We start from the raw sequence: 57,671 nt of genomic DNA on the forward strand, positions 1-57,671 counted from the left end.
GCGAAGACTGCTTGTCTCTCCTGAACGGTGATTTCGCCTTGGCGATATGGGACAATCGGCAGCGACGAATGGTGCTTGCACGAGACCGGATGGGTGTCCGGCCGCTCTTCTACACAAGTAAGGACGGGGTGCTTTACTTTGCCTCGGAGATCAAAGCCCTGTTGAAGGTCCCGGGTGTCTCCGCTGAAATTGATCCGATTGCGCTGGATCAGATCTTTACGCTGTGGGCGCCGATCGCTCCGCGCACGGCGTTCCGCAATATCCACGAGTTGGAACCGGCAAGTGTGATGATCGCGACGCAGGGGCAGGTCACGGTCAGACGATACTGGCACCTGGACTATCCGCATCGTGATGAGCCGTCGAAGATCACGAACGAGGACCACGCGGCAGAGGAGTTGCAAGCCCTTCTGACCGATGCGGTGAGGCTTCGCATGCGGGCCGACGTGCCGGTCGGTTCCTATCTTTCCGGAGGGCTCGATTCGTCGCTCGTTTCGGCGCTTGCCGCCGGCATGACTCCTCGGAGACTGGAGACATTTTCCGTAACCTTCGACAGCGCCGAGCATGACGAAAGCGCCTTTCAGACCGAAATGGCCTCGGCGCTCGGCACGCGCCACCACGCCATAGAATGCGGCGCCCGCGATATCGCCAGCGTCTTTCCTGAGGTCATCCGCTTTGCCGAGCGGCCGATCATCCGCACGGCGCCAGCGCCACTCTACAAATTGTCCGCCCTGGTTCGCCAGGCCGGCCTGAAGGTGGTGCTGACGGGTGAAGGCGCCGACGAGGTCTTCGCCGGTTACGACGTCTTCAAGGAGGCGCGTGTCCGCCGGTTCTGCGGGCGGCAGCCCACATCGCGCATGAGGCCGCAGCTGTTCCGCCGGCTTTACCCGTATCTGCCGGGCCTGCAACAGCAATCGGTGGAGTATCTGGCTGCCTTCTTCGGCACCAGCAACGCTGCCCTCGACGATCCGCTGTTCTCGCATCGGCCACGCTTCAAGACCACGGCGGCGGCGAAAATCTTCTTTTCCGGCGACCTGCGCGCGACGTTGAAGGGTTATGACGCAGCTGAAGAGCTGACCAGCCGCCTACCCGAGGCGTTTTCCCTATGGCATCCGCTGCATCAGGCGCAATATCTCGAAACCCGCTTCCTCCTGCCCGGCTACATCCTCTCCAGCCAAGGCGATCGGATGGCCATGGCGCACGGCATCGAAGGGCGGTTTCCTTTCCTGGATCATCGCGTGGTAGAGTTCGCGGCAAGACTTCCGCCGGAGATGAAACTGAAAGGCTTGATGGAGAAGCACATATTGCGCAAGGTGGCCAGGCACCACCTTCCGGCGGCGATCGGTAAACGCACCAAGCAACCTTACCGCGCCCCGGAGGCCCGCTCCTTCGTCGGGGCGGAGGAACTAGACTATGTTCGTGACTGCCTGGGCGAGGCGAGCATTACCGCCGGCGGCCTGTTCAACGCCAAGGCGGTGGCCAAGCTCCACGAGAAATGCCGCATGGAGACCGCGACCGGATTTCGCGACAACGCCGCCTTCGTCGGCATTCTGTCGACGCAGCTGTGGCAGAAGAATTTCGCCGGCCAAGCGGTCGGCGCGGCAAGAGCGGCCTGAGACGGCGAGGAAAAGGAAAGACACGATGACGGCAATCAAGGACAGGGTCAGAAGCTTTATCGTCGACAACTTCCTGTTCGGCGACACCTCCTACAAACTGTCGGATTCAGCCTCGCTGATCGAGAACGACATTATCGACTCGACTGCGGTGCTTGAGCTGGTGGCCTTCATCGAGGACAATTTCGGCATCGCGATGGTGGATGCCGACATCGTTCCGACCAACCTGGACTCGCTTGACCGCATCTCGTCCTTCATCGAGGCGAGAGCACAAACGCTGGCAGCGTAAGCGCCAACGGCGAGGAACGTCCCGTGCGGATCGAGCATTTTCTGGTGGCGAAGGCTGCTGCCCACCCGGCCAAGACGGCATTGGTCACCAGGGGCAAAAGGCTGAGCTACGAAGAACTCGACGACCTTTCGAGCCGGCTGGCCACCGCTCTCTTCATGAATGGGATCAGGCGCGACGACCGCGTTCTGATCTTCATGGACAATTGCTGGGAGGCCGCCGTATCGATCTTTGCCGCACTCAAGGCAGGTGCGACCTTCAGTCCGATCAACCCCTCCACAAAGGCCGACAAGCTCGGTTACGTCATCGCCGATTGCGACGCCAGGGCGGTCCTGACGCAGGCGAAGCTGGTGCCCGTGGTCACCGAAGCCTGCGCATCGCAAGGCAAGACCGGCATCTTCGTGGCTTCCACCCCTGGGGCCGATGGGCAATGCCCGGCAGGGGCCGCGTCCCTGACTGACTGCCTGACGTTCGATGGCGCGGAGGTGAACCATCGCGGCATCGACGTCGACCTTGCGATGCTGATCTACACGTCAGGTTCGACCGGCCGGCCCAAGGGTGTGATGATGACGCATCGCAATTGCGACGCTGCCGCGGGGTCGATCGCCACCTATCTGCGCAACGCGCCGGACGACATCATCCTGAACGTCCTCCCGCTTGCCTTCGACTATGGCCTCTATCAGTTGCTGATGGCAGTCAGGCTCGGGGCCACGCTGGTGCTCGAGAAGTCCTTCGCCTTCCCGCACGAGATCTTCGAACGCATCCGCAAAGAGGGCGTCACCGGCCTTCCGCTGGTGCCTACCATGGCGGCGATGATCCTGCAGATGCGTGATCTGGCGCCGGGTTTCCTGCCCAGCCTCCGCTATATTTCCAACACCGCGGCCGCCTTGCCGCCAGCCCACATAGAACGCCTGCGCTCGCTGCTGCCCGGCGTCCGGATCTATTCGATGTATGGGCTGACCGAATGCAAGCGCTGCACCTATTTGCCACCCGAGGAACTTGACCGCCGGCCAGGGTCGGTCGGCATAGCCATCCCCAACACGGAAGCCTTTGTCGTCGACGACCTTGGACAACGCGTGCCGGCGGGCGTGGCAGGTGAGCTCGTTATCCGCGGTCCGCACGTCATGCAGGGCTATTGGCGCAACCAGGCCGCGACGGAACGAGCGCTCCGGCCGGGGCCTAACCCTTGGGAAAAGGTGCTCTATACGGGCGACCTGTTCCAGACCGACGAGGACGGCTTTCTCTATTTTGTCGGGCGTAAGGACGATATCATCAAGACGCGTGGCGAGAAGGTCGCCCCCAAGGAAGTGGAGGCAGTGCTCCACGCCCATCCAGGTATCGCGGAAGCGGTGGTCGTCGGCGTGCCGGATCCGGTGCTGGGGCATGCGATTGGCGCGCTCGTCGTGCGGTCCGATCCGGCGCTTGGCGGAAAGGACATCATTCGTCACTGCGCGCGGCACCTGGAGGATTTCATGGTCCCCAAAATCATAGAGTTCCGCAGCGAATTACCGAAGACGGAGTCGGGCAAGGTCAGCCGCCGGCTCGCGGCTGAGATGATGGAGGCCGAGCAATGAACATCGGCTCAACCCAGGATGCGCCGGCCTTCACGCAAGCCCTGGTCATCGATCCCGCCGCCGAAACGGACAGGATCGTGGCGGCCCTGCGCGAGCAGTTGCGCGGCATTCGCAAGCGCGGCCTCGTGCTCGGTCTTTCGGGCGGTATAGATTCCAGCGTTTCGGCTGCATTGGCCGCGCGTGCCGTCGGCCACCAGAATGTGCTGTGCGTCCTCATGCCGGAAAGCGATTCCGACCCCGAAAGCCTGCGACTCGGCCATCTGGTCGCCGACACTTTCGGCGTCGAGGCCGTTGTGGAGGATATCGGGCCGACCCTGCGGGCAATGGGCTGCTATGAACGCCGCGACGCCTTCATCCGCGAAATGGTCCCGGACTATGGCAAGGGCTGGGCCTCGAAGATCGTGATCGCGAACGTGCTCGAAGGCGAGGGCTACAACATCTCCTCGCTGGTGGTGCAGGACCCGCAAGGCAAGCAGACGAAACTGCGGATGCCGGTGGCGGTCTATCTCGGCATCGTTGCCGCCACCAACATGAAGCAGCGCACCCGCAAGCAGATCGAATATTATCATGCCGACCGGCTGAACTTCGCCGTGCTCGGCACACCGAACCGGCTGGAATACGATCAGGGGTTCTTCGTCAAGAACGGCGACGGCGCCGCCGACGTCAAGCCGATCGCGCATCTCTACAAGACGCAGGTCTATGCGCTAGCCGCCTATCTCGGCATTCCGGAAGAGGTCCGCAACCGGCCGCCGACCACCGACACCTACTCGCTGGCGCAGACGCAGGAAGAATTCTACTTCTCCCTGCCTTACGATCGGATGGATCTGTGTCTCTACGGCCTCAACAACGGCGTGTCCGCCGAGGTGGTAGGGCAAGCGGCGGGATTGACCGCCTCACAGATCGAACGCGTCTGGGCCGACATCGCCGCCAAGCGAAAGGCAACGCGCTATCTGCACCTGCGCCCGCAGCTCGTTGACGGCGTGGACGAAGTCGGCTCCTGACCTATGCATATCGAGCAAAAGTGATCCGGTCTTGCGATACGACATGCATGAAAGAAATACTGAGCTCTTGTCTTTACGCAATTCCGGACGGAAAGCCGCGCACCCTTTCCTGGAATTGCTGTAGGCGGAACGCTTCAGGTGAAGCGGCCGCCGATCAACTGGCTCCACTGCTCGCCCGCAAGCCCGTTCAGAAAGACCTGCGCGTTCTTCATGGCATCGAGAAGCTCGGGATCGCGTGAATGCACGACGGTCGAGGCGACCGGTATGAAGGCTATGCGTCTTACAAGCATGGCGTCTAGAAGCGCGGGCTGGACGCGGCCGCGCAAGCCGGAGACACCGCGCCGGGCGGCATGCTCGACCAGGCAATCGATCACCGGCCCGGCCTGGCCGGGAAGAGCGAGGACCTGCAGCACGCGGCCGATCCCGTCCGGTCGCGCGTAATAGGCGAAAGCGCCGACATTGGCGCCGTTCGGCGATGCCACCGACACGTAGACAAGCTCTCCGAAATCCGGCTTTTGCGCCGCATCGCCCAGAATATGGTTGAGCTGACCTTCCGCCCACTGCGGACGTAGCGGAAATTGGGCGCAAAGCGGCTCCAGCAGCCCCGCAAAGCTGCCGCTGTCGATCTCGGAGGTCCGAAATGCCCCCCGGCTCGATGCGTTGGCGACGACGCCGGTCCAGCGTCGTTGACTGCCCTTCATTTTGCGAAGGTAGAGCCGGTCGACGATCCGGGCGAGCGGGTTGAACATCCAGGCAAGCTTCATGTGATTGGCAAAAAGGCTGAGCATGAAGGTCGCCGGCCGCATCACGCGAACCCAGTCAAGACTGTATTGCGGCAGCACAACGCCGCGAAGCCGCGTCCACAGTTTCACGGACGTATCATTGGCGGTTTCGCTGAAGGAGATGTCCTGCGGACCATCGAGGAAGGCCTTCAACAGGCGGGCACCGGCCATCGGATCGGTCTCGTGATCCTCGACCATCAGCGAGCTGCAGATGGCAGCGTAGAGCTGCCGGCCGTTGAATTTCATTGGCAGCGCATGAACGCCGACGAAGCCGGAAACCTGGCCGGCGTCATTGACATGGACAAGCGAACGGAGCCCGCTGCCCCAGTCGGGTGCGTCCAGATAAAACCGCCTCATGTAATCGACGAGGGAGGCCGGCGCTGGCCCCCGCTTCTTGCGCAGCATGCGTTGAAACATGCCCGCGACGGCCGCAAGGTCGGCCTGATCGAGGGCGCGGACGACGCTCACGCCGGGCTCCCGGTTCCGGGAACCCGGCCACCATGTTTGCGCGCCATGGCGACACGGGGCTGGCCGTCGGCCGTCACGGCAAAGGTTGGGGTTTCGTAGGATTTCGTTCTCGATAAAAGGGTTGCTATCTGCCGATCTTGACCTTCGCCGAACTCAAATAGCAGCCATCCGCCTGGCTTGAGGAAAGCTGCGGCATCCCGGACCAGCCTTTGGAGGATCGAAATACCGTAAGGGCCGCCGTCGAAAGCTTCCCGAGGTTCGTTCTCCAACAGATGCGCGCTTTCGCTATCGAGACGGGATGAGGAAATATAGGGCGGGTTGCACACGACCATGTCGGCAGCGCCGTGGAGGCCGTCACCCTTGATCGCGGCAAATAGGTCGCCTTGCCGGACCTTGATCCTGTCCTGCAGGGCGAGGCGCACAACATTGCGGCGGGCAAGCGAAACCGTGCTGTCGGTCAGGTCCGCGGCCCATGCCCGAGACCGAGGACATTCGCTGACGATGCCCACGGCAAGATTGCCGCTGCCGCAGCACATGTCGATCAGGATGGTTTCGTGCGCCTGTTCGCCAAGAATGGCCGCGGCCGTCCGGCCAAGCAGTTCCGTTTCGGCTCGCGGCACCAGAACGTCAGGCGCGAGTTCCAGCTCAACCCGCATGAAGCGGTGCAATCGCGGCCAATTGCGATCGTTTGCACGGCCGGCAGGAAGGCTGTGATGCTGCGGCAAGGAAAATCCCTATCCTGAGGATAAAACGCGGGTTCCCTGTTGTTACCAACTCCGGGTAAATTGATGTTAAAGATCATGATTGGATTGGGAGTAACCGGCCTATGTTGGCGGCGTCCTGTCCCATCAATGGCGAATTCCTGTGCCGCCGCAAGCCGATCCATGCGCTAATTCAGAGCAACGCCTCGTACCGGTCTCCGATCTTTTCAATTTCGAAAACCGCCGCCCTGCTTTTCAGGATCGCGGCGGTTGTCGGCTGGTCGAGCATTCTGGCCATCGCCACTGCCAGGGCCCCGGCATCGCCGACCGGCACCAGGGCGCCGACGCGGCCGTCATCAAGTATTTCGCGCGGGCCGTGCGGCGCGTCCGTGGAGACCACCGGAATCCCCGCTGCCATGGCCTCGACCAGAACATTGCCGAAGCCCTCGCTGGTCGATGATAGGACGAACAAGTCAGCTACGGCGTAGCAGGCCGCCGGATCATTGACATAGCCCGCAAACAGAACGTCTGCGCCGATACCGGATTCTTCGGCATAGGCGCGCAGCTCGTCGGCCAGCGGACCCTCGCCGAAGATGACAAGCCGGGCCCGGCGGCCGGCGCGCAGCACAGCGAAGGCCCGCAGCAACGTCCAATGATCCTTAACGGGCACCAGGCGTCCGGCGGTGATGATGACGGGGCCGTCGCCCATCGCCGCGAGCTCTGCCTGCCAGGCGTAGGAGCGTTGCTGGGATGCCGCAGCCGGCGGCAGCGGGTTGTTGATCACCACGACCTTGGATTTCGGGAAGCCTCGGGCCACAAGATCGCCGCCGACACCTTCAGAAACCGCGATGGCCCTGGTGGCGCGGGCCGCAACCAGGGCCGAAAGCCAGACCGCCATTTTCGCGCCAAGGCTGCCGGAAGGCAATGAGGCGGCGGCGTGGAAACTCGGGAAGAACCGCGCCCTGCTTCGCGCGAGGGAAAGCGCCAGCGCCACGACCAGATTGGCGAATTCCGGGGCGCTGTAGATCGCGTCGGGAGAAACGCGGCCAAGCAGGCCCGCGCTTCGCACGATGCCTTTCAATGTCGCCCACTTGCCATAACCCTCGCCGCGAATGGGGAGGCCGAAATCGACCAGATGTACGGCAGGCGAAAGCAGGGCGGCATTGGGCCCCTGCGCGTTCCAGGTAAAAAGCGTGACGTTGTGGCCGCGCGATGCCAGTTCGTTCGCCATCAGGACGAATACACGCTCGGCGCCGCCGCCCCTGAGGCTGGCAATGTGAAAGACAATCCGCTTCGCCATTTCAGGCGCGGCTGGCAATGACGTCCGGGCGGTTCGGCGGAAGACGCATGTCGCGCACGATACCCAGGGTAATGGCGAGCAACATGCCAAGGATCATGCCGCCAATGGCCCCCAGGCCGATCATCACGACCGTGCGCGGGGGCCATGAACGGCCCTTTGGCGGCACTGCGGTGGAAATCACCTGCACATTGGTGCTGTCGATCTGTTCGCGCTCGGTTATCTGGCGTGCCCGCGACAGGAAGCTCTCATAGATAGCCGTCTTCGACGCGGCGTCACGTTCAAGTTCACGCAAGGCGACCTCGGAATCGCTATCCGAGAACACGTTGCCCTTCAAGTCATTCATCTTGGCATTGAGGGAGGCCGACGAGGTTTTGGCGGCATCGAGATTGACCTTCGCCAGGCGCAGGGTGCGCGCGTATTCGGCGCTGAGTTGCGCGCTGACCGTGTTGTACTCCGTCTTCAGCCTGACGATCGACGGATGACGGGGGCCAAAGGTCATCGACTGCGAATCGATCTGCTGGCGCAGGCCGTTGGCCGTTGCGCGCAGCGCCACAAGCGCCTCCGACGTGGCGGGACCGGAATTGGTGCCGTTTGCGCCGGCGGCAAGCAGGGCGTCGTAACTTGCCTGCGCGGCGATGACGCGCGATTGCGTCTCCACGATCTGGCCGTTGAGCTGGGTCATGGTTTGCGAGGAAACAAGCTGCCCATTGCTGGTGGCCAGATTGTGGCTGCGCCTATAGGCCTCGACCTTCTCTTCGGCCGCCTGCACATCGCTCTTGAGCTGGCCCAGCCGCCCGTCCAGCGCGGCCGCGGCACGGCTGGCGCCGGAAGCCTCGGCGCTGGCCAGCTCTTCCTGGAAAGTCTTGACGATATCCTGCGAAATCAGGATCGCCTTAGCGGGGGTTTCCGCCGATACCATCAAGGTCGTGACAAACGACTTTTCATCCGCGATGCTGCTAACCCGTTCCGCCAGGTTCTTCAGGGCGGTAAGCTTTGGATCGGGTTTGGCGCCGTCCGTCCCTGTGCGGCTACGGTCCGCGTCGAAGAACTCCGGGTCACTGGCCAGGTCAAGATCGTCTACAACACGTGAAAGCACGCTGCCCGAGGTCAAGATGCGCTCTTTGCTGCGCGCGCTGAGCAGCTGTCCATCGACCTGGGCCGATTGCGGGTAAAGATCATTCGGAACAACCTGAAGATTGGCGGGATTGATGAGGATGTCCGTGGTCACGGTGTAGCGCTGCTTGCTCAGCAGAGCGTAGGCACCGCCGATGATCCCGCCGGCTATTGCCAGCAGGCATACCAGAGCGAGGCCGGCGCGCAGCCAGACAAACAGACGCCCGAAATCGAGTTCGAGAAAGGTTCCGATCTTGTTGAGCGTCACCGTCGTGACGGGCTCGGCTACAGGCGGCGCCACGGGTGCAGGCGACACAGGGGCCGACGTTACAGGGGCCGACGTTACAGGGGCCGACGTTACAGCGGGTGCCGCCGCATGTGCCATGATCGGCGCGGTTTGTTGCGGCTTTGGCCTGCTGGCGCGCCGCGCATTTTCGATCCGTTCATAGGGGCTAATGCCGGCGGCGGCCGCGGCTGGAGGAGGACCGGAAGCGGCGGACATCATGCTAACCCTTTAATATTCAATACGCACAGCCTGCTTTACGGAAACATCGTTAACATTTCATTTTCCAGGCGTGTCAGGCGGAACAGCGACCCTTCCACCCTTGGTCGGTATTCTGCCACGCCCGTCGTAGCCTGGCAAAGCGTGCAGGCGTTTCAAATGGAAATACAAGAGGTCGTCGCGAGGGCACCCGCAAGGAGCGGGCTTGGCGTCATGTCGCTGTTGATGCTGGTTGGCCTTGAAGGGGCGTGCCGGTTTGGCGCCCATCCGGCTTTCGATAAGCGAGCAACAAGATGACGAGCAGCATGATATCCGGCGCCTTCGAAGAAAGGGCATTGTTTGACAATGCCGCGAGAATGGACGCGGCCGCTGCGATATGGGCGGCCCGAGGCGTATTGCGCAGGAGCTTGAAAAGGAACCGGAAGAAAGCAAACGCGAAGAGCAAGGCGATCGGCAGGCCAAACAAAAGCGTAAGAACGACCGGCGTGCTTTCGATGAAGGGGAGGTTGAGCTTTTCGTTGACGATCTTCAACAACTCGTTGGGATTCATGCCAAGCAGGATGTCCCTCCATTCAACGAACTTGAATACATCGTAGATCTTGACGCGCGCATCGTAATTTTGATCAAAGAGCGTATTGCTGAAGCGGTTCAGCAGCCCCGCCGAAAAGAGTATCGCAATCAGTATGGCGCCACCGGCCAGCGTCAGCATCAGCACCAGGAGTTTGGCCTGGCGTTGATGTCTGGGTGACAAGTCCGGCCAAGGCAGGAACACGAGCAGGAACAGGATCTCGCCGCAAGCGAGCAGCAGGGCGGTGCGCGCGCCCGAAGCGGCCGTGCCGATGAAGAGAATGAAGATGCAAAGCGCGCACACCCAGATACGCCACCGCGTCAATGCAACGAAACCTATGGCGGTGGTGCAAAGCGCGCCCAGCGCCAGCGGATGGGCCGACAGTCCGATCGGCCGAAAGTCCAGCTCAACGAGGGGATAGGGCAGGAATCGATGCTGGGTGACGGCCTCGATCGTTCCGATGATGGCGCTGAGGACAATCATGCCGACGATGACATTGCCAAGCGCCCTGCGCACATGGTCACCCAGGGCAAGCATGATCATCGCCGCGGCACAAGAGACCAGATAGGAATCGATTATGAAGCCGGCCGAGCCGGCACGGCCTATCACGAAGAGATAAGGCACCAGCCACAACAGCAGCAGCGAATATAACAATGTCGCCTTGAACAGCCTGACTTCATCGCCTTCGAGCCGAATTGGCCGGGTCGTGGCGATGACGACAAGCAGCAGAAAGATGGCATAGGTCCCGATATGCAGCTTTTCGGGAAACGACCCCCCCTCCGTCGAATAGGACATCACCATATTCATCAATTGCGGAGAGATGGTCGAGCGGAGCAGGAAAGCGAAGGCCGCGAGGAGAAAGAACAGGAGTGTGAGGGCGTCTTGGCGGCTGGCCTGCGCGGTCACGAACTGTTGCTCTGTGGGGGTGACACTCACGATTATCCGACCAGCGTTGCGGCTTGCGATTGAGATGGCAGGGGACGAACGCACCCCCGGGTACATTTTCCTGCAAGAACGTAAAGGAATATGGATAACCCGATCTTAACAGTGGCGATGCCCGGCATGGGCTATTTCATGAAGTCGGTAACCCACACTTAATTGGCCGGTCGTATTGATGGCGATGCTTTGCAGGCGTCCGACGCGCTGCCTGTGGACGGCACAATGGCATCAGGCGCCGGCAAAGCCCAGGAGATCAAGGTGAAGAAGTTCTATTCGATTCAGTATCTTCGCGCCTGCGCCGCCTTGCTGGTTCTGTTCGCACACGCCTTTTCCTATCAGATTGGCGTGGACAATCTGATTATTGTGACGGCGGGCCGCCTGGGCGTCGTTCTGTTCTTTGTCATCAGCGGTTTCATAATGGTCCATATTACGGGAGATGGTCCGTTTTCCGCTGCCACCTTCCTGAAACGCCGAGCAATCCGGATCATCCCCCTTTACTGGCTTTTCACCAGCCTCGCCGCGGTTCTGGCGGCGCTCGCGCCAAGTCTCTTCCAGAAGACCGTCTTTACGTGGCCCCACTATCTTCAGTCGCTCCTCTTCATTGTTCACGAAGCGCCTGGACGGGATAGCGCCAGTCCAATCCTCTCACTCGGCTGGACGCTCAATTACGAGGTATTTTTCTATATCGCTTTTGCGGTGTTCGCATTCCTGTCCGTGACCTCGCGCGTATTTGTGCTGACGGTCTTTTTCATTGCGATGTGGATAGCCGGGCTGTGGCTGGCTCCCACCAACCCTGTTATCCAGTTCTATCTCAACCCTTCTCCGGTGGCATTCGTCATCGGTATGTGGATAGGGCGGCGCTATTTGGACGGTGATTTCACTTCCGACATACGCCATGCCTGGATATTCGGCGTAATGACCGCTGCGGGCGGGGTGCTTTCATTCGTCGATGACGGTACGCCGCTCTTGGGTCAGATCAGCTTCGCGGGACAAGCAATGTGGGCGGCGGGCCTACTTCATCTCAGCCTCATTCTGGAGCCGAAACTCAAGCACTGGAGCCTTCTCGAGCAGTTGGGCGACGCTTCCTACGCGCTTTATCTGTCGCATATCTTCGTGATCGGCGCTGTGGCGTACCTGGCCAGACGCACCGTCGGATACGAGCATCCGACAACGGTATTGTTGGTGTCGGTGGTCAGCATCGTGGCAGCCTGCCTCGTCAGTCTGGTGATTTACGAGATGATCGAGAAGCCGATTCTTCAGACCCTGAACGGCAAAAGGAAGACGAGAAACACACCGCTTCCTCATATTGCCACGGAGAACAAATAAGCAGGCCAAGCAACGGGACGGTCACGGCTTTCAGCGCTTCAGTCAGCCCGCGCTGTCCACGACCTCGACATTGCCGGCGCGGTTAAGCGTATGAATGCCCGTGCGTGCCCATGCCGGACCCGCGCCGATCGGCCGGGGCGAGGCGAAGCGGACATCGGACGCGTCGAGTCGCTCAAGCTGCATCAGCCCCAGACCACCGCCATAGGCACTCGATCCGTTCTGCACCGGCAGCACCAGGGCATCGTCCTGGCGGATAAAGGCGCCGCCCGGCCGGGTGGCCGAATGATCGACGGCAATGGGATTGAGCGGATGGGCGACCCATGGCCCGCGCAGCGAGGGCGCGCAATAGACCGCCATCGTGTCCGATGCGCTGCCGTAGCCGAACCGCTCCGTTCCAACCAGCCAGAAGCGACCGTCGGATTCGAGCAGCGTCGCGTCGTTGAAATCCCTGTCCGTCATCAGCACCGTGTCGCGGACCCAGCGGTCGGGAAACTGCGCCGCGCGATAGAGCACAAGTTCGCGAGCCGAACCACTTTCGGGGATCATGAAAATCTCGCCATCGTGTGCGAACACCTGCGGATACGACAGGTGGTGCGCTTCCTCCAATACAACCCTTGGAACACCGAAAGTGCCATCGTCACCGAGCTCGGCGACGGAAATCACGCCGCGACTCGTCGCGTAGGGGAATTCCTCGACAAACAGATGATGGCGGCGGTCGGCCTCGAAGACGAACGGGTCGGCATAGAAGCGTTGGCCATCGTCCGGCAGGACTGTGAACGGTTTGCCGTCGAGTTGCCCGGTTTCGGCGATGCCTGGTCCGTCGATCACCCGATAGGCAACCTGCCAATAGAAGGGGCGTCGTCCCCGCCTGATTTTTTGCACGGCGCGATCGATCAAAGCCCTGCCGAAAAGGGGCACATAGTGTCGAACAAAACTGTCGTTCTTCAGGATCGGCACCGGGTTGTCGCTTACCGGCACAAGCTTGCCCGCAAAGAAGCGGGCGACGGTTTGCATGATCAGCGACATGGCGCCGGCGAGCAGGTCGTTGCAGCTTCGAGATAGCCAGAGCCTGTCTGCCAGCATCGGTCTAGCCTGGGCCACGACAACGCCATCGAGGCGAGCGCCAAGTTCAGGCAATTGTCCGCTCGCCAACATTGCGGCAACGCCGGCTGGAAAGCTGTTGCGACCGCAAAATTCGAGCCTCAGGACTGGCGCGTCTTGCCCCGTTGCGCTGGCAGTGAGATCTATGACGAGGTCCGGAGGGCCGCGATCGATGGGCGGCAACGGCTCGGACCGGCCCGCCAGCGAGGGACCGAAACGCCGGCTCTCGATCGCCAAGACAGTGTCCAGCCCCCGAGCGGTTGGCGCCGGCGCCGGCGCGTGGCAACTCGAGACCCCATAACCTGCCGCACCCAACCGCATGAAAAGCTCATTTTCCCAGCGCCGGGATGCGACGGCGTGGCCGATGATTAAAATATTAGTCAACCCAAGTTATTCTCGTTAAAGCAAAAAATGGCTTTGCTCTGGTATCTTTCCCCACAGTTCCTGGCAAGGGTTGCCCAAGGGGGGCTGCGGACTCTAGCGTTAATCATACGTTAATTTTTTTGAATACGAAGGCGGTTCAGGGCGCTATTGTTAGGCTGAAAGCACATGTCAGCCGGGCGCCCACGCTTTCGGTGACCAGGGTCAACCATGAACGCCGTTTCACATCCGAACTTGCCCTCAAGGCGAAAACTGCTGATCGTGTTCGGCACGAGGCCGGAGGCGCTCAAATGTTTTCCGGTGGCGCGGGCCGCGCTCGCCCATCCAGGCTTCACCACGGAAATATGTGTGACGGGCCAGCATCGCGAGATGGTCAATCAGGTCATTGAACTGACGGGCCTGCCGGTGCACTACGATCTCAACATCATGCAGCCAGGTCAGACGTTGTTCGACGTGACCTCGCGCGTGCTCCTCGGAATGGCGGGGGTGCTGGAGAAGGCGAAGCCGGACATCGTCGTCGTCCAGGGCGACACAACCACCGCGATGACCGCGGCTCTAGCTGCCTTCTACAAGCGGATTCCGGTTGCCCATATCGAGGCGGGATTGCGCAGCCACAACATCAACTCTCCCTTTCCGGAGGAACTGAACCGCAAGATTGCCGGCAACATCGCCACCTGGCATTTTGCGCCGACCACCGAGGCGCGCGACAATCTCATCGCCGAAGGAAAGGCTGCGAACACCATCTTCGTAACCGGCAATACCGTTATCGACACGCTGCTGCATTTCTCCAGCGAGATCGATGCCGACAAGCTGATGAACGCCAAGCTCGCCGCTCGTTTCCCCTTCATCGATCCGACCAAGAAAATGATACTCGTCACCGGTCATCGCCGTGAGAATTTCGATGGCGGCATCCAGAGAATCTGCACCGCGCTGAAGGCATTGTCGGCGCGCAGGGATGTGCAGATCATCTACCCGGTCCATCCCAACCCGAATGTGCGCTCCGTGGTCGAGGCCGAAATCGGGACGGTGCCGAACATCCACCTGATCGACCCGCAGGACTATTTGCCGTTCCTGTACCTGCAGAAACAGAGCTACCTGGTGTTGACCGACAGCGGCGGCGTGCAGGAAGAGGCGCCTTCACTCGGCAAGCCGGTGCTGGTGATGCGGGAAAACACGGAGCGACCCGAAGGGATCGCCGCTGGTACTGCCCGGCTGGTCGGCACCGATATCGAAAAAATTCTGGCCAATGCCAATAGCCTGCTCGATGATGAGAGCGTCTATCGCGGCATGGCGGAGAGGCACAATCCATACGGCAATGGCCAAGCTGCGAGCCGGATCGTTGAGGAATTGCTGAATCATGGCTGAAATCAAAACCGTTTCCGTTATCGGCATGGGCTATATCGGCCTGCCGACCTGTGCCATTTTTGCCAGCCGCGGACTCGATGTCATCGGTGTCGATATCAACGAGGCGGTGGTCGCGAAGGTCAACCGCGGCGAAATCCACATCATCGAACCGGACCTGGATGGTTTGATCCAGAAAGTCGTCGCCAATGGCAAGCTCAAGGCATTCAGTACGCCTCAGCCGGCCGATGCCTATATTATCGCCGTTCCAACTCCGATCACCCCGGACCGCAAGCCGGATGTCAGCTACGTGCTTGCGGCAGCGCGAAGCATCGCTCCGGTGCTAAAACGGGACGACCTGGTGGTGCTGGAATCAACATCGCCGGTCGGTACGACGCGTGTCATGACAGCGCTGCTCGCGGAACTGCGACCCGATCTCAAATTTCCCGTCGCACATGGCGAGGAAGCTGACGTCCTGGTCGCCTACTCTCCCGAGCGCGTGCTGCCGGGAAAGGTGCTGACCGAACTGATCAACAATGATCGCTCGATCGGCGGGCTGTCCCGAAAGTCTTCGGAGCGGACAGCGGCACTCTATTCAAGCTTCGTCGCCGGCGACCTGTTCATAACCCAGGCCGAAAGCGCGGAACTGGTTAAGCTGACCGAAAATGCGTTCCGCGATGTCAATATCGCCTTCGCCAATGAGCTTGCGGCGGTGTGCCAGGATCTGTCGCTCAACGTCTGGGAGGTAATCGATCTCGCCAACCGGCATCCCCGCGTGAACATCCTGCAGCCGAGCCCGGGCGTGGGCGGCCACTGCATTGCGATCGATCCGTATTTTATCATCGACGCCGCACCGAACAATACGCGGCTGATCAGTTCGGCACGGCGCATCAATTCCGAGCGACCCTTGTCGGTGGTCAGGGACATCGAGGCATTGCTCGACCCGACCCGCAAGCAGACGATCGCCTGTCTTGGCCTCAGCTTCAAACCCAATATCGACGATATGCGCGAGAGCCCGGCTGTCGAGGTTGTTAAGCTTCTGTCCAAGATTCCCAATATCAAGATCGTCGCTGCCGAGCCCAATGCGCGTCAGTTGCCACACGAGCTCGAGGGCAGCGGCGTCATGTTCACCGATGCACTTTCCGCTATTGACCAATCCGATATCGTCGTCCTGCTGGTCGACCATCGACAATTCAATCTGATCGATCCCGAAGCGCTCAAGGACAAGAAGCTCGTCGACACACGGGGCCTGTGGACCTGGCGCAAGGCGCGCAAGCCCGACGCCCGCATCGAAGGCAAGAAATCCGAAATGGAACGCTCGCAGTCTCTCGCTCGCACCGGAGAAGCGGCATGAACTCGCATGACCCGGCATGGGCGCAACACTCCCTATTGGCATCACGCCGCCGCGAGTTTCTCGGTGCGACCATCCATGCGCTGACCATGGCCGAGACGCTGGCCATCGCAGACGAGGCGATGGCGACGCGGCGGCCGCTTCATCATGTTGTCGTGAACGTCGCCAAGCTTGTGAACATGCGCAAGAATGCCGAACTGCGCGAGGATGTCGTCGGGGCGGATATGGTCAATGTCGACGGCAAAGGCGTGCTTTGGGGCGCACGGCTCTGCGGCGTCGAGTTGCCGGAGCGTGTGACGGGCGTCGACGTCATGATCAACCTGCTTGCGCTGTGCGCCAAGCGTGGCTATCGCCCCTACCTGCTGGGCGCTGAACAGCACATTCTCGACGCAGTTGAAAGCCGACTTGCCAGAGATCATCCGAGCCTGGCCATTGCCGGCCGGCGCAATGGGTATTTCAAGGCGGAGGAAGAGGCCGCGATCGTCGAGGCCATCAACGCTTCAGGTGCCGACTGCCTGTTTGTGGCGATGCCCACGCCGAGCAAGGAGCGCTTTCTCAAGCGCTATCGCGACGCACTCGCTCCGAGTTTCGTCATGGGCGTGGGCGGCAGCTTCGACGTCTATGGTGGAAAGGTCGCCCGGGCACCGAAACTGGTTCAGGCGGCGGGCCTGGAGTGGCTGTTTCGCGTGGCGCAGGAGCCGCGACGCTTGTGGCGCCGCTACTACGATACCAACACCGCCTATGCACTGCTGCTGTGGCGTGAGTTCTGGTCTCGCCGGGGACGCCGAAACGTCAATCCGTAGGCTCGCGACTTTCAGACAAGCATGCCTCATTGCGCGGGATTTATGCGATCCGGAGCCGTGCCCTTAGCTTGCCGATGAACTGCGTCACGGCCGCGGGGTGAAACAACCAGGTCAGTCCCAGGAAAGCCGCAGCGCCGGCGACACCGCCCGCCGCGAGCGGAAAGATCGCCGGCATATTGCCCAGCGCAGTGCTGGCAAGGCTGGCGGCCAGTCCGGTGCAGATAGAAATGATGGCCGAGACAGCGATGTCGCGCCAGGGAACCGGCACCGGCGTGAGCCTCTCGGCGATGACGATGCAGGCTGCAAGACCTGCCAGCGATCCGCCCGCCAACGCCAACGCCGCGCCAACCTCCGCCATGGTGGGGATCAACAGAAAAGACAGTGAAATCGTTGCCACCGAGCCGAAGGAATTGGCGATGATCAGCAACCACGGCCGCTTATGTGCGTGCACCACGACGCCATAAACGAAGCTTGTGAGATTGGCACAAAGAACGCTGAAGGCGATGATCGGAAACAGCAGACCGAAGCGACCATGATATTCCGCGGGCAGCAGGAGTCGCGTGATGTCGCCGCTGAGCGCGATAAGCATTGCTGCGACCGGCAGGCAAAGGCGTATCATCAAGGCCATGAGTTGCGACAACAACCGCCCGGACGCCTCGGATCCCTCTTCGTCGAAGCGGCTGACCACTTCTGGAAATGCGCCCATGTTGATTGCGTTGGCGACCATATCGATCGGCTGCCGAGCCAATGCGTAGGCGGCTGCGAAGACAGCCACCGCGCCGGCATCGTAGTAGAGCTTGAGGAAGACGCGTTCAGCGCTGTTGAGACCGAAACCGACCAGCGCCATGATGACGAGGGGCACGCCGAGGGCAAAAAACTCCTTGTGGGTGAAGCGCGGCGGGCCGCCAATAACGCGCCCGGATGCCACCACGCACGCCACGATGCCGGCAATCAGCACGGCGAGGCTCGAGCCGAGCGATACCGTCAGAAACGAGCGTTGGAAGATAAGGATGGCGGCGATCGGCAAGGCCAGTTGCAGCAGGCCGCGCAGATATTCAAGCATCGAATAGAGGGAATGACGCTGCTGCATTTGCAGCACCGTCAACGCGAACCGGCTGATGGAGCCGGCAATCAGATAGCTGCAGACGGCGATTGCAAATTCGATCCAGCGCTCCGGCACGATCACCGCCGAGGCGATCACGGATATGATCAGGGCCAGCACCGTGGTGGCAAGCAATACCTGTCCGGCAAGCATCAGGCTGCCACGGCTGACGTCGCCTTTTCCACCAAGCCGCAGCAAGGCAATGCGCAGCCAGTTGGTAACGGCAACATCCGTCATTTCGCCCACGGTGACCACCAGGGTCAGCAGGCCATACTCGGTCTGGTCGATCAACCGCGTCATGACGACCAGCAGGAGCAGAGCGGAAACCCGCGTCAGCAGAATAGCTGGGCCATAGATGAGTGTGGAACGGAGCAGCAAAGGGTTGTCCCGGAAAATTTGCCGTCGATTAACCGTTGACCGACGGGTATTCCAGCATGATGACGGCAAAGGGTGAACGGATACAGTTTGAACCAAAAGATTTGTCGTAAACCTTTTTTGGAACCTTTGCTTTACGGTCACCCGGCATCCGCAATCCAAATGGTGTCATGTTGCAGCGTCTCGCCCACAATAGAAAAATACATGTCCTGGTCGCAACGCCCTCGGGCGTTTCGGGACAAGGCGGCATTGACCGGATCATGGGGGCGCTGAAGCAGGAGTTCGAACGGCAAGAGATCGCCGACATCGATCTGCGCTTTCTTTCCAGCCGTGGCCCGGGACATGTCGGGCTTTCGATCTTCTACATGCTTGGTTTTTGCGCGCGGATGCTTGCGGCCCGCCTCGACAGACGCGCCGACGTCATTCACATCAATATATCGGTCTCCGGCAGCACCTATCGCAAGATGATGATCGCCGCCTGCGCCAGGCTGTTGTCGATACCATATGTCCTTCATCTGCATGGGGCGCAGTATCAGACATTCTGGAAAGATGATCATAGTTTCATGAGCCGCCGTATCAGGGCTCTGTTCGAGCATGCCGGCCGGGTGATTGTCCTGGGGGGGCTTTGGCGCGATTTCGTCGCCAGCCGGGCACCGGCGAACGGCGGCAATATTGTCATCGTTCCCAACGCCACGGCAGTTCCTTCCCTGGCGCATGTCGGCGGAGGCGATCACGTGCACATCCTGTTCCTCGGCCGCATCGGCGAGCGAAAGGGCGTGCCGCAGTTGGGCGAGGCGCTGGAGCGGATGAAACATCTCAGGGGTTGGCGTGCCACGATCGCCGGCGATGGTGAGGTCGAGCCGGCACGAGCGAGGTCGGTCGCTCTAGGGATTGCCGACCGTATTGCTTTTCCGGGCTGGGTGGGACCTGACGAGGTCGCATCACTGATCGCTTCGGCCGATATTCTGGTGCTCCCCTCGTTCGCCGAAAATCTGCCAATGTCGGTGATCGAAGGCATGGCGGCCGGCCTGGCTGTCGTGGCCACCCCGGTTGGCGCGGTCGAGGACATCATCACCCACGAACAATCCGGTCTGTTGGTGCCGCCCGGCGATGTGGCGGCGTTGACCGAGGCGTTAACTCGGCTGGTCGAGGATACGGCGCTGCGCGCGCGGCTTGGCGCCGCCGCCATGGCGGTGCACCGGGAAAGGCTTGAGCTTGCACCGTTTGTCGACGCGATCTGCGATGTCTGGAGATCGGTCGCGTCCGAGGCGCGATCGGTCAAGCGCTGACGCTGTCCTTCATTGTCGTCACTGCGGCGGGCCAAGCGCGAATTCGCGGTGGAATATCTCCAGGTTCAAAAGCGCCCATATCAGTTTTTCGTGGTCCGCGGCGCGCTCGGCGTGCTCCGTGACAATCTGGTCCAGCTTCTTGGCGCTCAAATAGCTACGGATGACCGAATGGGACGAACACAGATGGTCTCGTACATAATCGCTCATCGACCCGCGGAACCATTCGGCGACGGGCACCTTGAAGCCGATCTTTGGCCGGTTGAGGGCCTCGTCGGGAACCATGCCGGCCATGCAGTCGCGCAGGATCTGTTTGCTGCCCAGGAGACCGAGCCTGTAACGATCGGGCAGCTGGCTGACGAAGGAAACCAGATCGCGATCAAGGAATGGCATTCGCCCCTCGATTGAACCGGCCATCATCATCCGGTCGCCCCGTTCCAAGAGGTTGTCGGGCAACCACGATGTCTGATCAAAAAACAACACACGGCGCAGATGGGATTCCGTCACACTCGAAGAGAACGGGAAATCGTTGCGGTCATGGCCGCAAGTGGCCAACCCACCGAGGAGCGAATCGCGTTCCCGCGCCGTCATGGCTCCAAACCAGGAGATCATCCGGGTTGCAAAGTCCCGTTCACCCGCGCTTCGGGCAAATATGTCGAACTTGGCCGATGCGCCGGGCAATGCGCGCATCAAAGGGGCGAGGAGATTGTTGTGAAGCGACGCTGGAACAAGTGACCGGTAGACACCCGCCAGAGACTCTGCGCGATGTTTGGGGTAGCCGCCGAGAATCTCGTCCGCCCCTTCGCCCGTAAGCACCATCTTGACGTCCCGCGAGGCTCGAACCGACATCAGGTAAATTGGAATGTCCGTACTTTGTGAAACAGGTGCCCCCCGATGGCGGACCATCTTAGGCAGATGATTCATCAGGTCATCCGCCTGGATGACGATTTCGCAATGATCGGTCTTGAAATGATCGGCGACGCGCCGGGCGAATGGAAGCTCGCTGTAAGCCTGTTCGCTGAAACCGACCGAAAACGTACGAATCGGGTTGTCGCTGTGCCTGGTCATCAGGGCAACGATTGCCGACGAGTCGAGCCCCCCGGATAGAAAGGCGCCAAACCGCGCATCACTGCGCATCCTGATCTCGACAGAACGGTCGAGCAATTCCAGAAATCGTCGCTTGGCGGTTCCTGGATCGATATCCGCTGTCAGATCGGTCTGATCCGGGGGCGCATAATAGCGCGTTTCCGTTACTTCCCCTTGCGACCACACAGCGTAGCTTCCCGGGTTGAGCTTGCGGATCTGTTTGAAAAGCGTCCGCGGTCCAGGCACGTAACGCCAGGTCAGATACTCGCGCACTCCATCCAGATCGAGCTGCTGGCCATCTGGCTGCGCAGACAACAACGCGCTGATCTCCGAGGCAAACGACAGCAAATTTCTGCCTTGCATGAGGTAAAGGGGTTTTTTTCCAAAGGGGTCGCGAGCGAGGATCAATTCGCGCCGTTGAGCGTCCCACAGCGCAAAAGCGAACATCCCGCTCAATCGGTCGAACATGGCCAGGCGCCACTGGTCATAAGCCCTGAGCAGCACTTCCGTGTCGGAGCGTGTGCGAAAACGGTGGCCGAGACCGATCAACTCCTCACGCAGCTCGATGTAGTTGTATATTTCGCCGTTGAAAATAATCCGGAGCCGTCCGTCCTCGGTCTGCATCGGCTGATTTGAATCGGCGTTTAAGTCAATAATCGCCAGGCGGCGATGCACCAATGCCAACTGGTCCTCGCCTGTGTTCAGGTCCAGGAGTTCGATGCCTTCGGCATCGGGACCACGATGCTGCAAGGCATTCGACATCCCGGCGGCCCGATCTTGTGGCTTCTCGACCCTGCGCCCAATCCAGCCGGCAATTCCGCACATTCTTTCCCTTGGCCCTCTTTCCCTTGTTTGCGTATGATCGAGGACACCAATCTACAGCGAATATATTAAATAGCTGCTCGGTGGAGTGATTTTAAAACTGAGCCTGATTTGGTTCGATCAGGCCCTCTCGGCTGCAACTGGAGACGACAGTCCTTGGGTTTCACGCGATTGATCGCCAGCAACCAGGCAGACCGCTCGAACCGATCCTGACCCGATGACGAGTTATGGCAGGCCCAGTGCCCGCAACATCTCCCGGTCCGGGATCGCAGGCCCCTTGGGTTGGATAACACTCATTCCGTAAGGATTGGAGAATTCCCAGGCCGACCACGGCATCGCGAAGCGTTCCGCCTCTCTGCGCACTGCCATGAGATAGCGCAGGCGATCAGCATCGAAAGCTCCCATGCGGCCATCCGCAGACATCAGGATAACGCCGAATTCGCCCACGAACAGGCGTCGGCTCGCTATGCCATGGGCTTCAGCCCAGTCGACCGCCTGACGGAAACCCGCTTCGAGCTGGCTCTGCCCCCAATTCTGCTCAAAGTATCGGGCGATCGTTTCACGCGCCGAGGCCATGTTCATCACCTCTTCGATCTGGCTCAAGCCGGCGGCGTCCATCTGCGCCTTGAGGGTTTCGGCGACCACTTCGGGCGTGCTGGCGTCGGCAGGCCAGGGAAGGCCGGAGGAGAAAGCGTTCTTGTCATCGGCCCGCTGGTGCGTGAAGCTGTGCGGATCATACATGTGGAAGCTGTAATAGACGTTGGGGTCGTCGAAGTTGGGGTCCAGGTTGACCAGTCCCGCGATGCTCCCGCCGCAGGCGCCGGTCGCGACGATGGTGAGTTCGCTGCTGACGGCGCGAATATCGCGAACCGTGCCTGCCATGATCCGCTGCCAGTCATCGCTGCCGCTTGAATCGCAAGGGTAGTAGGCGGGCTCGTTATAGGGCTCGAGGGCGACCTTGTCGGCGCCAATTTTGATCAGCATGGCAGCCACCGCCACTACCATTTTGCGATAGCGGGCAACACCCTCGCTGTCGGCCCCGCCATAGATCATTTCCATGCTGTAGGCCGGAACCTGGCTGACGCCATGCAGATCGAAAACCACCTTGAGCCCGCTTGAAACGACCCGCTGCACCGCAGCGGCAAGCATGTCCAGCGCCTGTTGTCGTTTGGCGCCCTCGCTGGCAAGCAGAGGGCCAGGGTCGACACTCAGCCGGACAAAGTCGAAGCCCATGGATCGAATGCGACCAAACTGGTCGCCGTCCGGCCAATCGGTGAGCGGCCTGCCGCCCGCAAGCCATTCCTTCTCGCTGCGATAGGGCGGCCATTTGTAGGAACCATCTTTCTCCACCGGCGACCAGTTGAGCCATTCATGGACGCCAACGCCGCGCTCAAGCGGGATCGGCGCCGCCTCGGCTGACAAAGCCATGCCAAGCGCGCACGCTATGACGTAGACAACTTTTCTCATCGCAAAACTCCGCGTCATGGCCGAAGATATTAACCGCGGGAACGGAAAAGAGGATGCCGCCACACGCTTTTTCGACGGGATGGTGTATGAGGATCAAAATCTTGGCGGAGCGCGGATGAGGGTCGGGTGGTATTTCAACCGATTGCGCAGCATGGAGTTGGCCGAGATATTGCATCGGTTGGACGAGCAGCGCCGGAGGACCGTTTCGCGCCGCCGCGACAACGGCTGGCAGCGCTATGCGTCGCCGCAGTTGCACCCGGTGCTGCACGGATTGCGGAATGCTGTGCCGGCCGCTGCGACACCAGCCCAGCGGCAAGCTATCGAGGCGGCTGCGCAAAACACTCTTCGGGGCCAGTTTTCAGCACTTGGGCAGACCTGGCCACAGCGAGACCCCTATACTCTCTTTCCACCCGAGCTCTGGCGCCTTGATCCGGTGACCGGCCGGCTTTGGCCAGGCCCCAAGACCCATACTTTCGATATCGATTTTCGCCATGCCACCGGCCGTGGCGATGTAAAATATGTCTGGGAAATCAACCGGCTGCAGCAACTGCCGCCACTGGCTGCCCATCTGCTTCTCACCGGCGATGATCAATCCCGTGCGGCCATCGAGGCGGCGATCGAGAGCTGGCATTTCGCCAACCCACCATTTCGGGGCGTTGGCTGGGCCTCGGGCATCGAGGTCGCGCTACGAGCCATCAGCCTGATTGTCACGCTCGACCTCGTCGGCGACCGGCTTGGCGCGGCGACGCGAGAAAAAGTCGGTGAAATACTGGCGGCAAGCGCCTATTGGCTGCCGCGGTTTCCCTCCCGTTTTTCGTCCGCCAACAACCATCTCGTCGCGGAATTGGCTGGCGAATATTTGATCGGTCTGGCTTTCGGGGCCGAGGTGGCTCGCGAGTCGCTCCTGGCTGAGGTGCTCAAACAGATCCTGGCCGATGGCGCCGGGGCCGAGCAGACCCCGACCTACGCCGCCTTCAGTGCCGAACTTTTCCTGCTGTGCGCTGCGGCGGCGCGCCAGGCCGGACTGCCTTTTCCCCAGCCCGTCGAAGCGCGTTTGGCCGCTTTCGCCAATTTCGCAGGCTGGCTCCCGCCGAAAACCAGCGGCTTCGGCGACAATGATGAAGGCCGCGTGATCACGCTGGGGGGCGAAACCGATTATGTCGGATCGGTCGCGGCCGCCATCCGTGGTTTTCTACGGATGCCGGGCAGCGCACCGGAGCCTGGCGATTTTCGTGCGCTTTTCTTCGGCGCGCCACCGCGGCCGGCGCCGGTGCCGAATGGATTGCATACATTCACGCAAGGCGGGCTCTCCGTCTGGCGCGGCGAGATGAATGGTCGCAACGTCCATCTGACATACGACCACGGCCCGCTGGGCTACCTTTCGATAGCGGCGCACGGTCATGCCGACGCGCTGTCGCTCACCCTGTGCATTGACGGCGATCCGGTGCTGGTCGACCCCGGCACATGGCTCTATGGTTCGGGGGGAGGCTGGCGCGACTGGTTCCGCTCGACACCGGCGCACAACACGCTGAACCTAGAGGGTAAAAGCCAAAGCATCATCTCCGGGGCGTTCAACTGGTCGCACAAGGCGGTTGCGACATTGGTGGAGAGCGAGCCGGGGCCGCACTGGAGGCTGTGTGCCCGACATGACGGGTACAAAGGCCGCTTCGGCGTTGTGCATCAACGCGCCGTGACACGCGATGGCGACGGCATCCTCGTGACCGACCAACTGCTCGGCGGCAGCCGCGTCGCTGAGATCGTCTTCCAACTCGCCGCCGACCTCCACGCCAACAGGGATGGAAACATTGTCACGATATTGCGCGGCGCTGAACCTTTGATGACTATCCACTTTCCAGACGCAGCGATCCACATCCGTTCCGGCGGCGACACACCGGGCCAGGGCGGCTGGGTTTCGCCGCGTTTTGGTGCAAGGCAGCCAGCCGAACGCCTCGCATGGCGTGGCCAAGTAGGCGAAAAGGGAGTAGTCATCCGGCTCGCGCCAAGTCCGCCGCAGACCCGATAACGGGCAGGTTGCAGGCGCAGCGTTCGACATTAATTACGTTCAGATATTTAGCGGTTTTGACACCGTTGATCTGCTAATTTGGCCATGATTGTTCTGCCAGTCGCATCCCGATACACAGTTGCGGGCAGCATATGATAGGCCTGGCAATATGTGCTTCGCGACGAGCCGGATCACCATTTCACCACCTAGGAGCCACTGCATCGATGTTTTCGGAATTCGCCAGAGTGATCGTGGAAAAACTCTCACACATCGATCTGCTGACACTCGGTCTCCTGTTGCTCACGGCGCTGGGGAGCGCGGTGGTCGCCTACTGGCGAACGGTCGAACAGAAATCCTTCCGGGACTTTTTCGACTTCGCCTTTCCCGCGGAAGTCATCATGCACCCATCGGCGCGAGCGGACGCATTGTTCTGGATCACGAAAAGGCTGGTGATGCCCTTCCTGCTCATTCCCGCCGGTGTCACCTTCGTTGCCGCCACGGGATATGCAACAAACCAGGCAGTCGGCTGGCTCTTCAGCATCTCGCAACCGCTGATACCCGGCCCCGCCGGCCCAGTGACGATCATCCTCTTCACCGCAACCATGCTCGTTGCTTACGATATCTCCTACTACCTATATCACGTTGCCCAGCACCGTTTCCCGTTCCTGTGGGAATTGCACAAGGTGCATCATTCGGCCGAAGTGATGGTTGGGATCACCAAGGACCGGGTTCACCCCCTGGACGATCTGATGAACCGGATCTGGGACGGCGTCATACCGGGGATCAGTTTCGGCTTGTGGAGCCTGATTGCGCTTGATCCGGTCGAGATCGCCATATTTGGCATCAACGTCTATGTCATTCGCAACATTCTCATGATGGACTTTGTTCGCCACACGCATCTGAAGATTTCCTTCGGCCGGTTGAACGGCGTCATCTTGTGTCCGCACTGGCACCAGGTGCATCACAGTGTCGACCCTCGCCACTACGACAAGAATTTCGGGCTGCTTTTTTCATTCTGGGATCGCATATTCGGAACGCAGTTCATCCCGGATCCGGACGAAGACCTCAAGTTTGGACTGATAGATCGCGACGTACGCGACTATCAGTCGCTTTTCGGACTTTACGTGCTGCCGCTCAAGAAAATGGCAAACCATATCATGCGACTTTTTCAAAAGCGCATCGATGTCGCGCAGCCGCAGGACCGTCTCCAACCATGAACAAAATGGCTTCGATTGACGCTGTTGGTGCGGAGCGACTGGAAATCGTCAGTTCGACGGATCGCCTGGCCGCCATCGAAGCCGAATGGGTAGACCTATGGCATCGTACCCATGCACTGATCTTTCAGAGCCATGCCTGGGTTTCGGCATGGTGGAGCACCGTGCGTGACCGCGACCGGCGCTCGCTGCGGATCGGCCTGGTATGGAGCGATGACAGGCTGGTCGCTGTCATTCCCCTGGCGATCGGCAGACGAAAAGGACTTCGGCTCCTCGAATGGGCCGCCAATAGCTATACGGACTATGGTGATATTCTTGTCGCGCCGGAATGCTCCCTATCGGCCCTCCAGAACCTCTGGAACCGGATCTGTTCGGCGGGTGGCTTCGATCTTGCTTTTATCAATCGTCTGTCGCCGGATGCGGCAGCCCGCAGGATTTTTACACCGGGCTCTTCCAGCGGCGTCAAGCTTCGCGCCAATCACCGGGAGGAAGTCAGTTATCGCGTCGCTGGACAGTGGGCCAGCGGAGCAGCATGGCTGGCGGACCAGCCGAAAAAGATGCGCCAGAACTATCGGCGCGGCATCAAGATACTGGAAGAAACAGGCGAAGTGAAATTCCGCCTCCTGTCGGCCGACGAGCCGCTGCAGCCATTGCTGGAGCGACTGTCGGCGCTGAAGCGCAGATGGCTGGAAAAGCACACGCGTGAATCCGACCTTTTCGAAGAGGGCGAGCCGGTTCTTGCCGCCCTGGTGGACGCGCTGTCACGCGCCGGTGTGCTGCGCATTTTCGTACTTGAATGCAATGGTGCGATGGTCGCGGTTTCCATCAACATCGTCCAGCACAACGTCATGATGGCATTCGTTACCACCTACGACCCTGACTTTAGCCGAGCGTCGCCGGGTGCGGTCCTGATTACGGAGTATATACAGTGGTCGTTTGATCACGGCTTGGGATTGGTCGATTTCCTCTGTGGCGGAGAGGCCTTCAAACATAGGTTTGCAACACAGGCCGTTACCCTCCAATCCGTTCTTGGGGCACGCACTGTGCAGGGCGCGCTCGCTTCTCTCGCTGATCGTATCTGTCAGACGATCCGCGTACGCTCACGCGGATTGGCGTCGGCGAATCCAGAGCGCCCGCCCGATGAGACTGCTTAATTTAGCTGGATAACTTGGGCATAAGCCGCCGAGCGTTGAGGGCTGGCGTGCGACATGGGCGCGCCATTCGAAAATCCGCGTCGATTGCGCCTCGGAATTGGGACCGAATGGGTCCGCAGGTGGAGACTTCAGCCAATTCCCGCAAATCACGTCTCTCGAGGCACAGTTTGTTGTCTGCGAAGCGTCGCAACACGTTCGTTGGCGTCACAACGGTAGCAGGCTAGGTCCTGAAAATCATTGAAGATTTTTTCGGACAGGGCGCCTACCATAGGTCGGCGTTTTTTCTATAATTTCAGTAGCTTAAGGTAGGCTGGTAGCGGGAGAGGGACTTGAACCCCCGACCCCAGGATTATGATTCCCGTGCTCTAACCAACTGAGCTACCCCGCCAGGGCGGCGAAAGGCCCGAAATCCGCCTTAAATCGAAAGGCATTTCGAGGCGTTCGCCAAGGTCGCGCGGATATAAGGTTGGGAGGGCGAGCCTGTCAAGCATCGATGCGCGAGGGCGCCGGCATATTGTCGCCGGTAAAAGCTTTGCCGGGCTGGCATCTCCGGTAAGCCACCGGGGTTGAGTTCGACGGGGCACGCCGCTATGTCTCGGCCAAGAAATTAGAGTTTGAAGCTGATGAAGCCGCGCATTGCAGTCCTCGGTTGCGGATACTGGGGCAGCAACCACATCCGCACCCTCAAGGCGCTCGGCGCGCTACATGCGGTTTCCGATGCCAATCGGGCGCGGGCCGAAGGCTTTGCCAGCGAGCAGGACTGCCTGGCGATCGAGCCCGACCAGCTGTTCGTGCGTGATGATATCGACGCCATCGTCATGGCGCTGCCGCCGCAATTCCATGCCGATCTTGCCGTGCGCGCCGCTGAGGCCGGCAAGGACGTGCTGGTGGAAAAGCCGATTGCGTTGACCGTGCCCGACGCCGAGCGCGCCGTGCAGGCGGCCAGGGACAACGGCCGCGTGTTCATGGTCGGCCATGTCTTGCGATTCCATCCCGCCTTCGAGACGCTGAAGGCGCTGATCGACAATGGCGAGCTCGGCGAGGTTCGCTACATCCACTCGCACCGGCTCGGCCTCGGCAAATTCCACACCGAGAACGACGCACTGTGGGATCTGGCGCCGCACGATCTGTCGATGATCCTGGCCATCACCGGCACCGAGCCGATCGACGTCAGGGGCGAGGGGGCCGCACTCCTCGACAATCTCAGCGATTTCGCGCATCTGCACATGCGTTTTCCCAATGGCTTGCGCAGCCATCTCTTCACCTCGCGGCTCAATCCCTATCGCGAGCGGCGGCTGACCGTGGTCGGCACCAAGGCAATGGCGGTGTTCGACGATGTCGAGCCATGGGAGCGCAAGCTGGCCGTCTACCGCCACGCGGTGTGGCAGGACAGCGGCCAGTGGGCCTTCACCACCAACGAGCCGTCCTATGTCGCGGTCGGCCAGGGCATGCCGCTGACGCGCGAGCTCGAGCACTTCATCCAGTGTATCGAGACGCGAGCCGAGCCGCGCACCAGCGGCGAGGAAGCCATCAGGGTGCTCCGCATCCTGACGGCGGGTACAGTCACGCACACAAAGTCCTGAGACCGTATCGAAACTCTGCCCTTAAGGCAGATCGAAACTAAAACTGTCTCCGAGAGGGGTAGTGTTTACTCTGCGGGAATCTGCGCCGGCCTGGCTGCGAGCCGGCTGAGCATGGCTTCGGCCTCGGCGCCGCGCTCGGAGCGCTCGATGAAGCCGCCGCCGAAGACGCGGGCTTCGTTGCCGTCGTCGGAATAGAGCACGCAGGCCTGTCCGGGCGCGATGCCGGACTCGCCGTCGACCAGTTCGACAAAGGTGCTGCCGGCGCGGTGATGCAGCACGGCCGGGCGCGGCGGCCGCGTCGAGCGGACCTTGGCGAACAGCTCCATGCCGGCGGCCGGAATGTCGGACAGCGCGCGATCGCCCAGCCAGTTCATGTTGCGCAGATAGATCTTGTGGGTCTCCAGCGCCTCGCGCGGGCCGACGATGACACGGGCCCGGTCGGCGTCGAGATGGACGACGTAAAGCGGCTCGCCCGAGGCGATGCCGATGCCGCGGCGCTGGCCGATCGTATAGCGCAGGATGCCGTCATGGCGACCGAGCACGCGGCCGTCGATATGGACGATGTCGCCTGGGTTGGCGGCAGCTGGCTTCAGCTTGGCGATGATGTCGGAATATTTGCCCTGCGGCACGAAGCAGATGTCCTGACTGTCCTGCTTGGCGGCAACGGTCAGCCCCATTTCTTCGGCGATGGCCCGCACCGCAGGCTTGGACAGCCCACCCAGCGGAAAGCGCAGATAGTCGATCTGCGCCTGCGTGGTGGCAAACAGGAAATAGCTCTGGTCGCGGTCGGCATCGACGGGCCGGAACAGCGCGCGGTGGGCGCCATTGGCCCCGGAGCGGATATAGTGGCCGGTGGCGAGCGCATCGGCGCCAAGGTCCTTGGCGGTGGCCAAAAGGTCGGCGAACTTCACCGTCTGATTGCAAGAGACGCACGGAATGGGCGTTTCGCCGGCGACGTAGCTTTCGGCAAACGGGTCGATGACCGCCTTACGGAAGCGCTCCTCATAGTCGAGCACGTAATGCGGAATGCCCAGTGTCTCGGAAACGCGGCGGGCATCGTCAATGTCCTGGCCGGCGCAGCACGACCCGGCCCGGTGCGTTGCGGCGCCATGGTCGTAGAGCTGCAGCGTGACGCCGACGACATCATAGCCTTCGCGCTTCAAAAGGCCGGCAACGACAGACGAATCCACACCGCCCGACATGGCGACGACGATGCGGGTGTTTTGCGGGCTGGCGGGAAGGTCGAGGCTGTTCATGGTTCTTTCGTTCTGCGCGGCGCTTCAATGGCAGTGGCGCGAATATAGGTCAACCACACCAGCGGCGCCAGCTTTGCGGCGGTGCCGATTTTGCGGGAAAATTGCGCGCCTGCCCGCCGTTGCCTCAAATGCCGACGAAAAGACTAACGCGGCGTTCATGATCCTTACCTACTCATTAGGGTTCGCTTAGGCAATTTTTAAAGCTGTGGCGGTAATGTGGTGGGGATTGGGTCTTTGAGTTTTTAGTAGAGAGTACGATGACCGATCTTGTTAGACCGCGAGTCAAATATGTTATTGGGCCTGACGGCAGCCCTCTTACGATTGCCGATCTTCCGCCGACGAATACACGTCGCTGGGTTATCCGGCGCAAGGCGGAAGTGGTTGCTGCGGTGCGCGGCGGGCTTTTGAGCCTCGACGAGGCATGCCAGCGCTACAAGCTGACCACCGAGGAATTCCTGTCCTGGCAAGCGTCGATCGACGAATACGGCCTTGCCGGGCTGCGCACGACGCGCATCCAGCAATACCGGCACTAGAGCCAGGACCACAACAGAAAAGGGCGCGGTAACCGCGCCCTTTTGCCTGTCGGTAATGCCTGCTTCAGACCGTCAGCACCACCTTGCCGATCGGCCTAGTGGCGAGAAAAGCGTGCGCGGCGCCCGCCTGTTCGAGCGGAAACGCCTTTGCCACATGGACCGCAAGCTTTCCCGCATCGACCAGTTTGCCAAGTTCGACGAGGCCTTCACGGTCGGGCACGACGGACATGCGCTCGACGCGGATCCCACGCGCAGCAGCCTTGGCTCGGGTGGTGTCGTGGATATTGAGCAGCGACACCAGGGCGCCACCGTCCTTCAGGACTGTCAGCGATTGGTCGGCATGGTCGCCGCCCATCGGCTCCAGCACCAAGTCGACGTCGCTGACCTCGGCGGTGAAATCTCGCTTGGTGTAGTCGACCACTTCATCGGCGCCGAGCGAGCGGACGAAATCGAGTTTCTTCGGGCTGGCGGTGGCGATGACATAAGCGCCGTGCGCCTTGGCGATCTGCACCGCCAGATGCCCGACGCCGCCGGCCGCAGCATGGATCAACACGCGCTGGCCGCGCTTCAGGCCGCCATGGCGGACAAGGCCTTGCCAGGCGGTCAGACCGGCCAGCGGCAGCGCGCCGGCATGATTGTGGTCAATGCCTTGCGGCTTCGGTGCGATTTCATCGGCCGGGGCCACAGCGAGCTCCGCATAGGCCGCGGCCTGCTTGGGAAAACGCGGCATGCCGAACACGGCGTCACCGACCCTGAGGCCGCCATCGACGCCTGGGCCTACCGCCTCGACCGTACCTGAAATATCCCAGCCCAAAGTGAAGGGCGGTTCGCCCAGCAATGGATAGTAGCCGGCGCGCACCGAGCCATCGACCGGATTGATGCCGGCAGCATGCACGCGCACGAGCACTTCGCCGGACTTGGGCGAGGGCGCGGGGCGATCGGCGATGACGAGGACGTCGGGTCCGCCGACTGAATTCTGGACAACGGCACGCATGGGAGGCTCCTGCTGGGGTTTCTGTGCCACTATCATTTGGATAGTAATATTCCCTTGTCCAGTATGTACCTTTTCCATATATAGGCACCTCATGGATAGTGATAATGATTGCGGCTCCGGCTATGACGCCTTCCAGCGGACGTGTCCTTCGCACGCCGTGCTCGAGATGCTGGCCAGCAAATGGGTCTATCTGACGGTTTGTGCGCTGCGCCGTGGCCAGATGCGCAACGGCGAACTGGCGCGTAAGCTCGAAGGCATCACGCCTAAAATGCTGACGCAGACGCTGCGCGTCCTCGAGCGCGACGGGCTTGTGCGGCGCGAAATCTTTCCGGTGATCCCGCCGCGGGTCGAATATGAATTGACCGAACTTGGCCAGAACCTGGCGGGGCTGCTCACCCAGATACGCTCCTGGTCGGAAGAGCATGTGCCTGACATCAAGCAAGCGCGGGCGAGGGCGGCGGCGAACCTGGAAAGGGATTTGGCACGGGCCTGAAGCTGCGGCCGCCTTACGGGCCGGATCAGCAGCGCCGGAGCCTTTTGGCGCGCTACACGCAAAGCAAAGCGCGGCGTCAGGCGGCGCCGGTCGGGTTAAAACCCTGCCGTCAGCCGATCATGGCGCTGCGACCGCCGAGTTCCGCGTCGCGGATCTTGGTGTCGCGCGATTCCAGCATCTCGGCCTTGGAAAGCTCCGCTTCAGCTTCGCCGAGTAATGATTCGGCAGCACTTCGCTGCTGGGCGAGGTCGCTTTGAGAGTTTCTGAGGTTATCACGGCGCAGACGCGCCGCCTTGGCGAAGGTCGGATAGGCAAAATGATTGATGTCGGTGATGCCGGCCTTCTTCTCCTCGGCGGTGATCTGAAGCTCCAGTTCAACGGCCATGCGCTCGAACTCGGCGATCATCATGTCGAGCTGCAGCAGCTGCCGCCGCTTCTCATTCACCTGAAATTGCTTCAGCCGAACGAGGTTTTCACGTGACTTCATGATTCGGTACTCCCGGAAACGCACACCTGCACATATCGTCCAATCCGCCCGCCAGGGCCTGGCGCCGCCCGTATCCACCGGCATTCCCCGAACTATGGGAAACAAATCCCTAAAGTTTTTTGCCGGCGGTAACCATTCGTTTACGCGCATTGTTAATCATAAGGGCGAGGACTTAAGGCCGGGTAAAAATTCCGGCTCCCGATACGGAAGCCGGCCAGCGAGTCCCTTGAGTCACTTAGTCCGACTTATTAATGTGTAGCATTAGCGATTTGGTTCTGTGATTCATCATTAGATTCAAGAGGGTGTAGAAAGGGGTTAAAAAATCTGGTACCGTCCTTGGTGCGGAATTAGGTTTTGTTAACCATTCGATGGCAGCCTCTGTTCAGGCAATCACTGCTCCGGTCCCGGATGGGTCGTGACATGGTCCGGCGGCAGAAAAGGGGAATGAAATGCGCGTTCTGCTGATAGAAGACGACAGTGCAACCGCTCAGAGCATCGAGCTGATGCTCAAATCTGAAAGTTTTAATGTTTACACGACCGACCTCGGCGAAGAAGGTGTCGATCTCGGTAAACTTTATGATTACGATATCATTCTTCTCGACCTCAACCTTCCCGATATGTCCGGCTACGAAGTCTTGCGGACACTTCGCCTGTCCAAGGTGAAGACGCCGATCCTGATCCTGTCCGGCATGGCCGGTATAGAGGACAAGGTGCGCGGCCTGGGCTTCGGCGCCGACGACTATATGACCAAGCCGTTCCACAAGGACGAACTGGTCGCCCGCATTCATGCCATCGTGCGCCGTTCCAAGGGCCATGCCCAGTCGGTCATCACCACCGGCGACCTGGTGGTCAATCTCGACGCCAAGACCGTCGAAGTCGGCGGCCAGCGCGTGCATCTGACCGGCAAGGAATACCAGATGCTGGAGTTGCTCTCGCTGCGCAAGGGCACCACGCTGACCAAGGAAATGTTCCTCAACCACCTTTATGGCGGCATGGACGAACCGGAACTGAAGATCATCGACGTCTTCATTTGCAAGCTGCGCAAGAAGCTCGACGCAGCATCCGGTGGGCAGAACTACATCGAGACGGTCTGGGGTCGCGGCTATGTGCTGCGCGAGCCGGAAGACATCCGCGTCAGCGCCTGAGCGAACACCATCCGATTGAATTTAATGAGAAAACCCGGCTCAGGCCGGGTTTTTTGCTGTCCTTCTTGGCCGAGGACGTGCCGAGTCAGGCGGCAACCTTCAAGGTACGAAAACGTTCGAGCAGTTGCGGCCGGTTGAACGGCTTCAACAGATAACCCTGGGCGCCGGCGCGCTTTGCCTTCATGATCGAGGCAACATCGACCTCGACCAGTGAGATCAGAATCTGCGGTTTGATCGTGCTCTCCATGGCGCGAACCTGGCGAATGACGTCGACCGCTTGCATGTCCGGCAGGGCGCCGTCGACGACAATCACATCAGGCATCTCGGCAGCGCACATCTCGACAGCATCAAGTCCAGTTGCCGCTTCGATCACCACCATGTCGGAGCCGCCAAGAATCCGTTTTGCAACCTTTCTGATGACGCTCGAATCGTCGACAAACATGCAGCGCTTCATTTCCGGGTCCTCTTTGCCATGGTGCGAACCGGCGGCATCCGGGTATCGGGATGCACACTAGGCCAATCTGGTAAAGAAGCAGAAAAGCCGTTAGGTAAAGTTTTTACAAACATGTCGTTTGCAGCCCCATTCTGCAGGGGCGTTGCCGGCGATGAAACTTGCCTGTTCTGAATTGCCGCAAATATCAGCGGGAAAAGATACTTGATTGTTCTTGATGCTCGGCGTCCTGCCGAACGGCTTCGCTCAGGCCGCGGACAGCACGATCTCTTCGGCGGTCGCGTGAATCGAGATCGTCATGTTGGCCTCACGCGCCAGCAGCAGCGTGTAGTAGGGCTGGACGGTATGGGCGTCGATAGGCTCCTCGGGCTTGTTGCCGGAATGGAGTTCGAGGAATTTCGGCGGCACGCGCAGCATCGGGCCGCTTGCGGCAAGCGCAAAGCGCGGCTCGGTGTCGAGGTTTTCCAGCGTGACCACCAATCTGCCGCCGCGCGGGATGGCAGCATTGGCGACGAGCAGCAAATTGAGCAGCAACTTGACCTTGTTCTTGGGCAGCAGGGCGCGAACCCCGTTCCAGATCAATTCCGGCTTCTCGTTCTTCAGGAAGGCGATGGCGACGGACTCGGCATCGCCGGTGTCGATCATCATGCCGGCCGAACCGGCGGCGCCGAAGGCGATGCGAGCGAATTGCAGGCGGGCCGAAGCGTTTCTGGCGCTCTGCCGGATCAGTTTCATGGCGTCTTCGTCGGCGCCGCCCTCGTCCAGGAGTTCAAGGCCGTTGTTGATGGCGCCGACCGGCGAAATGATGTCGTGGCAGACTCGGCTGCACAACAAGGCTGCGAGATCGGGTGCGGAGAGAGAGAAAAGCTCAGCCATCGGCGAAAAATCCCTGCTAAAATTCACATCCTGGTGGCCGCGCGACCGACTGCCACGCTCACCACCCGAATCACGCTCTCTCCCCAGGCATTCTGAATACACAGCGCCCGAGCGTGCAGCAACAATCCACAATTCTCGTGAGAAAAAACGGCATCTTTGCACAGGATGGGAGCCCGCGCAGACAGTCAGAAACAGCCTTCGAACCGCCATGTTCATGTGGGAGGTTAATGGTTGAAAAAGGATTACGGCATAGTTTGCCCGTAACAGTCATCCTTAACGGCCGCCTAAAGAGCCGGACGGGGTGCGAGGCGTCGGCGAAAGTGCTCCCTGACGGAGATTGGAAGCATGGTTTCCCGATTCTACGACCGGACGTTTGTCCGCGTCTTCTTCATGGCGATTGCCCTCATGGGCGCTCTCGCTTTCTCAACCTCTGCGTCGCGGGCACAGGAATACACCGCTCAGGAGATCGTCGATTCCGGTCACAAGTTCTTCGGCGCGACGTCGGGCGGTCTCGCCACCGTCGTCGAGAAGATTTTTGCCTCCTACGGCCTGCCCAATGGCTATCTGCTCGGCGAAGAGGGCTCCGGCGCGCTGATCGGCGGCCTTACCTATGGCGAAGGTACGCTCTACACCAAGAATGCCGGCGACCATAAGGTGTTCTGGCAAGGGCCTTCGCTCGGCTGGGATTTCGGCGGCGAGGGATCGCGGGTGATGATGCTCGTCTATAACCTCGACGACGTCAGCAATCTCTACAATCGGTTCGGCGGCGTTGCCGGTTCGGCCTATGTCGTGGCCGGCGTCGGCTTCAACGTGCTGCAGAACAACAGGGTGCTGCTGGTGCCGATCCGCACCGGCGTCGGCGCGCGGCTTGGCGTCAATCTCGGCTATCTGAAGCTGACGCAGAGGCCGACCTGGAATCCTTTCTGAGCGATTCCGACCACACTTCGACCCGATCAACAGATTCTGACCCGGTGCAGCTGCGGCAAACCCTTGCCGCAGCGCTGGATTTGCGTCATGCGAACATGGCAAAGTCCAGACTTGGCGGTTGCCGGATAGCGGCCCGCCCGTAACGGGTAGTCACCTTGGTTCAGTCGATCCTGTTCTTCGCCCTCGGCTTTCTGTGCGCAGGCTTTCTGGCGCTGCTGGTCGCGCCGGCCATCTGGCGGCGGGCGGTCGCGCTGACACGCAAGCGTGTCGAGGCGTCGGTGCCCCGAACGCTGGCCGAGATCCAGGCCGACAAGGACAGCTTGCGGGCCGAGTTCGCCATGACGACGCGCCGGCTCGAAATCAGCATCAAGACGCTGCGTGAGCAGGCGAATGAGCAACTCGTCGAAATCAATCGCGGCCGCGAGGCGCTGAAGGGCCTGGCGGTCGAGCGCAAAGACAAGAAGCAGGCGCTTTCGGAGCTCGGGGAAAAAAACGAATTGCTGCTGCATCGCGAGCAGCAGATACAACAGCTGTCGGACAGGCTTGCACAAACAGAGCGCATGATGGAAAAGCGCGCGCTCGAGCTGGAAAAGCTCGAGCATATGTACGACGACGCGTCCTTCTCCTCCAGCAATCGTCAGATCGAACTGGTGGCTCGCGAATCCGAGCTGGAAAAACTTGCCAACGACATTTCAGTGCTGCGCGGCCAGCGCAAGGAGGCCGACAGGCGCCATCAGGAAGTCGTCGCCGAGGCCAAGGCCACGCGCGATGCCTTGAAGGCCGAAAAGAAAAGAACCGCTGATCTCGACAGAAAGCTCGAGCGTCTGCTCGCCACGCTTGCCGATCGCGAGGACAAGCTCGATCGCCGCGAAAAGGAACTGGCCCGGCTTCGCGAACGGGTGAAGGGCGAGGCTGCGGGAGGCGCCGCGGCTGCTGGCCTAGTTGGTGCGCAAGACAGCGCCCGCGCCAGGAACGAGGACATCGACAAGACGCTCGCCAAGCTCGAAGGCGACCGAGAGCGGCTCGAAGCCAGGCTGACGACGCTGGCCCGCGAAAACAAGCGGATGAAGGCGGAGCTTGGCGGTTCTGGATCCGCGAAGCCCGGGAATGGCCCCGGCAATGGCAATGATGCCGGTTCTGCCTTGCGCGAACAGATGAACAATCTGGCGGCTGAGGTCGTCCATTTGACGGCCAAGCTCGAAGGACCCGGTTCACCGATCGCCAAGGCGCTGGCGGCGCCGCAGGAAACGCGGTCGGGAACCACCAGCCTCGCCGATCGCGTGCGGGCGTTGCAGAAGGCAGATTTGCCGAGCTGAGTTTCAAGCCCCGGCTTGGAATTGCCTGACTACGCCTATCAGGGCGAAAAATGGTGCAGCGCAATGGCTGACGCGGCAGCGACATTCAGGCTGTCGAACCCTTCCGACATCGCGATCCGCACCGTCCGCAGGCGGGCAAGCAGGCTCTCCGGGAGGCCCTCGCCTTCGGTGCCGAGATAGAGCGCCAGTCGTTTCGGTCGCGCGGCATCACGAATGTCAGCCTCACCACGCGGCGACAAAGCGACCTGGCCGAAGCCCAACTCGCCGAGCTTCGCGATGAAAGCTTCAGTGTCGCCGAAGGACGCAAAGGGCACCTTCAACGCGGCGCCGACGGAGACGCGGATCGCCTTGCGATACAGTGGGTCGCAACAGGTGGCGTCGACGAAGACGGCATCGGCGCCGAAGGCGGCGGCATTGCGGAAGATCGATCCGATATTGTCATGGTTGGCGATGCCGATGAGAACGACGATCAACGCTTCGGCAGGCAAGGTGTCGAGCAAGGCCTCGGCGGGCTGTGGCGTGCCCTTGCTGCCGATCGCCAATATACCGCGATGCATGTGGAAGCCGGCGATCCTGTCCATGACGGCGCTTGCCGCAACGTAGACCGGCAGGTCGGCAGGGGCCTTGCGCAGGATGTCGTGGAGCCCGGCCAGCCGGTTTTCGAGGACCAGGACCGACTCCGCAGCAAAGCGTCCGGCTGACAGCAGGACGTCCAGCACCACCTTGCCTTCGGCAACGAACCGGCCATGGCGGCCGGTGAGATCGCGCTCGCGGATGTCGAGATAGGCGGCGACCCGCGGATCGCGCGCGTCGTCGATCTGGATCGGATCCATCAATACCTCGGCCGGCGAAAAATCGTCAGCGAGGTAAGGAGCGATCGGAGCCGCCAGTCAAGCCCTGCAGGTCAAGTCCCGGCGCGGCGCAGACGCGTTGCCATCTGGGACAAGTCGCCTATCCCGAAAATGCCGTCCAGCATGCGCAACAGTTCGCGCACCGCTTCGGACTTGCAGGAATAGTAGATCATCTGCCGGTCGCGGCGGGTCTCGACAAGATCGAGCGCCCTGAGCTTGGCCAGATGTTGCGACAAAGCGGACTGGCTGAGCATCACCTTTTCGGCGATGGCGCCGACCGACATTTCACCGTCGGCCAGATAGCTCATGATCAAGAGCCGCTTTTCGTTGCCCATAAGGGTCAGAAATGTCGCCGCCGATTCGGCATTGGCGATTAGTTTGGTCGAGACCATCGATGCCCCATGTTTTCCTGCTCATCCAAACGCTATGGGGGCAAATAGCGTTGGCTGCTATAATTCAGCTATGGATCACGCTGCTGATTCAGCGTCGCCTGAATCGTAGATGATTTCGCCCAAATCTCAAGACGTGCTTTTGATTCATGACGATTATCCTTGCGTAGCTGGCGCACGACCGGCTTTGGCCATGTCGACCAGAACCGGCCGCAGGTCGCGCGCGGTCTTCAATGGCTGCGGAAAATAGACCCTGCAAACGGTGTCGCCCGATGCCAGGTCCATGCCATCGGCATCGAAGCCGGTCATGGTCCAACCATCACCTTCAACCCTGGCGAAATGATGGGCATAGACGGCGATGGCGTCGAGATGGTCGGCATTCATGTGGTCGAGAGCGGATTGTTCGCTGGCGGCCAGCTCGTCGACGATCAACCCCTCGGTGATGAGATCGGCACGGTCGAGCAGGTAGGCCTTGCCGAAGCCGCCATTCAGCCTGGCGCGCTCCGGCTCGAGGCGAAAGATCGAGAAATCGCCGAGCCCGGCATAGAGCTTTGCCTTGGGATTGCGGTTGAGATAGCGCCGCTCGGCGCGGGCATGCGCGCTCGACCCGCGTTCCAGCGGCTGCGCCCGGCAGACCAGCGTTATCCTGGGATGCGCCAGCGGATCGCCCTTGCCGGGTTCGCCGACAAGCAGCGAGCAGCGCGGCTCGGCAAGGATGGCGCCGGTATGGGCTGACAGCGCCGAGACAAGGATCAGAGGCGTGCCATCGATGTCGGTGGCGACTCCGACCCTGGAGGCCAGCGGTGCGCCGGTCGACGGCTCGATCACCGCGAAGGCGCCGAACCGGGCGCTGCGGATCAGCGTTGCGGCCAGCCTGATCGCCTCGGCGTCCGTCGCGCGTATGACGTCCTTCTTCGGCTGGTCCAAAATGCTCACCAGGTAAGTTGATTTTCTAAATCCAGTTATTGGCCAATCATGCCGGCTTTGACAAGCGCTTTGATCTCGGCTGTCGAAAAGCCGAAGCGCGCCAGCACAGTCTGGGGCAGCTGATCGTCATCTTCAGGCATGCCGGCAAGCGCCGGCTGCGAGGCCGAGAAGCGTGGCGCGGGCGCGGGGCGCTCGAGCGCACCGGCTTTCACAAATGCGTGACGCGCCCGGTTGTGCGGATGATCCCTGGCTTCGGCCAGCGACAGAACCGGCGCCACGCAGGCGTCGCTTGCGGCAAACAGCGCGTCCCAGTCGTCGCGTGTCTTCTGCCGGAACCTGTCGGCAATGGCCGCGCGCATGTCCGGCCACAACGCCTTGTCGTATTGGCCGCGGACAAAATCCTCGCCGAGCGGCAGCAGCCTTGCGAAGGCGGCGAAGAAGCGCGGCTCAAGGCAACCGACCGCAACGTGGCGTGCATCCGCCGTCTCATAGCTATCGTAGAAGGGCGCACCGGAATCGAGCAGGTTGGCGCCGCGCCGGTCACTCCACAGACCTGCCGACATGAAGGCGTGTATGGGAGCCGCCAGCATCGAAGCGCCCTCGACCATCGCCGCGTCGATCACCTGGCCTTTGCCGGAGCGCGAGCGCTCGAACAGCGCTGCAAGCACCCCGGCGATCAGCATCATGGCGCCGCCGCCATTGTCGGCGATCAGATTCAGCGGCGGCACCGGCCGGCCTTCCTCCCGGCCGATGGCATGCAACACACCGGAATAGGCGAGGTAGGTGATGTCGTGGCCGGCGCGACCTGCGAGCGGCCCGTCCTGGCCGAAGCCGGTCATGCGGCCGTAAATCAGCGCCGGATTGCGCGCCAATGCAGCATCCGGGCCGAGACCGAGCCGCTCCATCACACCGGGGCGAAAGCCTTCGACAAACAGATCGGCCTTTTCGACAAGGTGCAGCAGCAGTTCCGTGCCTTTTGCCTGCTTGAGGTCGACGCGCAGGATGGAGCGGCCGTGACGGTCGAGATTGTACGCATCGGAGAGCGGCAGCAGGGGTTGGTCCGAACCGGTGCGCTCGATGCGCAGCACCTCGGCGCCCATGTCCGACAGCATCAGCCCCGCCAGCGGCACCGGGCCAAGCCCAGCCATCTCGATGACTTTCAGGCCGGCCAGCGGACCGGTCTTCACTGCGCCGGCCGCCATGGCCGTCTATTTCGGCGCCATGCGGATTGCCCCATCGAGGCGGATGGTTTCGCCGTTCAGCATCTGGTTTTCGACGATATGCAGGGCGAGCGCGGCATATTCGGACGGCTCGCCGAGGCGGGACGGGAAGGGCACGGCCGCGCCGAGCGAATCCTGCACCTCCTGCGGCATGCCGGCCATCATTGGCGTCTTGAAGATGCCGGGCGCGATGGTGCAGACGCGAATGCCGGAGCGCGCCAGGTCGCGGGCAACCGGCAGCGTCATGCCGACGACGCCGCCCTTGGATGCGGCATAGGCGGCCTGGCCGATCTGGCCATCATAAGCGGCCACCGACGCGGTGTTGACGATGACGCCGCGCTCGCCGCCCTGCAGCGGTTCGAGTTTGGCGGCACGGTCGGCGACGAGGCGGATCATGTTGAAGGTGCCGATCAAATTGATCTCGATCACCTTGCGGTACTGGTCGAGCGGATGTGGACCATCCTTGCCGATCGTCTTCACGCCGATGGCAATGCCCGCGCAATTGACCAGGATGCGCGCTGGCCCAAGTCTCTTTTCCACCTCGGTGACCGCGGCCGCACCGCTGTCGGCGCTGCTCACATCGCACTGGATGGCGGCGCCGCCAATGTCGCCCGCCACCTTCGATGCCCGGTCGATGCCGATATCGAAAATGGCGACGCGCGCGCCCTTGTCGGCCAGCGCGCGGGCGGTTGCCTCGCCGAGGCCGGAGCCGCCGCCGGTTACGATCGCAATCTGGCCGTTCGGGTTCATGCTGCATGCTCCGTGCTGTTCCGGGTCATGCTACGGAGGTCGCCGCCATGGTGCAACCTGACCAATGGGGATCCATCGCGACCGGTGCCGTGACCGATCCTGGAGCTCAGGCCATCACTGGTGCCTGCTCCGCGATCCTGGCAAGGCTGGCATGGCCGACCTCGCCGGAGAGCCGCGCCACGGCACCGGGCACGATCTCGTGCGACAGCAGCCGGTCGAGGTCGACCGGGCGCGGCATGGAGATCTGGCCGCGGGGGATCTTTCTGAAGCCGAGCGGGCCGTAATAAGGCTCGTCGCCGACAAGGATCACCGCCGGCGCGCCGGCCTTGGCGGCCGCCTCCAGCGCGATCGCCACGAGCCGGCGGCCGATGCCGAGATTTTTGAAGGCGGGCCGCACGGCAAGCGGCCCGAGCATCAGCGCGCGGCCGGCGCCGGCGGCGATGCGGGTCATGCGCACCGAAGCAATGACGATGTCGCCATCCATGGCGACAAAGGACAGCGAGCGCTCGTGGCCGCCGGTCTCGCGGATCTTGTAGGCGGCCAGCACGAAACGGCCGGGGCCAAAGGCTTCGTCGTTGATGGCTTCGATTTCGGGATCATGCGCCGGAGTTTCCGGCAGGTATTTCACGTCGGCAAGGCTCATGGTCTTCGCGGTCCGATAAAGAGGAAAGGTTGCTGCAAGCGGCAGCGTTCGCCAGTCAGCGCTTTCTAAGCGCGGGCGCCCTTTCGTCGTCGGTCAAACCGGATCAAGCCAAGATCGAACATGCGGAGTGTCCGCTAGCATCAATTTCCGGCGGCTGCAATCGGCTGTTTTCATCCGGCGTTTCATACGAGTGACGCTCTGTTCAGCAGATGACGGCTTCGGCATTGCCGCCTTGCGACTACATTGGCCAAGGCACGCAAGGAGATTTCGTATGGGATTGCTGGTCGAAGGCAAATGGCAGGGCCGTCCGGCCAATGTCGATAGCAGCGGCAGGTTCATCCGCGCCGAGACGCAGTGGCGTGACTGGATCACGCGCGACGGCGCGCCGGCGCAAGGTCGTACGCGCGGCTTCAAGGCCGAGCCCGGACGCTACCATCTTTATGTCTCGCTCGCCTGTCCGTGGGCGCACCGCACGCTGATCTTTCGCGCGCTGAAGAAGCTAGAAGACATCATCCCGGTTTCAGTCGTGCATCATTTCCTCGGTGCTGAGGGCTGGACGTTTTTGGCCGAGGATGGCGCCACCGGCGACACGCTCTACGGCCTCGACTTCCTGCACCAAATCTACACCAAGGCCGATCCAGCCTATTCGGGCCGGGTTTCGGTGCCGGTGCTGTGGGACAAGAAGGAAGAGACCATCGTCTCCAATGAATCCGCCGAAATCATCCGCATGCTCAATTCGGCCTTCGACGAGTGGGGCGATGCCGCTCTCGATTCCTATCCGCCAGGCCTGCGCGGCGAGATCGACAAGGTCAATGCGCTGGTCTTTCCAGCCGTCAACAACGGCGTCTACCGTGCCGGCTTTGCCACCACGCAAGCGGCCTATGAAGAGGCGTTCGGCGAGCTGTTCGCGGCGCTCGACACGCTGGAGGGCCGACTGTCAAAACAGCGCTATCTCACTGGCGAGCGTGTCACCGAGGCCGATTGGCGGCTGTTCACCACGCTGGTGCGTTTCGACCCGGTCTATTTCGGCCATTTCAAATGCAATCTGCGCCGTATAGCCGACTATCCGAACCTTTCGAACTATCTGCGTGACCTCTACCAGGTGCCTGGTATCGCCGGCACGGTGAACCTGCACCACATCAAAATGCACTATTACGGCAGCCACGAGAGCATCAACCCGACGCGCATCGTGCCGGTCGGGCCTGGGCTCGACTATGGCGCGCCGCACGACCGGGCGCGGTTCAGGCAGGCGGCGTGAGCATCGGATTGACAGCCTACCAGTACGGCGATACCGGCTGGCCTTCAAAAACCTCGGCAAGCCGCCGCAGCGTCGCCGGCGTCGTGCCATGCGGCAAGCGGTCGAGCGGAAAGAAGCCTGCTTCGGCGATCTCGTGGTCCGGCAGTTTCGGCGCGGTCTGGTTGAAGGTTTCGATGAGATAGAGGCCGACATGGTCGCGGCGGCTGGAGCGGCGGTTGAAATGCATCGATTTCAGCACCGGCTGGGCTGTCAGCGCGATGTTGCCTTCCTCGGCCAGTTCGCGCACCAGCGCCTCACCGAGCGTCTCGCCGACTTCGACGCCCCCGCCCGGCAATTGCCAGCCGGGAACGTAGGTGTGGCGGATGAGGAAGACAGTGTTCGAGGCGCGATCGTGGATCAGGCCGCGCACGCCCAGCGTCATCGGCCGCCGCAGCAGGAAATAGAGATGGAACAGCCTTGCCCTGAGGCCTGCCCAACCGGTCTGGCGAAACGCCTGCTCCGGGTCCGATATAGCCATGACTAGCGAAACCGTGGATGGGCAGGAAACAGTGAGTGGAAAGCGGGGAACGCGTCGCCTATGAAGGAAGGATGTTCAGGCTCGCGCATATTTCCGATGTCCATCTGGGGCCGCTTCCCGGTGTAACCTATCGCGAACTCGCGTCCAAGCGCGTCGTCGGCTACGTCAACTGGCAGCGCAACCGCCGCCGCCATATGCACGATGCCGTCATCGACACCATCGTCGCCGACATGAAGGCGAGCACACCCGACCACCTCACCGTTACCGGCGATCTGGTCAATCTGGCGCTCGACGGCGAGATCGAGATGGCCAAGCACTGGCTTGAGACGCTGGGTTCGCCGGAGGATGTCTCGGTGGTGCCGGGCAACCACGACGCCTATGTGCCGGGCGCCTTCGACAAGGTCTGCCGCTCCTGGGCGGCGTGGATGAGCGGCGACGGCGTGACTGCGCCGATCGACCGCAACGCTTTTCCCTATCTGCGCGTACGCGGCAATGTCGCGCTGATCGGCGTTTCGACGGCGCGCGCCACGGCGCCGTTCATGGCCAACGGCTTCTTCCTCGAAGGTCAGGCGCAAAGGCTGGCGACAGTGCTCGACGCAACGAACAAACGCGGCCTGTTGCGGGTGATCATGATCCATCATCCGCCGGTGCGCGGCGCCGTCGCCCAGCAAAAGCGCCTGTTCGGCATCTCCCGCTTCCACAAGACCGTTCATAGGCATGGCGCCGAACTTGTGCTGCACGGCCATTCGCATCTGCCGTCGCTGTTCTTCATCGGCGGGCGCGGCGCCAGGATTCCGGTCGTCGGCGTCGCCGCCGCCGGGCAGTCGCCAGGCAGCAAGAACCCGGCGGCACAGTACAATCTGCTCGATATTGACGGGGAGAAGGGCAATTGGCTGATTCGCCTGACGCGGCGCGGCCTGACCGGGCCGGCCTTGCCGCCATCGGACCTGCAGGTCATTGAACTCGGCGCGCAGACACCGAGGCCTTCAGATCGTTGATCAGAAGCTGATCTTCATCGCCATCAGGCGATCCCAAAACAGCGCGGCCGCCACCGCCAGGCCAACAAGCGCGCCGGCGGCGACGAAGCCCAGGCCTGCAAAGAAGGTTGACCAGCTCTTGCCTGGCGCGGCTGCTTGCAAGGGCGGCTCCGCTTCGACCACCGCAGGGCGTTTCAGGTCGGCGACGGCCGGCTCGACACCGCCCTCCATCATGCGCTGGCGCTCGACGATACGCTCCGCCACATAGCGCGTGACCTGATCGGCGACCGGTTTCATATCGGTCGATTCGGCGAGCACGACGCGGCCGATGCGGGTATCCCTGAGAAAGCGGTAGGTGCGGCGGTCGCGCCCCATGGCGACATGGCTGACGGCGTCGATCCACAGGCGGGGCTGCAGGCCGGAGGAGACGACGAAGTCGAAATTGTCCATGTCAGCGGGCACGTCGGCAAAGACCGGGGCGAGCTCGGCCGCGAGCAGATCAAGCCGCATCCGGTGCGCCTCGCGCATGTCGACCACGACATCGTCGCGATCGGCGAAGGCATTTTTCACATCGCGAACGGCGTCGGACAGTTTGCGGGAGGTGTCGATGGGGGTGATGTTTTCGCCAGTGTCCTTCATCGGCGTCGCCTCGCTGATATGGTTAATTGCGAGTTAACACAGGCGGCGGCAAAATGCACTGGCGAGATGCGGGGCGCAAGTAAGTTAGCTCGCCGCGGCCTCGAATGTCGGACGCAGGCGCCTGCCGCGGCGTGCCATGTTTCGGCGCACGGCCTGGGCGACCACATCAGGCACTTCCTCGACCAGCATATGGCCGGCATCGAGCACGTGATGAATATGAAAATGCGCCGGCAGACAATCAGCCTGGGTAAAGGGCAGCACCGGATCGTCCGTTCCCCAAACCACCATCACCGGCATGTCGAGGGTGTCCAGCTGTTCGCGGGGTATGACCCCCTGCCGCTCGTTCCTGGTCATGACGGCCGATATCTCAATCAGCTTGCGCAACTGGCCGGGCGACGGCGTAGGTCCGCCAGGACGCCAACGATGCGTTCGGGCGGCGGGCTTCGCGGTCCCGACATGGCGGCAAGGCAGGCGCGGATTTCCCGTCTGTCGGCGGCCGCGGCGTAGCGGCGCAACAGCGGTCCGTTGATCTCGGGGCCAACACCGCCCGGCGCCAGAAGCGTCAGCGAGCCTATCCTTTCAGGCTCGGCAAGCGCCATCAGGGAGGCGACCGCGCCGCCCATCGAATGACCGGCGACATGCACCCTTGCTATCCCGCGTGCGGCGATATCGGCGAGAACCGCTCGCGCCGCTGTTTTGGCCGGGCCGCTGCCAGGAAATTCGAGAGACAGTCCGTGTCCCGGAAGATCGTAGGCCAAGGTCCTGACATCGGGCCCTAGCGACGCGGTCACCTCGCGCCAGATATCATGGCAACCACCGAAGCCATGCAGCAGGACGACCGTCTTCGGCCCGGCGCCCCGCTCGGCAACATAGAGGGATGAGACCATGAAAATGTGCGATTATTGCAAGACTGGAGAGGAAATTCGAATCGAGGCTGGATTGCTCCCAGTCCAGACCGATGGCCAGTAAAGTTTTCGCGATCCGGAAAGACTAGCTGGCGTTGCCGAGGCCCGCGGCGCGCAGCGCCTCAACCAGCCGGTCGGTCAGATCGGCGGGATATTTGCGCTCGGCGAAGGCCGCGCGCGGATCGGCGGCGAATTTCGGGAATTTGGTGGTCAGCTCATCCAGAAGCTTGGCTGCCAGCTGTTCGCGGCCGGCAGCCTTGGCGCCGATCAGCCGCGCCGCCAGATAATGCGATTTCATCGCCGTCGTGCGCAGCGACTCGCTGGCTATCGCGGCCTTGTTCATCTCGCCCAGCATGAATTGCCCGGCGAAAAGCCCAAAATCCCACCATGTCGGATGGCCGCTGAACGTCTCGACGGCATGGGTCAGGATGGGTGTTCCCTCGGCATATTTGCCGGCAAAGATCAGGCCATAGCCGTAAGCGGCAGCCATGCCGAGGTCGTAGGGGTTGAGCTCATAGGCCTTGCGCATCCAGCGGATCGATTCCTCGGTGTTGCCGAGGCGCGAATTGAGGTAGCCATAGGCGCGGTGCGCATAGGGGCTGGTCGGTCCCATCTGGATGGCGCGATGGGCGAAAGACATTGCCTGTTCGACCGTCGCGCCAGGCGGATAGGCGTAATGATCGGTTGCGGCCTCAAGGGTCAGGGAGGCCAGTTCCGAATAGACCAACGACGATTTCGCACCCTGGCCGGCGAGGTTGTCCAGGCAGCGATAGGCGGCCTCGTGCGTCCTGGTGCTCTGGTCGAGATAGTATCTGTCGTTGAGGATCAGGCAGCTCGTCAGCCCGGTCTGAATGCCGTTCTGTTCGATGTAGCTGTAGAGCGGGCCGGAGGCGGGAACGGTCGAGCTGAGGATGGCGGCGATACGATCCTCGACGGTGCCAGGTGCGCTGTCGGCGGCCGTCAGACTGCGGGACAAAAGCACGCGGCCGGTCGCCACGCTCTGCAGTTCGAGCGTCACGTCACCTGCCATTGGTCCCGGCAGGACATCGAAAACGAAGCTGGTCGGGTCGGTGCTTGGGTCGCGCTTGCTGTCGGCGTCGCGGCCGATGAAGTCGATGGTGTCGAAACCGGCAAGGCCGGCGCGCAGCGAAGCGGCGACGCGGCCGGCCTCGGGGCCGGTGGCCTTCACGGCGATGTAGACGAGGGGCAGGGCCTCCATCGACGGCGATGCGATGCTGCTCGTTACGCCAGCGGTCTCGACCACCGAGGTCGGATCACTGCTGGCAAGCAATGCGCCGCTGCCCTGGCGCAGGATGAGCACGCCCAGCATGAGGATGACCAGCGTCATGGCGACCCAGAAGAACTGGAGATGGCGCGCCAGCGAAGGCCCAGGTTCTGTAACCCCCGCGGCCGTCGCGCCAGCGGGAACGGCGTCAAGAGCCGTCTGGTCGGGCGATCCGGGCAAGGCGGCTACCGCCGCCGCAAGCGGCTCCTGCCCAACCGGCAGGCGTATGGCGTTGAGCTCATAGGACGGCACGTAGCCGCCGCGCGGAATGGCAATGCGAACCGGTTCGGCTATGCCTTCATTGGCGAAATAATGCTGGAGAAGTTCGCGTAGCCGGCCTGCCTGCACCCGGACAACGGCGTCGGTCGACGAATCGAAATCGCCGTCCTTGCCGAAGACGTCCATGGCGATGGAGAAACCCTTGAGCCTGTCGGCTTCGCCGGCCTGCTCGCGCTCAACAAGATAGCGCAGCAACTTGCGCGCGCGCTCGGAACGGCCGAACGTTTCGCTGGCGAGCAGTCGCTCCAGTGTCTCGCGCACTGCGGGGGCGGCAGGCGTGGCATGCTGCAAGTGTCGATCCTCTCGAACTCGGCACAGGTTGAGGCGCAATCATATAGAGCCTGCACTTCCATACAAGCATGCTTATGTTATGCGATCGCGTAACACACCGGATAGTTACTGGTGGAGACACGAAAAACCGGAATTTCTCCCGGCAAATGAGGGATTTCCGGGCGCCGCGGACATTCGGCGCCCAGGAAAATATCAGCCGGCCTTGCGGCTAATTATTCGGTTGGCGGCCGAAACAACGGCTTCCAGCGAGGCGGCGACGATGTTGGTGTTGATGCCGGCGCCGAACAGCTTGCCGCCGGGATATTCCATCTCGACATAGGAAATCGCCGAGGCGTTCGAGCCGCGCTGGAGCGAATGTTCGGAATAATCAAGCACCGACATGTCGACGCCAACATGACGCGACAGCGCATCGACGAAGCCGTCGATCGGGCCGGTGCCGGAGCCGGCGATTGTCGTCTCCTTGCCGTTGTCGAGGATCACCGCCTCGACCACGCGCCGGCCCTTTTTCTCGGTATCGGGATAGGTGTGATGGTCGAGGAACTTCAGTCGTGCGCCGGGCTGGTCGACATAGGTTTCGATAAAGCGGTCATGGATGCGTTTTGCCGGCACTTCCTTGCCTTCGGCGTCGGTGATCGCCTGGATCTCCTGGCTGAACTCGATCTGCAGGTTGCGCGGCAGATTGAGGCCGTAATCGGCCTGCAGTACATAGGCGATGCCGCCTTTGCCCGACTGCGAGTTGATGCGGATGATCGCCTCGTAGCTGCGTCCGACATCGGCCGGATCGATCGGCAGATAGGGCACTTCCCAGACCGGCGTGTTGGCCTTCTTCAAGGCCTTCATGCCCTTGTTGATGGCGTCCTGGTGCGAGCCGGAAAAGGCGGTGTAGACGAGTTCGCCGACATAGGGATGGCGCTCGGAGATCTTCAGCTGGTTGGAATATTCGTAGACGTCCTTCATCCGGTTGATGTCGGAGCAATCCAGATGGGGATCGACGCCTTGCGTGTACATGTTGAGCGCCAGCGTCACGATGTCGACATTGCCGGTGCGCTCGCCATTGCCGAACAGCGTGCCTTCGACGCGGTCCGCACCCGCCATCAGGCCGAGCTCGGTGGTGGCGATGCCGGTGCCGCGATCGTTGTGGGGGTGCAGCGAGATCAGCAGGTTCTCGCGGTCGTCCAGGTTGCGGCACATCCATTCGATCCGGTCGGCATAGATGTTGGGCGTCGACATCTCGACGGTCGACGGCAGGTTGATGATCAGTCTGTTGTCGGCTGTCGGCTTCACGATCTCGGTGACGGCGTTGCATATCTCCAGCGCGACTTCGAGCTCGGTGCCGGTAAAGCTTTCGGGCGAATATTCGAAGCGATAACCGCCGCCGGCTTTGGCCGCCATGTCGGTGATCATCTTGGCCGCGTCGGTGGCGATGCGCTTGATACCGCCGACATCCTTCTCGAAGACGACGCGACGCTGCAACTCGCTGGTCGAATTGTAGAAATGCACGATCGGGTTGGTGGCGCCCTTCAGAGATTCGAAGGTGCGGGTGATGAGTTCGGGACGGCACTGCACCAGCACCTGTAGCGAAACATCAGCCGGCACATTGCCTTCCTCGATGCACCAGCGGGCGAAATCGAAATCGGTCTGCGAGGCCGAGGGGAAACCGATCTCGATCTCCTTGAAACCCATGTCGAGCAGCAGGGCGAACATGCGCGCCTTGCGCTCATGACCCATCGGATCGATCAGCGCCTGGTTGCCGTCGCGCAAATCGACCGAGCACCAGACCGGTGCCTTGTCGATGACCTTGTTGGGCCAGGTGCGGTCGGTGAGACCGACCGTCGGGTAGGGCTGGTATTTTCGGGCCGCGCCCGGCATGTGGCCGGCCGCGCGTTTTACGCTTTCGGCTTCGCCGGCGCGGATGTCTTCTCGTGCGTTCATCGTCTTGTTCTCCCGGCGGCTCGCGGATCGGTCTTCGGACGGATTCCAGGGCGAGCAGCGCCTTATCAGATTTTCGTTCGCTTGATGTGAATTGCCAATTTCTGAACTGGCCAAGGAGCGTGCGCGTAAGCGGCGGTTCGACCGCCGGGCGCTCCTTCAGCGAACCCGGCGATCGCCGATAAGGCCGAGAAGAAGCAGGGTCGATGCCAGCGCGCGCACGGTCTCGCCGGCAAAGCCGGTCGGACGGGAAGCGACGGAGGAGACGCGCGTGTTCATGGCGGGGTTCATACAGGAGCCGCCATGGACAGGCAAGTGGGCTGCCATTCCACCACTCGCGAGCACTCTTCCCCATGCGCGGCAAATGCGCCAGACTTGCGTGTAGCCGAGCCCGCAATGCTTCGCCGTCGGAGGGATCATCCGTGAATTTTGTTTTCTTCTCGCCGCATTTTCCCGCCAACGGCGCCGATTTCTGCGACCGGCTGAAAAAGGCCGGCGCTACGGTGCTGGGCATTGGCGATGCGCCTTATGAGGCGCTGGACGGCAAGCTGAAGGTGGCCCTGTCGGAATATTACCGCATCGCCGACATGGAGGACTACGATCCGGTGTTCCGGGCCATGGGTCATTTCATCCACAAATGGGGCCGGATCGAGCGCTTCGAGTCACTCAACGAGCATTGGCTGGAGCTGGAGGCCAACATCCGCACCGACTTCAACATCTACGGAACCAAGCTCGATTTCGTGAAGAATTTGAAGCGCAAGAGCCGCATGCGTGCATTCTTTCGCAAGAGCGGCGTCGACACCATCGCCCAGCGCAAATGCTCCGACCGGGCCGGTGCCATGACCTTCATCCGCCGCGTCGGCTATCCCGTGGTGGTGAAGCCCGATTCCGGTTCCGGCGCCTCGAACACCTTCAAGATTTCCAACGCCAGGGAGCTTGACCAGTTCTTCAGAGACAAGCCCGAGGACGTGACCTTCGTCATGGAGCAGTTCATCGAGGGGCTGGTGGTGACCTTCGATGGGCTGGTCAACCGTGACGGCGAGGTGGTGCTGGCGGCCAGCCACCGCTACGACCAGAGCATCATGGAAGTGGTCAACAAGGACCGCCACATGAGCTACACCTGCTTTCCCAAGGTCCGACCGGCGATCGAAGAAGCCGGCCGCAAGATCCTCAAAGCGTTCGACGTGCGCGAGCGCTTCTTCCACATCGAGCTGTTCGAAACCAAGGACGACCGCGTCATCGCGCTTGAGGTCAACATGCGGCCGCCCGGCGCCTGGATGACCGATGCGATCAACTACACGTTCGACATCGACGTCTACGCGGCCTGGGCGGACATGGTGGTGAAGGATGCCGCCGGCGGGCCTTACGAGGGCAAATATTTCGCCGCCTATGCAAGCCGCAAGCGGCGCCTCGACTATTTGCACAGCCATGAGGACGTGATAGCCGCGCATCGCGACAAGATCGTCCATCATCAGCCAATTGAAGAGGTTTTCAGCCGCGCCATGGGAAATTACGCCTACCAGATGCGCTCGAAGGACGAGAGAGAGCTGCGCGCGGCCGTCGCCTACATCCACGCGGAAAAGGCTTAGACGCGATGGACATCTCTTATCACAAGGGTTTCTCCGGCAATCTCGGCCGCGACATGGAATACAAGCGCTACGGCCATGCCGGCCGGCCGGTGGTGGTGTTCCCGACGTCGCAGGGGCGGTTCTACCAATTCGAGGATTCCGGAGGGGTTGGAGCGCTGGCCGAATTCATCGATACCGGCCGCATCCAGCTGTTCGCGGTCGACGGCGTCGATTCGGAATCGTTCTTCAACAAGCATGCCGGCGCCGCCCACCGTATCGGTCGCCACGAGGCTTATTTCCGATATGTGCGCGAGGAGGCGCTGCCGGAGTTTCTGGCGACCGCCGAGCAAGCCAATGGCGGGCGCAAATTAAAGCCGCTGTTCACCGGCTGTTCGATGGGCGGTTATCATTCCTCGAACTTCGTCTTTCGCTTTCCCGAACTCGCCAGCGGCGTCATCGCGCTGTCGGGCGTCTATTCGGCGGGCGACTTCTTCGGCAAGGTGCTGGAAGGCGACATTTTCTACAATTCGCCGCTCGACTATCTGCCCGGCATCGTAGACCCAAAACTGCTTGCCCGGCTGAAGTCGCTGAGGATGATCTTCTGCTGCGGGCAGGGCGCCTGGGAAGAGCGGATGCTGGTCGAGACCCGCAGGCTGGAACAGATCCTGCGCGACAAATCCATTCCCGCCTGGGTCGACTATTGGGGCGGCGATGTCAGTCATGACTGGCCATGGTGGCACAAGCAGCTGGTCTATTTCTTCGGCCGCTGGCTGGATGATGATCTGATGCACCGGCTCGATTGATGACCACACCCGAACCTATCCGCCGCTTTATCGAGGCCACCAATGCGGGTGATAGCGAAGCCGTTCTCCACACGTTCACAGCCGACGCGTCCCTGACCGACTGGGGGCGGTCCTTCCAAGGCCGCCAGCAGATCGCGCGCTGGAACCAGTCGGACAATATCGGCGTGAAGTCCAATCTTCGCATTGTCCGCATCGCCGAGGTCGAGGGCAGCTACCGCGTCCGCATTGCCGTGAAAGGCAATGGCTTCAACGGCGAGGGTGACATGACCTTCGTGCTGGACGGCCACCGCATAGCGAGCCTCGTCATCTCCTGACGCGGCTCAGCTACCCTTCCTGGCAAACCGGCAGAGCAATGGTCTCGTGTTCCACCGCCCATCCACGGCGCAAGCCGAGAAAGACGACAAGGGCGGTGACGATGGTGATTGCCGCCAGCACGATCAGCAGCCTGTCGAACGCGATCTCATAGGCCTGGACCAGGACCGTGGCTCCGGCACCCGGCAAGCGGGCTGCCGCTTCGCCGATGTTGCCGGTCACCAGCAGCTGCGCGGCGGCGGTTGCATCCAGGGAAGACGCCGTTCCCTGAGCCGCCAGTTGGGCTGCCGTGAAACCCGACAGGACTGCCATGACGATCGCCAGCGCCACGCCTTCGCAAGCGACGCGGGTGGTGTTGAAGATGCCGACCGCCATGCCGGCACGCTCTTTCGGCACGACGCCGACGGCAAGTCCGTCCATCAGCCCCCAGGGCAAGGCGATGCCGACGCCGATGAGGATCAGCGGCGCCACCAGCGCTGCGACGACAGGCGGTGTCAGGCTCAGCCAGACAAGGCCGCCGGCGGCCACAAGCAGGCCGACACCGCAGATCGTTGCCGGAGCGATCCAGCGCGCTACCTGGCCGGCGAGCAGTGGCAGGATCAACAGCGGTCCCGACAGGCAGATCATCAACTGCCCCGCCTTGATCTCGCTCATCCCCTCGATGCCGATGAAGCGGATCGGCAACAGCACCAGCAGGACGACGAAGCCATAGGCGGGAGCGGCCGCCAGGAACTGGACGCCGACGAAGCGGGGAAAGCGGAACAGCGAGAGATCGAGCATCGGCCGGCGCACGCGCCGCTCGACGACGACGAAAGCGGCAAAGCAAAGGGCGGCCGCCACGAGAAGCGCGATCACCAGGGGATCGGTCCAGCCGCTCTGCGGCGCTTGCAGCACGCCGTAGGTCAGCGATGCCAGCGCGATCGTAAAGGTGCCGGCTCCCGCCCAGTCGAGGCCGGTCGCATCCGGATCGCGCGATTCCCTGATGGTGCGCAGGCCGAGCAAAGCGGCTGCAATCGCGAGCACTGCCACCAAGACGAAGATCGATCGCCAGCCGAAAGCATCTATGAGCAGGCCCGACGCGATCGGCCCAAAAGCGAGGCCGATGCCGAAACTGGTGCCGAGGAAGGAGAAGGCGCGCAGCCGCAATGGCCCATCGAATTCCTGGGCAAGAGCGGAGGCGCCGCCGGCAAAGGCGGCGGCACTGCCGAGCCCTTGCGCAGCCCTGAGCACATCGAACCAGACGATATCAGGAGCAAACATCGATCCCAGCGATGCCAGCACATAGGTGGCGAGGCCAACAAGGAAGAGCCGCTTGCGGCCATGATTGTCGGCCAGCGCGCCTGATGCCATCAAGGTGGCGGCGAAGGTCAGCATGAAGGCGTTGGTCACCCAGTTGAGCGCGATCGGGCTGCCGCCGAGGTCGGCCGCAATGCGGGAAAGCGCGACGGCCGGGCCGGTGAAGGTCAAGGGCATTGTCATGGCGGCAAGGCATACCGACAACAGGACAAGCCATGGCGCGACCGCGCCGTTTGTGGTCTTCGGGGTCATAATTTTCCTATCTGAACCAGGATCCGCCGGCCTGCCGCAAGCTTGGTGCGCCGGTCGTAACGGGAAGATAGGCTCGCGACACTTCGAGAAAAATAGTGTTAAATATCCAGATATACCGGACTGAAACGCTCGAATGGAGAGATGCGATGGAACGCCTCAATGGGCTCCTGGCCTTTGCCCGCACGGCTGAGTTCGGCAGCTTCATCGCTGCGGGCCGCACGCTCGGAATCTCGGCATCGGCCGTCGGCAAGAGCGTCGCCAGGCTCGAGCAGGATCTCGGCGTAAGGTTGCTTCAGCGCAGCACGCGCCGCATCGGCCTGACCGAAGAGGGCAAGCTGTTCAACGAGCGGGTGCGGCGCATCCTCGACGACATCGACGATGCCGAGGCGATGCTGTCGCGGAGCCGCGAAACACCGCATGGGCGGCTGCGCGTTTCGACGCCGATCGTGACCTATCATTTGCTGTTCCCGGTGCTGTCGGAGTTCATGGCGCGCTATCCCGAAATCGAACTCGACATCGACTTTAACGACCGCATCGTCGACCTCATCGACGAAGGCGTCGACATCGCGATCCGCAGCGGCGACCTGCCGGATTCGCGCCTGGTGGCGCGGCCGCTTGCACCCTTCCGGCTGCTGTTGTGTGCGGCACCCTCCTATATCGAGCAGCACGGCAACCCGAGCCGCCCGGACGATCTCGTGAACCATTACGGCATCCGCTTCCGCTTTCCCAACAGCGGCAAGCTGCAAGGCTGGCCGTTCATCGGCGGCAGCGCCGAGCCGCAGGTCCGCTCGATGCTGACCTGCAACAACACGGAGGCGCTGAAGGGCGCCACGATGGCCGGGCTCGGCATCAGCTCGATGCCCGATTTCCTGGTCCGCGAGGCGCTGCGTGACGGCCAGCTACGCACGGTGCTGGACGACCATGTCGACGGCCGCGGCCAGTTCCGGTTGTTGTGGCCGTCCAATCGTCATTTGTCGCCGAAGGTTCGCGCCTTCGTCGATTTCCTTCCCGACCGGCTTGCCGCGACGCTGAGCGGCTCTTGAATTAGTCCTTCGCGGCCGACGGCGATAACGAAGACAGCGAGGAATAGCTCTGCTTCTCAGTAGGTGGCGCGGCCGCCGGACAGGTCGAAGGTCGCGCCGGTGGTGAAGGAATTTTCGTCCGATAGCATGAAGGCGATCATCGCAGCCGCCTCTTCGACTTCGACGAACCGGCCTCGCGGCACCTTGCCCAGCATGTAGGCGACCTGGGCCTCAGTGAGCTGTTCGAGGATGCGGGTGCGGGCGGGCGATGGGGTCAGCGCGTTGACGGCGATGTCGTGGCCGGCCAGTTCCTTACCGAGCGATTTTGTCAGCGCGAGCACGCCGGCCTTGGCGGCGGAATAGGCGGCGGCATTCGGATTGCCTTCCTTGCCTGCGACCGAGGCGATGTTGACGATGCGGCCGTAGCTGCGCGCGATCATGCCGGGCACCAGGCGCTTGCAGCAGTAGAAGACGCCGTTGAGGTCGATGTCGATTATCTGGCGCCAGGCGGCAGGATCATAATCCGCCACCGTCGCTGCCGGTCCGGCGATGCCGGCATTGTTTACCAGCAGATCGACCGGACCAAGCGAGCGCTCGGTTTCGGTCGCGGCGCTGTCGACGGCCTCCATCAGCGATTGATCGCACAGCAAACCCTCGACCCGGCCGAGCGGGGCGAGTTCGGAAACGGCCTTCGCCATGGCGGTCTCGTCCACATCCCAGATGGCGACGCTGGCGCCCGATGACAGCAGTCGCCGGGCGACAGCAAGGCCGATGCCTTGCGCGCCGCCGGTCACCACGGCGACCCGGCCTGAGAGATCGACGGCATTCACACGACGTTTCATGGGCACTTTTCCTCTTCCCTGGATATTTGAATCTCAGTCCCTGACGGCTCTCGCCATCAGCCGCGCTATGCTCGGCCCGGCGATGAGCACGACCAGGAAGCGGGCCGACTGCAAGGCCATGACGAAGGATATGTCGACGTTCTGGGCGGCGGCGGCAATGATGGCGACGCTGTCCATGCCGCCGGGGCTGGTCGCGAGATAGGCGGTCAGCGGATCGATACCAAGGACGTGGCTGATCAGCCAGGCTAGCCCGCCGCAAAAGGCGATCAGCACGACGATAGAGCCGACGATCTGCGGCAGCGCCCGTGTCGCATGACGCAGGATCGCCCGGGTAAAATTCAGCCCTATCGACCAGCCGACCATCGCATAGGAGAGCGCCAGCAGCCATGGCGGCAATTGCATCGCCACGCCGAAGCCGAGATGGACGATGGTGCCGATGATGAAGGTGCCGAGGAAGAAGGGTGACGGCAGCCGGCACAACCGGCCGAGCAGGCCGCCGACCAGCGCCACGCCGAGCGTGGCGGCAAAGGCTGCCGGTTCGATCGGCGGGAACCAGACGATGGCTGGTACCTCGATGCCCGAAGTGTCGACCCACATCTTGGCGACGAGTGCTGCCGTCATCGAGACGAAGATGACGCGCAGATACTGCATGAAGGCGACGAGGCGCTGATCGGCGCCGAAGGCACCGGCCATCAGCACCATGGCAGTGGCAGCACCCGGCGACGAGCCCCAGACCGCGGTGGTGCCGGGCAGGATGCGCCAGCGGCTGATCAACCAGCCAAGCAGGCTGGACGCCGCAAGGGTCGCCAGCACCACGACAAGGACCAGCGGCCATTCCTTGTAGAACACCGAAAAAATGTCGGTGGAGATCGACGCCGCGACCAGACAGCCGACCAAGGCCTGGGCGGCGGCGAACAGCGGCCGCGGCACGCGCACCGTGGCGCCATTGGTGCCGGCAAGGATCGCCGCCAGCATCGGGCCGATCAGCAGCGCCGCCGGC

General features: G+C 61.8%; 51 protein-coding genes, 1 tRNA gene and 1 pseudogene (2 of these 53 running past the window's edge). 24 read left to right on the plus strand and 29 right to left on the minus strand.

Translation table 11 applies throughout. The features are described 5' to 3' along the window. The 4 genes in view from asnB (NKK50_RS08345) to nadE are tightly spaced (at most 25 nt apart) and all read left to right on the plus strand, a layout consistent with a single transcriptional unit that may run on beyond the window. On the plus strand, positions 1-1,613 hold the 3' portion of the coding sequence (asnB, locus tag NKK50_RS08345) for an asparagine synthase (glutamine-hydrolyzing) (RefSeq protein WP_352543255.1). It extends 325 nt beyond the left edge of the window; 1,613 of the gene's 1,938 nt are visible here — the last part of the coding sequence; its start codon lies beyond the left edge, outside the window; the stop codon is at positions 1,611-1,613. A gap of 25 nt (positions 1,614-1,638) precedes the next feature. Next, on the plus strand, positions 1,639-1,899 hold the full coding sequence (locus NKK50_RS08350; protein WP_023686311.1) for an acyl carrier protein: 261 nt from the start codon (positions 1,639-1,641) through the stop codon (positions 1,897-1,899). 23 nt (positions 1,900-1,922) lie between these two features. Next, on the plus strand, positions 1,923-3,470 hold the full coding sequence (locus NKK50_RS08355; RefSeq protein WP_023686310.1) for a class I adenylate-forming enzyme family protein: 1,548 nt from the start codon (positions 1,923-1,925) through the stop codon (positions 3,468-3,470). Next, complete coding sequence (gene nadE, locus NKK50_RS08360; protein WP_023710993.1) at positions 3,467-4,471, plus strand: NAD(+) synthase; 1,005 nt, start codon at positions 3,467-3,469, stop codon at positions 4,469-4,471. Before NKK50_RS08355 ends, nadE begins: the two co-directional genes overlap by 4 nt. A gap of 134 nt (positions 4,472-4,605) precedes the next feature. On the opposite strand, the gene NKK50_RS08365 is transcribed toward nadE, so the two are convergent. The 5 genes from NKK50_RS08365 to NKK50_RS08385 all read right to left on the minus strand — a co-directional run bounded on the left by NKK50_RS08365 (position 4,606) and on the right by NKK50_RS08385 (position 10,811). Beyond that, entirely contained in the window at positions 4,606-5,721 is a 1,116-nt protein-coding gene (locus tag NKK50_RS08365) for a hypothetical protein (protein WP_023696870.1), read from the minus strand. After that, positions 5,718-6,446 (minus strand): N5-glutamine methyltransferase family protein, encoded by a 729-nt coding sequence (locus tag NKK50_RS08370; protein ID WP_502896476.1) that lies wholly within the window; start codon positions 6,444-6,446, stop codon positions 5,718-5,720. The genes NKK50_RS08365 and NKK50_RS08370 overlap by 4 nt, the downstream gene beginning before the upstream one ends. Positions 6,447-6,615: 169 nt before the next feature. Further along, positions 6,616-7,722 (minus strand): glycosyltransferase, encoded by a 1,107-nt coding sequence (locus NKK50_RS08375; RefSeq protein WP_352543257.1) that lies wholly within the window; start codon positions 7,720-7,722, stop codon positions 6,616-6,618. A gap of 1 nt (position 7,723) precedes the next feature. After that, positions 7,724-9,337, minus strand: a complete 1,614-nt coding sequence (locus NKK50_RS08380; protein ID WP_031197769.1) for a GumC family protein — start codon at positions 9,335-9,337, stop codon at positions 7,724-7,726. A 211-nt stretch (positions 9,338-9,548) separates the two neighbouring features. Continuing rightward, complete coding sequence (locus tag NKK50_RS08385) at positions 9,549-10,811, minus strand: VpsF family polysaccharide biosynthesis protein (protein ID WP_023671794.1); 1,263 nt, start codon at positions 10,809-10,811, stop codon at positions 9,549-9,551. A 192-nt stretch (positions 10,812-11,003) separates the two neighbouring features. Between NKK50_RS08385 and NKK50_RS08390 the strand changes: the two genes are divergently transcribed. Continuing rightward, the gene (locus NKK50_RS08390) at positions 11,004-12,170 is read left to right on the plus strand and encodes an acyltransferase family protein (protein WP_352543258.1); all 1,167 of its coding nucleotides are present in this window, start codon (positions 11,004-11,006) and stop codon (positions 12,168-12,170) included. Positions 12,171-12,212: 42 nt separating this feature from the next. Here NKK50_RS08390 and NKK50_RS08395 read toward each other — a convergent pair whose 3' ends face one another. Beyond that, positions 12,213-13,127 (minus strand): glucosamine inositolphosphorylceramide transferase family protein, encoded by a 915-nt coding sequence (locus tag NKK50_RS08395; RefSeq protein ID WP_352543259.1) that lies wholly within the window; start codon positions 13,125-13,127, stop codon positions 12,213-12,215. Positions 13,128-13,862: 735 nt separating this feature from the next. On the opposite strand from NKK50_RS08395, the gene wecB reads away from it, so the two are divergent. From wecB to NKK50_RS08410, 3 genes are read left to right on the plus strand one after another with little or no spacing between them, the layout of a single operon-like run. Next, positions 13,863-15,017 (plus strand): non-hydrolyzing UDP-N-acetylglucosamine 2-epimerase, encoded by a 1,155-nt coding sequence (wecB, locus tag NKK50_RS08400; RefSeq protein ID WP_023686302.1) that lies wholly within the window; start codon positions 13,863-13,865, stop codon positions 15,015-15,017. Then, positions 15,010-16,347 (plus strand): UDP-N-acetyl-D-mannosamine dehydrogenase, encoded by a 1,338-nt coding sequence (gene wecC / locus NKK50_RS08405; protein WP_023686301.1) that lies wholly within the window; start codon positions 15,010-15,012, stop codon positions 16,345-16,347. Before wecB ends, wecC begins: the two co-directional genes overlap by 8 nt. Further along, on the plus strand, positions 16,344-17,147 hold the full coding sequence (locus NKK50_RS08410) for a WecB/TagA/CpsF family glycosyltransferase (RefSeq protein WP_031246989.1): 804 nt from the start codon (positions 16,344-16,346) through the stop codon (positions 17,145-17,147). The genes wecC and NKK50_RS08410 overlap by 4 nt, the downstream gene beginning before the upstream one ends. A gap of 40 nt (positions 17,148-17,187) precedes the next feature. Here the strand turns inward: NKK50_RS08410 and NKK50_RS08415 are convergent, their stop codons facing one another. Beyond that, a complete protein-coding gene (locus tag NKK50_RS08415) occupies positions 17,188-18,627 on the minus strand; it encodes a lipopolysaccharide biosynthesis protein (protein WP_023728345.1) in 1,440 nt (479 codons plus the stop codon). Between the two features lie 167 nt (positions 18,628-18,794). On the opposite strand from NKK50_RS08415, the gene NKK50_RS08420 reads away from it, so the two are divergent. Continuing rightward, positions 18,795-19,913, plus strand: a complete 1,119-nt coding sequence (locus NKK50_RS08420; RefSeq protein ID WP_023671802.1) for a glycosyltransferase family 4 protein — start codon at positions 18,795-18,797, stop codon at positions 19,911-19,913. Positions 19,914-19,931: 18 nt separating this feature from the next. Here NKK50_RS08420 and asnB (NKK50_RS08425) read toward each other — a convergent pair whose 3' ends face one another. Beyond that, complete coding sequence (gene asnB, locus NKK50_RS08425; protein ID WP_023728343.1) at positions 19,932-21,821, minus strand: asparagine synthase (glutamine-hydrolyzing); 1,890 nt, start codon at positions 21,819-21,821, stop codon at positions 19,932-19,934. Between the two features lie 222 nt (positions 21,822-22,043). Continuing rightward, the gene (locus tag NKK50_RS08430) at positions 22,044-23,285 is read right to left on the minus strand and encodes a glycoside hydrolase family 5 protein (RefSeq protein ID WP_352543260.1); all 1,242 of its coding nucleotides are present in this window, start codon (positions 23,283-23,285) and stop codon (positions 22,044-22,046) included. Between the two features lie 16 nt (positions 23,286-23,301). Between NKK50_RS08430 and NKK50_RS08435 the strand changes: the two genes are divergently transcribed. The 3 genes from NKK50_RS08435 to NKK50_RS08445 all read left to right on the plus strand — a co-directional run bounded on the left by NKK50_RS08435 (position 23,302) and on the right by NKK50_RS08445 (position 27,655). Beyond that, positions 23,302-25,308 (plus strand): heparinase II/III family protein, encoded by a 2,007-nt coding sequence (locus NKK50_RS08435; protein WP_023671805.1) that lies wholly within the window; start codon positions 23,302-23,304, stop codon positions 25,306-25,308. Between the two features lie 203 nt (positions 25,309-25,511). Then, entirely contained in the window at positions 25,512-26,504 is a 993-nt protein-coding gene (locus NKK50_RS08440; RefSeq protein WP_023686296.1) for a sterol desaturase family protein, read from the plus strand. Then, positions 26,501-27,655, plus strand: a complete 1,155-nt coding sequence (locus NKK50_RS08445; protein ID WP_023696861.1) for a GNAT family N-acetyltransferase — start codon at positions 26,501-26,503, stop codon at positions 27,653-27,655. Before NKK50_RS08440 ends, NKK50_RS08445 begins: the two co-directional genes overlap by 4 nt. 311 nt (positions 27,656-27,966) lie before the next feature. On the opposite strand, the gene NKK50_RS08450 is transcribed toward NKK50_RS08445, so the two are convergent. Continuing rightward, positions 27,967-28,043: transfer RNA gene (locus NKK50_RS08450), tRNA-Met, on the minus strand. 235 nt (positions 28,044-28,278) lie between these two features. On the opposite strand from NKK50_RS08450, the gene NKK50_RS08455 reads away from it, so the two are divergent. Next, positions 28,279-29,238, plus strand: a complete 960-nt coding sequence (locus tag NKK50_RS08455) for a Gfo/Idh/MocA family protein (RefSeq protein WP_023699712.1) — start codon at positions 28,279-28,281, stop codon at positions 29,236-29,238. Positions 29,239-29,303: 65 nt separating this feature from the next. Here NKK50_RS08455 and mnmA read toward each other — a convergent pair whose 3' ends face one another. Beyond that, on the minus strand, positions 29,304-30,494 hold the full coding sequence (gene mnmA, locus NKK50_RS08460) for a tRNA 2-thiouridine(34) synthase MnmA (protein WP_023683624.1): 1,191 nt from the start codon (positions 30,492-30,494) through the stop codon (positions 29,304-29,306). A 257-nt stretch (positions 30,495-30,751) separates the two neighbouring features. On the opposite strand from mnmA, the gene sciP reads away from it, so the two are divergent. After that, a complete protein-coding gene (gene sciP, locus NKK50_RS08465; RefSeq protein ID WP_013529904.1) occupies positions 30,752-31,027 on the plus strand; it encodes a CtrA inhibitor SciP in 276 nt (91 codons plus the stop codon). 64 nt (positions 31,028-31,091) lie between these two features. On the opposite strand, the gene NKK50_RS08470 is transcribed toward sciP, so the two are convergent. Further along, positions 31,092-32,021: an NADP-dependent oxidoreductase gene (locus NKK50_RS08470; protein ID WP_023699711.1), complete on the minus strand. Its 930-nt coding sequence runs from the start codon at positions 32,019-32,021 to the stop codon at positions 31,092-31,094. Positions 32,022-32,112: 91 nt separating this feature from the next. On the opposite strand from NKK50_RS08470, the gene NKK50_RS08475 reads away from it, so the two are divergent. Then, the gene (locus NKK50_RS08475; RefSeq protein ID WP_023699710.1) at positions 32,113-32,514 is read left to right on the plus strand and encodes a winged helix-turn-helix transcriptional regulator; all 402 of its coding nucleotides are present in this window, start codon (positions 32,113-32,115) and stop codon (positions 32,512-32,514) included. A 109-nt stretch (positions 32,515-32,623) separates the two neighbouring features. On the opposite strand, the gene NKK50_RS08480 is transcribed toward NKK50_RS08475, so the two are convergent. Continuing rightward, a complete protein-coding gene (locus NKK50_RS08480) occupies positions 32,624-33,001 on the minus strand; it encodes a flagellar export protein FliJ (protein WP_023669945.1) in 378 nt (125 codons plus the stop codon). 449 nt (positions 33,002-33,450) lie between these two features. Between NKK50_RS08480 and ctrA the strand changes: the two genes are divergently transcribed. Then, a complete protein-coding gene (gene ctrA / locus NKK50_RS08485; protein WP_006203583.1) occupies positions 33,451-34,146 on the plus strand; it encodes a response regulator transcription factor CtrA in 696 nt (231 codons plus the stop codon). Positions 34,147-34,231: 85 nt separating this feature from the next. Here the strand turns inward: ctrA and NKK50_RS08490 are convergent, their stop codons facing one another. Together NKK50_RS08490 and chpT are read right to left on the minus strand one after the other, a co-directional pair. Further along, positions 34,232-34,600 (minus strand): response regulator transcription factor, encoded by a 369-nt coding sequence (locus tag NKK50_RS08490; RefSeq protein WP_023669946.1) that lies wholly within the window; start codon positions 34,598-34,600, stop codon positions 34,232-34,234. Between the two features lie 243 nt (positions 34,601-34,843). Then, entirely contained in the window at positions 34,844-35,473 is a 630-nt protein-coding gene (gene chpT / locus NKK50_RS08495) for a histidine phosphotransferase ChpT (RefSeq protein ID WP_023669947.1), read from the minus strand. 390 nt (positions 35,474-35,863) lie between these two features. On the opposite strand from chpT, the gene NKK50_RS08500 reads away from it, so the two are divergent. Together NKK50_RS08500 and NKK50_RS08505 are read left to right on the plus strand one after the other, a co-directional pair. Further along, a complete protein-coding gene (locus NKK50_RS08500; protein ID WP_245259859.1) occupies positions 35,864-36,400 on the plus strand; it encodes a DUF1134 domain-containing protein in 537 nt (178 codons plus the stop codon). A 155-nt stretch (positions 36,401-36,555) separates the two neighbouring features. Further along, the gene (locus tag NKK50_RS08505; protein WP_023737769.1) at positions 36,556-37,716 is read left to right on the plus strand and encodes a coiled-coil domain-containing protein; all 1,161 of its coding nucleotides are present in this window, start codon (positions 36,556-36,558) and stop codon (positions 37,714-37,716) included. Between the two features lie 38 nt (positions 37,717-37,754). On the opposite strand, the gene NKK50_RS08510 is transcribed toward NKK50_RS08505, so the two are convergent. The 6 genes from NKK50_RS08510 to NKK50_RS08535 all read right to left on the minus strand — a co-directional run bounded on the left by NKK50_RS08510 (position 37,755) and on the right by NKK50_RS08535 (position 42,496). Further along, on the minus strand, positions 37,755-38,549 hold the full coding sequence (locus tag NKK50_RS08510) for a TrmH family RNA methyltransferase (protein ID WP_023737770.1): 795 nt from the start codon (positions 38,547-38,549) through the stop codon (positions 37,755-37,757). A 71-nt stretch (positions 38,550-38,620) separates the two neighbouring features. Continuing rightward, complete coding sequence (locus tag NKK50_RS08515; RefSeq protein WP_023669951.1) at positions 38,621-38,959, minus strand: ArsR/SmtB family transcription factor; 339 nt, start codon at positions 38,957-38,959, stop codon at positions 38,621-38,623. Between the two features lie 153 nt (positions 38,960-39,112). Continuing rightward, a complete protein-coding gene (locus tag NKK50_RS08520) occupies positions 39,113-39,883 on the minus strand; it encodes a HugZ family pyridoxamine 5'-phosphate oxidase (RefSeq protein ID WP_023705952.1) in 771 nt (256 codons plus the stop codon). 35 nt (positions 39,884-39,918) lie between these two features. Further along, the gene (locus NKK50_RS08525; RefSeq protein WP_023705951.1) at positions 39,919-41,085 is read right to left on the minus strand and encodes a CaiB/BaiF CoA transferase family protein; all 1,167 of its coding nucleotides are present in this window, start codon (positions 41,083-41,085) and stop codon (positions 39,919-39,921) included. Between the two features lie 6 nt (positions 41,086-41,091). After that, the gene (locus NKK50_RS08530; RefSeq protein WP_023705950.1) at positions 41,092-41,853 is read right to left on the minus strand and encodes a 3-hydroxyacyl-CoA dehydrogenase; all 762 of its coding nucleotides are present in this window, start codon (positions 41,851-41,853) and stop codon (positions 41,092-41,094) included. A 106-nt stretch (positions 41,854-41,959) separates the two neighbouring features. Continuing rightward, entirely contained in the window at positions 41,960-42,496 is a 537-nt protein-coding gene (locus NKK50_RS08535; protein WP_023669955.1) for a GNAT family N-acetyltransferase, read from the minus strand. A gap of 271 nt (positions 42,497-42,767) precedes the next feature. Between NKK50_RS08535 and NKK50_RS08540 the strand changes: the two genes are divergently transcribed. Further along, the gene (locus NKK50_RS08540) at positions 42,768-43,754 is read left to right on the plus strand and encodes a glutathione S-transferase family protein (RefSeq protein ID WP_023705949.1); all 987 of its coding nucleotides are present in this window, start codon (positions 42,768-42,770) and stop codon (positions 43,752-43,754) included. A gap of 16 nt (positions 43,755-43,770) precedes the next feature. On the opposite strand, the gene NKK50_RS08545 is transcribed toward NKK50_RS08540, so the two are convergent. After that, positions 43,771-44,271, minus strand: coding sequence for an NUDIX domain-containing protein (locus NKK50_RS08545; protein WP_031195895.1), 501 nt, complete (start codon positions 44,269-44,271; stop codon positions 43,771-43,773). A gap of 71 nt (positions 44,272-44,342) precedes the next feature. Between NKK50_RS08545 and NKK50_RS08550 the strand changes: the two genes are divergently transcribed. After that, positions 44,343-45,269, plus strand: coding sequence for a metallophosphoesterase family protein (locus NKK50_RS08550; protein ID WP_023695843.1), 927 nt, complete (start codon positions 44,343-44,345; stop codon positions 45,267-45,269). Here the strand turns inward: NKK50_RS08550 and NKK50_RS08555 are convergent, their stop codons facing one another. The 4 genes and pseudogenes from NKK50_RS08555 to leuA form a co-directional block, all read right to left on the minus strand. Then, positions 45,270-45,887 carry a hypothetical protein gene (locus NKK50_RS08555; protein WP_023686189.1) on the minus strand — a complete coding sequence of 206 codons (618 nt, stop codon included), beginning with the start codon at positions 45,885-45,887 and terminating at the stop codon, positions 45,270-45,272. A gap of 84 nt (positions 45,888-45,971) precedes the next feature. Beyond that, a pseudogene (locus NKK50_RS08560) lies at positions 45,972-46,774 on the minus strand (alpha/beta fold hydrolase). A 103-nt stretch (positions 46,775-46,877) separates the two neighbouring features. After that, the gene (locus NKK50_RS08565) at positions 46,878-48,647 is read right to left on the minus strand and encodes a tetratricopeptide repeat protein (RefSeq protein ID WP_352543261.1); all 1,770 of its coding nucleotides are present in this window, start codon (positions 48,645-48,647) and stop codon (positions 46,878-46,880) included. A gap of 192 nt (positions 48,648-48,839) precedes the next feature. Further along, the gene (gene leuA / locus NKK50_RS08570; protein WP_352543309.1) at positions 48,840-50,516 is read right to left on the minus strand and encodes a 2-isopropylmalate synthase; all 1,677 of its coding nucleotides are present in this window, start codon (positions 50,514-50,516) and stop codon (positions 48,840-48,842) included. Between the two features lie 482 nt (positions 50,517-50,998). On the opposite strand from leuA, the gene NKK50_RS08575 reads away from it, so the two are divergent. The 3 genes from NKK50_RS08575 to NKK50_RS08585 are packed head-to-tail and all read left to right on the plus strand — an operon-like array spanning position 50,999 to position 53,261. Then, the gene (locus NKK50_RS08575; RefSeq protein ID WP_352543262.1) at positions 50,999-52,165 is read left to right on the plus strand and encodes an ATP-grasp domain-containing protein; all 1,167 of its coding nucleotides are present in this window, start codon (positions 50,999-51,001) and stop codon (positions 52,163-52,165) included. Between the two features lie 5 nt (positions 52,166-52,170). Beyond that, positions 52,171-52,947: an esterase family protein gene (locus NKK50_RS08580; RefSeq protein ID WP_352459827.1), complete on the plus strand. Its 777-nt coding sequence runs from the start codon at positions 52,171-52,173 to the stop codon at positions 52,945-52,947. Continuing rightward, on the plus strand, positions 52,947-53,261 hold the full coding sequence (locus NKK50_RS08585; protein WP_031192978.1) for a nuclear transport factor 2 family protein: 315 nt from the start codon (positions 52,947-52,949) through the stop codon (positions 53,259-53,261). Before NKK50_RS08580 ends, NKK50_RS08585 begins: the two co-directional genes overlap by 1 nt. Positions 53,262-53,271: 10 nt before the next feature. Here the strand turns inward: NKK50_RS08585 and NKK50_RS08590 are convergent, their stop codons facing one another. Beyond that, positions 53,272-54,807 carry an MFS transporter gene (locus NKK50_RS08590; RefSeq protein ID WP_023751273.1) on the minus strand — a complete coding sequence of 512 codons (1,536 nt, stop codon included), beginning with the start codon at positions 54,805-54,807 and terminating at the stop codon, positions 53,272-53,274. Between the two features lie 146 nt (positions 54,808-54,953). Here NKK50_RS08590 and NKK50_RS08595 point away from each other — a divergent pair, with 146 nt between their 5' ends. Continuing rightward, complete coding sequence (locus NKK50_RS08595; RefSeq protein ID WP_023695836.1) at positions 54,954-55,850, plus strand: LysR family transcriptional regulator; 897 nt, start codon at positions 54,954-54,956, stop codon at positions 55,848-55,850. A 56-nt stretch (positions 55,851-55,906) separates the two neighbouring features. Here NKK50_RS08595 and NKK50_RS08600 read toward each other — a convergent pair whose 3' ends face one another. Continuing rightward, on the minus strand, positions 55,907-56,659 hold the full coding sequence (locus NKK50_RS08600; RefSeq protein WP_023669968.1) for an SDR family NAD(P)-dependent oxidoreductase: 753 nt from the start codon (positions 56,657-56,659) through the stop codon (positions 55,907-55,909). Between the two features lie 45 nt (positions 56,660-56,704). Beyond that, positions 56,705-57,671, minus strand: partial view of an AbrB family transcriptional regulator gene (locus NKK50_RS08605; RefSeq protein WP_023751272.1) — the 3' portion only. The gene runs 122 nt beyond the window's last position; 967 of the gene's 1,089 nt are visible here — the last part of the coding sequence; its start codon lies beyond the right edge, outside the window — the gene reads right to left on this strand; the stop codon is at positions 56,705-56,707.

Origin of the sequence: Mesorhizobium sp. M0001 (assembly GCF_040324255.1) — a bacterium.
Classification (GTDB): Bacteria; Pseudomonadota; Alphaproteobacteria; order Rhizobiales; family Rhizobiaceae; genus Mesorhizobium.

Coding starts and splice junctions, on each gene's coding strand:
- NKK50_RS08350 (WP_023686311.1), top strand. CDS start 1,639: ATGACGGCAATCAAGGACAGGGTCAGAAGCTTTATCGTCGACAACTTC.
- nadE (WP_023710993.1), top strand. CDS start 3,467: ATGAACATCGGCTCAACCCAGGATGCGCCGGCCTTCACGCAAGCCCTG.
- NKK50_RS08375 (WP_352543257.1), bottom strand. CDS start 7,722: ATGGCGAAGCGGATTGTCTTTCACATTGCCAGCCTCAGGGGCGGCGGC.
- NKK50_RS08380 (WP_031197769.1), bottom strand. CDS start 9,337: ATGTCCGCCGCTTCCGGTCCTCCTCCAGCCGCGGCCGCCGCCGGCATT.
- wecB (WP_023686302.1), top strand. CDS start 13,863: ATGAACGCCGTTTCACATCCGAACTTGCCCTCAAGGCGAAAACTGCTG.
- wecC (WP_023686301.1), top strand. CDS start 15,010: ATGGCTGAAATCAAAACCGTTTCCGTTATCGGCATGGGCTATATCGGC.
- NKK50_RS08410 (WP_031246989.1), top strand. CDS start 16,344: ATGAACTCGCATGACCCGGCATGGGCGCAACACTCCCTATTGGCATCA.
- NKK50_RS08420 (WP_023671802.1), top strand. CDS start 18,795: ATGTTGCAGCGTCTCGCCCACAATAGAAAAATACATGTCCTGGTCGCA.
- asnB (WP_023728343.1), bottom strand. CDS start 21,821: ATGTGCGGAATTGCCGGCTGGATTGGGCGCAGGGTCGAGAAGCCACAA.
- NKK50_RS08430 (WP_352543260.1), bottom strand. CDS start 23,285: ATGAGAAAAGTTGTCTACGTCATAGCGTGCGCGCTTGGCATGGCTTTG.
- NKK50_RS08435 (WP_023671805.1), top strand. CDS start 23,302: ATGGCCGAAGATATTAACCGCGGGAACGGAAAAGAGGATGCCGCCACA.
- NKK50_RS08440 (WP_023686296.1), top strand. CDS start 25,512: ATGTTTTCGGAATTCGCCAGAGTGATCGTGGAAAAACTCTCACACATC.
- NKK50_RS08445 (WP_023696861.1), top strand. CDS start 26,501: ATGAACAAAATGGCTTCGATTGACGCTGTTGGTGCGGAGCGACTGGAA.
- NKK50_RS08455 (WP_023699712.1), top strand. CDS start 28,279: ATGAAGCCGCGCATTGCAGTCCTCGGTTGCGGATACTGGGGCAGCAAC.
- mnmA (WP_023683624.1), bottom strand. CDS start 30,494: ATGAACAGCCTCGACCTTCCCGCCAGCCCGCAAAACACCCGCATCGTC.
- sciP (WP_013529904.1), top strand. CDS start 30,752: ATGACCGATCTTGTTAGACCGCGAGTCAAATATGTTATTGGGCCTGAC.
- NKK50_RS08470 (WP_023699711.1), bottom strand. CDS start 32,021: ATGCGTGCCGTTGTCCAGAATTCAGTCGGCGGACCCGACGTCCTCGTC.
- NKK50_RS08475 (WP_023699710.1), top strand. CDS start 32,113: ATGGATAGTGATAATGATTGCGGCTCCGGCTATGACGCCTTCCAGCGG.
- NKK50_RS08480 (WP_023669945.1), bottom strand. CDS start 33,001: ATGAAGTCACGTGAAAACCTCGTTCGGCTGAAGCAATTTCAGGTGAAT.
- ctrA (WP_006203583.1), top strand. CDS start 33,451: ATGCGCGTTCTGCTGATAGAAGACGACAGTGCAACCGCTCAGAGCATC.
- NKK50_RS08490 (WP_023669946.1), bottom strand. CDS start 34,600: ATGAAGCGCTGCATGTTTGTCGACGATTCGAGCGTCATCAGAAAGGTT.
- chpT (WP_023669947.1), bottom strand. CDS start 35,473: ATGGCTGAGCTTTTCTCTCTCTCCGCACCCGATCTCGCAGCCTTGTTG.
- NKK50_RS08500 (WP_245259859.1), top strand. CDS start 35,864: ATGGCGATTGCCCTCATGGGCGCTCTCGCTTTCTCAACCTCTGCGTCG.
- NKK50_RS08510 (WP_023737770.1), bottom strand. CDS start 38,549: ATGGATCCGATCCAGATCGACGACGCGCGCGATCCGCGGGTCGCCGCC.
- NKK50_RS08515 (WP_023669951.1), bottom strand. CDS start 38,959: ATGGTCTCGACCAAACTAATCGCCAATGCCGAATCGGCGGCGACATTT.
- NKK50_RS08525 (WP_023705951.1), bottom strand. CDS start 41,085: ATGGCGGCCGGCGCAGTGAAGACCGGTCCGCTGGCCGGCCTGAAAGTC.
- NKK50_RS08530 (WP_023705950.1), bottom strand. CDS start 41,853: ATGAACCCGAACGGCCAGATTGCGATCGTAACCGGCGGCGGCTCCGGC.
- NKK50_RS08535 (WP_023669955.1), bottom strand. CDS start 42,496: ATGAGCCTTGCCGACGTGAAATACCTGCCGGAAACTCCGGCGCATGAT.
- NKK50_RS08540 (WP_023705949.1), top strand. CDS start 42,768: ATGGGATTGCTGGTCGAAGGCAAATGGCAGGGCCGTCCGGCCAATGTC.
- NKK50_RS08545 (WP_031195895.1), bottom strand. CDS start 44,271: ATGGCTATATCGGACCCGGAGCAGGCGTTTCGCCAGACCGGTTGGGCA.
- NKK50_RS08550 (WP_023695843.1), top strand. CDS start 44,343: ATGTTCAGGCTCGCGCATATTTCCGATGTCCATCTGGGGCCGCTTCCC.
- NKK50_RS08555 (WP_023686189.1), bottom strand. CDS start 45,887: ATGAAGGACACTGGCGAAAACATCACCCCCATCGACACCTCCCGCAAA.
- leuA (WP_352543309.1), bottom strand. CDS start 50,516: ATGCCGGGCGCGGCCCGAAAATACCAGCCCTACCCGACGGTCGGTCTC.
- NKK50_RS08580 (WP_352459827.1), top strand. CDS start 52,171: ATGGACATCTCTTATCACAAGGGTTTCTCCGGCAATCTCGGCCGCGAC.
- NKK50_RS08585 (WP_031192978.1), top strand. CDS start 52,947: ATGACCACACCCGAACCTATCCGCCGCTTTATCGAGGCCACCAATGCG.
- NKK50_RS08590 (WP_023751273.1), bottom strand. CDS start 54,807: ATGACCCCGAAGACCACAAACGGCGCGGTCGCGCCATGGCTTGTCCTG.
- NKK50_RS08595 (WP_023695836.1), top strand. CDS start 54,954: ATGGAACGCCTCAATGGGCTCCTGGCCTTTGCCCGCACGGCTGAGTTC.